At 59.1% G+C, this 49,367-nt stretch carries 48 protein-coding genes, 1 tRNA gene and 2 pseudogenes (1 of these 51 only partly in view); 28 read left to right on the forward strand and 23 right to left on the reverse strand.

What is annotated here, in order from left to right; all coding sequences use genetic code 11:
* The 3 genes in view from F6X59_RS01240 to F6X59_RS01250 are tightly spaced (at most 26 nt apart) and all read left to right on the forward strand, a layout consistent with a single transcriptional unit that may run on beyond the window.
* Window positions 1-38: the end of an AzlC family ABC transporter permease gene (locus F6X59_RS01240; protein ID WP_346653219.1), read on the forward strand. 664 nt of this gene lie to the left of the window's left edge; the window shows 38 of its 702 coding nt (coding positions 665-702); its start codon lies beyond the left edge, outside the window; it ends in the stop codon at window positions 36-38.
* A complete protein-coding gene (locus F6X59_RS01245) occupies window positions 17-337 on the forward strand; it encodes an AzlD domain-containing protein (protein ID WP_152954028.1) in 321 nt (106 codons plus the stop codon). Before F6X59_RS01240 ends, F6X59_RS01245 begins: the two co-directional genes overlap by 22 nt.
* A gap of 26 nt (window positions 338-363) precedes the next feature.
* Complete coding sequence (locus F6X59_RS01250; protein WP_152954029.1) at window positions 364-807, forward strand: hypothetical protein; 444 nt, start codon at window positions 364-366, stop codon at window positions 805-807.
* Window positions 808-856: 49 nt separating this feature from the next.
* Here the strand turns inward: F6X59_RS01250 and mqo are convergent, their stop codons facing one another.
* Window positions 857-2,494, reverse strand: coding sequence for a malate dehydrogenase (quinone) (gene mqo / locus F6X59_RS01255; protein ID WP_152954030.1), 1,638 nt, complete (start codon window positions 2,492-2,494; stop codon window positions 857-859).
* A 339-nt stretch (window positions 2,495-2,833) separates the two neighbouring features.
* A complete protein-coding gene (locus tag F6X59_RS01260; RefSeq protein WP_027918621.1) occupies window positions 2,834-3,025 on the reverse strand; it encodes a DUF4223 family protein in 192 nt (63 codons plus the stop codon).
* 572 nt (window positions 3,026-3,597) lie between these two features.
* Between F6X59_RS01260 and F6X59_RS01265 the strand changes: the two genes are divergently transcribed.
* The gene (locus F6X59_RS01265) at window positions 3,598-5,349 is read left to right on the forward strand and encodes a hypothetical protein (protein ID WP_152954031.1); all 1,752 of its coding nucleotides are present in this window, start codon (window positions 3,598-3,600) and stop codon (window positions 5,347-5,349) included.
* 194 nt (window positions 5,350-5,543) lie between these two features.
* The gene (locus F6X59_RS01270) at window positions 5,544-6,995 is read left to right on the forward strand and encodes a tyrosine-type recombinase/integrase (protein WP_152954032.1); all 1,452 of its coding nucleotides are present in this window, start codon (window positions 5,544-5,546) and stop codon (window positions 6,993-6,995) included.
* A gap of 121 nt (window positions 6,996-7,116) precedes the next feature.
* On the opposite strand, the gene F6X59_RS01275 is transcribed toward F6X59_RS01270, so the two are convergent.
* Entirely contained in the window at window positions 7,117-7,995 is an 879-nt protein-coding gene (locus F6X59_RS01275) for a hypothetical protein (protein WP_152954033.1), read from the reverse strand.
* 851 nt (window positions 7,996-8,846) lie between these two features.
* On the opposite strand from F6X59_RS01275, the gene F6X59_RS28320 reads away from it, so the two are divergent.
* From F6X59_RS28320 to F6X59_RS01285, 3 genes are read left to right on the forward strand one after another with little or no spacing between them, the layout of a single operon-like run.
* Window positions 8,847-8,993, forward strand: coding sequence for a hypothetical protein (locus F6X59_RS28320; protein ID WP_178120021.1), 147 nt, complete (start codon window positions 8,847-8,849; stop codon window positions 8,991-8,993).
* Window positions 8,994-9,041: 48 nt separating this feature from the next.
* Complete coding sequence (locus F6X59_RS01280; RefSeq protein ID WP_152954034.1) at window positions 9,042-9,473, forward strand: hypothetical protein; 432 nt, start codon at window positions 9,042-9,044, stop codon at window positions 9,471-9,473.
* 18 nt (window positions 9,474-9,491) lie between these two features.
* Entirely contained in the window at window positions 9,492-9,866 is a 375-nt protein-coding gene (locus F6X59_RS01285; protein WP_085677822.1) for a hypothetical protein, read from the forward strand.
* A gap of 231 nt (window positions 9,867-10,097) precedes the next feature.
* Here the strand turns inward: F6X59_RS01285 and F6X59_RS01290 are convergent, their stop codons facing one another.
* The 8 genes from F6X59_RS01290 to F6X59_RS01325 form a co-directional block, all read right to left on the reverse strand.
* A complete protein-coding gene (locus tag F6X59_RS01290) occupies window positions 10,098-10,736 on the reverse strand; it encodes a recombinase family protein (protein WP_152954035.1) in 639 nt (212 codons plus the stop codon).
* A gap of 211 nt (window positions 10,737-10,947) precedes the next feature.
* Window positions 10,948-11,148, reverse strand: a complete 201-nt coding sequence (locus F6X59_RS01295; RefSeq protein WP_152954036.1) for a hypothetical protein — start codon at window positions 11,146-11,148, stop codon at window positions 10,948-10,950.
* Between the two features lie 148 nt (window positions 11,149-11,296).
* Window positions 11,297-11,509 (reverse strand): hypothetical protein, encoded by a 213-nt coding sequence (locus F6X59_RS01300; RefSeq protein ID WP_152954037.1) that lies wholly within the window; start codon window positions 11,507-11,509, stop codon window positions 11,297-11,299.
* A 294-nt stretch (window positions 11,510-11,803) separates the two neighbouring features.
* On the reverse strand, window positions 11,804-12,190 hold the full coding sequence (locus F6X59_RS01305) for a hypothetical protein (protein WP_152954038.1): 387 nt from the start codon (window positions 12,188-12,190) through the stop codon (window positions 11,804-11,806).
* A 627-nt stretch (window positions 12,191-12,817) separates the two neighbouring features.
* Entirely contained in the window at window positions 12,818-13,627 is an 810-nt protein-coding gene (locus F6X59_RS01310) for a hypothetical protein (protein WP_152954039.1), read from the reverse strand.
* Window positions 13,628-13,805: 178 nt separating this feature from the next.
* Entirely contained in the window at window positions 13,806-14,042 is a 237-nt protein-coding gene (locus tag F6X59_RS01315) for a hypothetical protein (RefSeq protein WP_152954040.1), read from the reverse strand.
* A gap of 594 nt (window positions 14,043-14,636) precedes the next feature.
* Window positions 14,637-14,885, reverse strand: a complete 249-nt coding sequence (locus F6X59_RS01320; RefSeq protein WP_152954041.1) for a hypothetical protein — start codon at window positions 14,883-14,885, stop codon at window positions 14,637-14,639.
* Window positions 14,885-15,412, reverse strand: a complete 528-nt coding sequence (locus F6X59_RS01325) for a hypothetical protein (RefSeq protein WP_152954042.1) — start codon at window positions 15,410-15,412, stop codon at window positions 14,885-14,887. The genes F6X59_RS01320 and F6X59_RS01325 overlap by 1 nt, the downstream gene beginning before the upstream one ends.
* A 1,414-nt stretch (window positions 15,413-16,826) precedes the next feature.
* Between F6X59_RS01325 and F6X59_RS01330 the strand changes: the two genes are divergently transcribed.
* Window positions 16,827-17,312: a hypothetical protein gene (locus tag F6X59_RS01330; protein ID WP_152954043.1), complete on the forward strand. Its 486-nt coding sequence runs from the start codon at window positions 16,827-16,829 to the stop codon at window positions 17,310-17,312.
* 97 nt (window positions 17,313-17,409) lie between these two features.
* Here the strand turns inward: F6X59_RS01330 and F6X59_RS01335 are convergent.
* The 5 genes from F6X59_RS01335 to dapA form a co-directional block, all read right to left on the reverse strand.
* Window positions 17,410-17,499, reverse strand: a tRNA-Ser gene (locus F6X59_RS01335).
* Between the two features lie 91 nt (window positions 17,500-17,590).
* Window positions 17,591-18,301 carry a phosphoribosylaminoimidazolesuccinocarboxamide synthase gene (gene purC, locus F6X59_RS01340; protein ID WP_003254733.1) on the reverse strand — a complete coding sequence of 237 codons (711 nt, stop codon included), beginning with the start codon at window positions 18,299-18,301 and terminating at the stop codon, window positions 17,591-17,593.
* Between the two features lie 29 nt (window positions 18,302-18,330).
* Window positions 18,331-19,089, reverse strand: coding sequence for an MBL fold metallo-hydrolase (locus F6X59_RS01345; protein WP_372240271.1), 759 nt, complete (start codon window positions 19,087-19,089; stop codon window positions 18,331-18,333).
* Window positions 19,090-20,208, reverse strand: a complete 1,119-nt coding sequence (gene bamC, locus F6X59_RS01350; RefSeq protein ID WP_152954044.1) for an outer membrane protein assembly factor BamC — start codon at window positions 20,206-20,208, stop codon at window positions 19,090-19,092.
* A gap of 15 nt (window positions 20,209-20,223) precedes the next feature.
* A complete protein-coding gene (gene dapA / locus F6X59_RS01355; RefSeq protein ID WP_152954045.1) occupies window positions 20,224-21,111 on the reverse strand; it encodes a 4-hydroxy-tetrahydrodipicolinate synthase in 888 nt (295 codons plus the stop codon).
* Between the two features lie 260 nt (window positions 21,112-21,371).
* Here dapA and F6X59_RS01360 point away from each other — a divergent pair, with 260 nt between their 5' ends.
* On the forward strand, window positions 21,372-21,935 hold the full coding sequence (locus tag F6X59_RS01360; RefSeq protein ID WP_060510219.1) for a glycine cleavage system protein R: 564 nt from the start codon (window positions 21,372-21,374) through the stop codon (window positions 21,933-21,935).
* A gap of 11 nt (window positions 21,936-21,946) precedes the next feature.
* A complete protein-coding gene (locus F6X59_RS01365; protein ID WP_152954046.1) occupies window positions 21,947-22,420 on the forward strand; it encodes a peroxiredoxin in 474 nt (157 codons plus the stop codon).
* A gap of 35 nt (window positions 22,421-22,455) precedes the next feature.
* On the opposite strand, the gene F6X59_RS01370 is transcribed toward F6X59_RS01365, so the two are convergent.
* Both F6X59_RS01370 and F6X59_RS01375 read right to left on the reverse strand, forming a co-directional pair.
* Complete coding sequence (locus F6X59_RS01370) at window positions 22,456-23,526, reverse strand: AI-2E family transporter (RefSeq protein WP_152954047.1); 1,071 nt, start codon at window positions 23,524-23,526, stop codon at window positions 22,456-22,458.
* Window positions 23,527-23,545: 19 nt separating this feature from the next.
* Window positions 23,546-23,785: a sulfurtransferase TusA family protein gene (locus F6X59_RS01375; protein WP_152954048.1), complete on the reverse strand. Its 240-nt coding sequence runs from the start codon at window positions 23,783-23,785 to the stop codon at window positions 23,546-23,548.
* Between the two features lie 117 nt (window positions 23,786-23,902).
* Between F6X59_RS01375 and F6X59_RS01380 the strand changes: the two genes are divergently transcribed.
* Window positions 23,903-25,339 carry a M48 family metalloprotease gene (locus tag F6X59_RS01380; protein ID WP_152954049.1) on the forward strand — a complete coding sequence of 479 codons (1,437 nt, stop codon included), beginning with the start codon at window positions 23,903-23,905 and terminating at the stop codon, window positions 25,337-25,339.
* A 32-nt stretch (window positions 25,340-25,371) separates the two neighbouring features.
* On the opposite strand, the gene nadA is transcribed toward F6X59_RS01380, so the two are convergent.
* Together nadA and F6X59_RS01390 are read right to left on the reverse strand one after the other, a co-directional pair.
* Window positions 25,372-26,430, reverse strand: coding sequence for a quinolinate synthase NadA (gene nadA, locus F6X59_RS01385; RefSeq protein WP_016711984.1), 1,059 nt, complete (start codon window positions 26,428-26,430; stop codon window positions 25,372-25,374).
* Between the two features lie 273 nt (window positions 26,431-26,703).
* Window positions 26,704-28,212, reverse strand: a complete 1,509-nt coding sequence (locus F6X59_RS01390) for a YdgA family protein (protein WP_152954050.1) — start codon at window positions 28,210-28,212, stop codon at window positions 26,704-26,706.
* 467 nt (window positions 28,213-28,679) lie between these two features.
* Between F6X59_RS01390 and F6X59_RS01395 the strand changes: the two genes are divergently transcribed.
* From F6X59_RS01395 to F6X59_RS01405, 4 genes and pseudogenes are all read left to right on the forward strand, one after another.
* Complete coding sequence (locus F6X59_RS01395; RefSeq protein ID WP_152954051.1) at window positions 28,680-30,032, forward strand: APC family permease; 1,353 nt, start codon at window positions 28,680-28,682, stop codon at window positions 30,030-30,032.
* A gap of 285 nt (window positions 30,033-30,317) precedes the next feature.
* Window positions 30,318-31,307: pseudogene (locus F6X59_RS28860) on the forward strand (HAMP domain-containing protein); the annotation flags it as partial.
* A gap of 321 nt (window positions 31,308-31,628) precedes the next feature.
* Window positions 31,629-32,165 (forward strand): annotated as a pseudogene (locus tag F6X59_RS28865) (methyl-accepting chemotaxis protein); the annotation flags it as partial.
* Window positions 32,166-32,263: 98 nt separating this feature from the next.
* The gene (locus F6X59_RS01405; protein WP_152954053.1) at window positions 32,264-33,223 is read left to right on the forward strand and encodes a cation diffusion facilitator family transporter; all 960 of its coding nucleotides are present in this window, start codon (window positions 32,264-32,266) and stop codon (window positions 33,221-33,223) included.
* Window positions 33,224-33,232: 9 nt separating this feature from the next.
* Here F6X59_RS01405 and F6X59_RS01410 read toward each other — a convergent pair whose 3' ends face one another.
* From F6X59_RS01410 to F6X59_RS01420, 3 genes are read right to left on the reverse strand one after another with little or no spacing between them, the layout of a single operon-like run.
* Window positions 33,233-34,588, reverse strand: a complete 1,356-nt coding sequence (locus F6X59_RS01410; protein ID WP_152954054.1) for a TolC family protein — start codon at window positions 34,586-34,588, stop codon at window positions 33,233-33,235.
* The gene (locus F6X59_RS01415) at window positions 34,585-36,690 is read right to left on the reverse strand and encodes a peptidase domain-containing ABC transporter (protein WP_372240272.1); all 2,106 of its coding nucleotides are present in this window, start codon (window positions 36,688-36,690) and stop codon (window positions 34,585-34,587) included. Before F6X59_RS01415 ends, F6X59_RS01410 begins: the two co-directional genes overlap by 4 nt.
* Window positions 36,687-37,943, reverse strand: a complete 1,257-nt coding sequence (locus F6X59_RS01420; protein WP_152954056.1) for an HlyD family secretion protein — start codon at window positions 37,941-37,943, stop codon at window positions 36,687-36,689. Before F6X59_RS01420 ends, F6X59_RS01415 begins: the two co-directional genes overlap by 4 nt.
* A gap of 261 nt (window positions 37,944-38,204) precedes the next feature.
* On the opposite strand from F6X59_RS01420, the gene F6X59_RS01425 reads away from it, so the two are divergent.
* The 12 genes from F6X59_RS01425 (at window position 38,205) to F6X59_RS01480 (ending at window position 49,054) form a co-directional block, all read left to right on the forward strand.
* Window positions 38,205-38,393, forward strand: coding sequence for a bacteriocin (locus F6X59_RS01425; RefSeq protein WP_152954057.1), 189 nt, complete (start codon window positions 38,205-38,207; stop codon window positions 38,391-38,393).
* A 256-nt stretch (window positions 38,394-38,649) separates the two neighbouring features.
* Window positions 38,650-39,537, forward strand: a complete 888-nt coding sequence (locus F6X59_RS01430) for a ParA family protein (protein ID WP_152954058.1) — start codon at window positions 38,650-38,652, stop codon at window positions 39,535-39,537.
* Window positions 39,530-40,279 (forward strand): hypothetical protein, encoded by a 750-nt coding sequence (locus F6X59_RS01435; protein WP_152954059.1) that lies wholly within the window; start codon window positions 39,530-39,532, stop codon window positions 40,277-40,279. Before F6X59_RS01430 ends, F6X59_RS01435 begins: the two co-directional genes overlap by 8 nt.
* Window positions 40,279-40,977 (forward strand): DUF2786 domain-containing protein, encoded by a 699-nt coding sequence (locus F6X59_RS01440; protein ID WP_152954060.1) that lies wholly within the window; start codon window positions 40,279-40,281, stop codon window positions 40,975-40,977. The genes F6X59_RS01435 and F6X59_RS01440 overlap by 1 nt, the downstream gene beginning before the upstream one ends.
* A complete protein-coding gene (dnaB, locus tag F6X59_RS01445; protein WP_152954061.1) occupies window positions 40,974-42,320 on the forward strand; it encodes a replicative DNA helicase in 1,347 nt (448 codons plus the stop codon). Before F6X59_RS01440 ends, dnaB begins: the two co-directional genes overlap by 4 nt.
* A gap of 174 nt (window positions 42,321-42,494) precedes the next feature.
* Window positions 42,495-43,022, forward strand: a complete 528-nt coding sequence (locus F6X59_RS01450) for a hypothetical protein (protein ID WP_152954062.1) — start codon at window positions 42,495-42,497, stop codon at window positions 43,020-43,022.
* Window positions 43,023-43,247: 225 nt separating this feature from the next.
* Window positions 43,248-44,252, forward strand: coding sequence for a nucleoid-associated protein YejK (yejK, locus tag F6X59_RS01455; RefSeq protein WP_152954063.1), 1,005 nt, complete (start codon window positions 43,248-43,250; stop codon window positions 44,250-44,252).
* An 11-nt stretch (window positions 44,253-44,263) separates the two neighbouring features.
* Window positions 44,264-44,611, forward strand: coding sequence for an Arc family DNA-binding protein (locus tag F6X59_RS01460; protein ID WP_023628770.1), 348 nt, complete (start codon window positions 44,264-44,266; stop codon window positions 44,609-44,611).
* Between the two features lies 1 nt (window position 44,612).
* Window positions 44,613-46,319, forward strand: a complete 1,707-nt coding sequence (locus F6X59_RS01465; protein WP_152954064.1) for a ParB family protein — start codon at window positions 44,613-44,615, stop codon at window positions 46,317-46,319.
* A gap of 32 nt (window positions 46,320-46,351) precedes the next feature.
* Window positions 46,352-47,047 (forward strand): DUF2857 domain-containing protein, encoded by a 696-nt coding sequence (locus tag F6X59_RS01470; protein WP_023628772.1) that lies wholly within the window; start codon window positions 46,352-46,354, stop codon window positions 47,045-47,047.
* A complete protein-coding gene (locus F6X59_RS01475) occupies window positions 47,044-48,342 on the forward strand; it encodes an STY4528 family pathogenicity island replication protein (RefSeq protein ID WP_152954065.1) in 1,299 nt (432 codons plus the stop codon). The genes F6X59_RS01470 and F6X59_RS01475 overlap by 4 nt, the downstream gene beginning before the upstream one ends.
* The gene (locus tag F6X59_RS01480) at window positions 48,335-49,054 is read left to right on the forward strand and encodes an A24 family peptidase (RefSeq protein ID WP_152954066.1); all 720 of its coding nucleotides are present in this window, start codon (window positions 48,335-48,337) and stop codon (window positions 49,052-49,054) included. Before F6X59_RS01475 ends, F6X59_RS01480 begins: the two co-directional genes overlap by 8 nt.
* Window positions 49,055-49,367: the final 313 nt, after the last annotated feature.

Genomic DNA, 49,367 nt, shown 5'->3' on the forward strand with positions numbered 1-49,367 from the left:
GCTGTGGAGCAGGGTTATGCCTGAAAAGAACTACCTGATCGCAGCGGTGATGCTGATGGCTGCCATCACCTACCTGACCCGCGCGACACCGTTTCTGCTGAAGATGGAGAAGTCCCCCAAGTGGTTCAATGACGTCATTGAATACCTGCCGGTGGCAATCATCGCCAGCATCACCGTACCCGCATTGCTGGTGGCCAAGGATGGCTCGCTGATCGGCCTGAATGCCGACCTGCTGGCCGCGATTCCGGTGATCATCATCGCCTACTGGTCGAGGAGCCTGATCTACAGCGTGTGTGCCGGCGTCGCCGGGCACGTGGCGATCACGCTGCTGGCTTGAGGCCCGGAATTGAGAAGGAAACCGTTATGAGCCTTGCCCGCCGGAAAGTCACCCTGACCAACCTGAGTGAATTTTCCCGCCTGATGCCCCAGGTTCCACGTGACCGGGTGATCGATGAAATGGCTGACCTGTCGCTGGAATGCTCGCTGGCCTATGCCTTGAGCAAGACGTTTTTGCGCGATGGCTGGATCGCCGAATATCGCCATCTGCATGCGGCCGCACACTTGAGCCCGGGCAGCGACCTGCTGCTGTTCGCCACCTCGGGAAGCCTGAAGCTGGAAATGCCCGATGGCTCGGAACTGCACGTCACCCACGGCGACCAGGTAGTGCTCAGGGCCGCCACCGAGGCGAAGGTGTTTCCCGTCAGTGACGAGGGGGACGTGAGTTTCCTGGCGCTGGCGGTGGACCTCGACCTGACCGAGGTGCTGCAGGAACTTGCCGTCGACAGCGACCTGCCAAAACACCCATGAAAAAAGCCACGGGGGTCACCCGTGGCTTTCTCGAACCCACATCGCCTGATCAGAGCGCCATGTCGTTTGCCGGTTTGCTTTCAACCGGTTTGCTCGGCGCAACGGTGGTACCGACGCTTTCGTCGATCACCGGTGGCTTCTCCAGCTGCAGCACTTCAGCGGTGTAGTTCCACTCTTTCTGGGTGGCCGCTGCCGAGTCGTTCAGCTTGGTGCCGTAGCTCGGTACGATTTCCTTGATCTTGGCCTGCCACTCAGGGGTGGCGACCTTTTCCTTGAACACGGTTTCCAGCACGTTCAGCATGATCGGCGCAGCCGTCGAAGCACCTGGCGAGGCGCCCAGCAGGCCGGCGATGGTGCGGTCCTGGGAAGCCACCACTTCGGTGCCCAGCTTCAGCACGCCGCCCTTCTCTGCGTCACGCTTGATGATCTGCACGCGCTGACCGGCCTGCCACAGTTTCCAGTCTTCCTTCTTGGCGTTCGGGAAGTAGGTGCGCAGCGCGTCGAAGCGGTCGTCATCCGACAGCATCAGCTGGCCAGCGAGATACTCGACCAGCGGGTACTGGTCGATACCGACCTTGGTCATCGGCCACACGTTGTGGGTGGTGGTGCTGCTCAGCAGGTCCAGGTACGAACCGTTCTTCAGGAACTTGGTCGAGAAGGTCGCGAATGGGCCAAACAGGATCACGCGCTTGCCGTCCAGCACGCGGGTGTCCAGATGCGGTACCGACATGGGCGGCGCGCCGGTCGAGGCGATGCCGTAGGCCTTGGCCATGTGCTGCATGGCCACGGTCGGGTTCTCGGTCACCAGGAACGAGCCGCCCACCGGGAAGCCTGCGTATTCCTTGGCTTCAGGAATGCCCGACTTCTGCAGCAGCTTCAGCGCGCCGCCGCCGGCACCGATGAACAGGAACTTGGCGTCGGTGGCCGACTTGGTACCGTCCTTGAGGTTCTTGTACTCGACGTGCCAGGAGCCGTCTTCGTTGCGAGTGATGTCCTGTACTTCGCTGGACAGCTTCAGGTCGAAGCCTTTCTGGGTCTGCAGGTGGCCGACGAACTGGCGGGTGATTTCGCCGAAGTTGACGTCGGTGCCGATTGGCGTCCAGGTGACCGCCAGCTTCTGGTTCGGGTCACGGCCTTCCATCATCAGCGGGACCCACTTGGCGATCTGCGCGTGGTCCTCGGAGTACTGCATCGGGCGGAACAGCGGGCTGGCCTGCAGCGCGTCGTAACGCTTCTTGAGGAACTTGATGTTGTCATCGCCCCAGACGAAGCTCATGTGCGGGGTGGTGTTGATGAACGAGTGCGGGTTCTTCAGCACGCCCTGGCGGACCTGCCACGACCAGAACTGGCGGGAGATCTGGAAGGCTTCGTTGATTTCGATGGCCTTGGAGATGTTGACGTTGCCGTCTTTGTCTTCCGGGGTGTAGTTCAGCTCGGCCAGCGCAGAGTGGCCAGTACCGGCGTTGTTCCAGCCGTTGGAGCTTTCTTCGGCGACGCCGTCCAGGCGCTCGACCATTTCCATCGACCAGCTTGGCTCCAGCTCGTGCAGCCACACGGCCAGGGTGGAGCTCATGATGCCGCCGCCGACCAGCAGCACATCGACTTTCTTGGTTTCTGCGGCGTGCGCTTGCATGAAGCTCGCAGCGACAGCCAGACCCAGCAAGGTCTTGCCAGCTTTCTTGAACATTGATCAATTCCAGTCAGTAGAACGGAGGGTGGGCCTGTGGCTGGCCCAAAGTGTTCCATGTTCTTCAGCGCAGGTTTGTTATTGATGATTGTTCAGCAGCCAGAGAACCAGAAAACGACTCAGGCTTTTGTCGAATTGACCGACAGGGCTGAATCGTTTCGCCGATTGTAACCGAAATGCCAGCACAAACAAATTGGCGGACGGGGGTCAACGCGACGGGTTGTCTCAGCGGGAGTCAGGCTTTTCGGAAACCCTTCAGCCAACAAAAACCCCCGGCCATCTGCATGACCGGGGGCTTCGGATCAGGCCGCTAGCGGCGAGATCTGGGGATCACCAAGCTTACTGCTGCTGAGGCAGTTTATCGATCGGGCCGCAGCCACCGATGACCTTGGAGATGGAAACCGAAGGGTGGAACAGGTAGTCGTACGAGCAGTTTTTCTGCTGGTTGTAGACTTGGCCAGTGCAGCCCGACAGCAGGGCAACGCCGGATACTACAGCAACGGCGACAGTGGCCTTGAACAGCTTTTTCATACTAAGTCCTTTAAATGCTTCATCTTCGGCCATCTTTCCGATGGCGGCGGGATGATACAGAACCCAGGCGTTGGATCCAAGTCGCAGAAAGCCATCGACACTATACGGTCGAGCCCGTGAAGTGACTTGCAGTGACAGGCGATCGAGGTGTGTGACACCACTCAAATTTCCCCCTCCGAAAGCGCAATGGCCCAATTGGCCACGCCCCCACCACCCAATTCTGGCGCTGCGCCCCCAAAACCGGGTTGCCCACTTCGCGATCACGTGAGTTGTGAATAATTTTTTTACAATTGGTAACAGTTTTTCCGGGGTTTGCCGTGCCAACTGGCACTGGCACAACACGTGCTTTGACCGTTATGGCTCAAGGAACTTCCTCTCGCGACCATGTCCGGAACCGGCCAGTACATCGCCGCTCGAGATCGATGGAATTCCACTAGTTCGGAAATCCAGGCGAGCCGTTTATTCGATATCCGTCTCGCTCCGTAGTTATTGCACAGGCGTTCGTGCAACACGAGCCCTCTAACGGTAGATCGAATGCTTGCAAAGAGGCTGGCAGCATTTCGGAGACCATTATGAGCACACCTGCAGGATTCAAAGCTTCAGCAGCAGTCCCCGCTCAAACGCGGCTCAGCACGCTCGTCGCTCGTCCGGCACTGCTTGCCGGGGCAGTAGTCGCCGCCCTGGCATTGAGTATTGCCGGGCCTGGCGACGCCTGGGCCAAGGGTGGGACTGACAAGCCAGTCAAGGGGACGCCATCCCCCTTCACTACGCCCACATTGCCTGACCCGATTTTCGTCGACCCCTTGGCTATCCATGGCTTCGACATCACCGGCTTCATTCAGGACATGACTGTCGACAGCAGCAATAGCAACTGCCCGAATACCAGCAACCCGAACCGTTTGGGCGGTACGGTAGTGGTCAACGGCACAACCATTACCGTGCCCTGCAACTCGGTCATCCAGATGCCCGCCAATACACTCACCTGGGCGGAGTTCGTACACGGCGGCCCGCTGGGCCTTAAACAACTACCGGCCACTTACCCTTCATTTGAAGTGCATGTTGTCGGCAACACCGTCGCGGGTAAACAAATTGCCGGGTTGATCTTTGTCTCCCAGCAATCGGCCCAGGTCGGCAGTGGTTATATCAGCAGGATTGACCAGACCACCGGGAACATAGAAGTAACCAGTACCAACTCGCCGCAACCGACCGTCTTGCAGATCAACGACCCCAGCGGGCGTTTCGGTCGGGCCCAGAGCCCCGATCCGCGCTTCTCGGTGGATGACGCCAACCCGACCATTCACGCGGCAACGGGTTACCCGATGTGCGTCCCGCGGACCGGTGACGACCCGCTCTGCCCACAGAAAAACCGGCCTAAAGTGGTGACACCGACCACCACCAACAACTGCCGCAACTTTGCCCAGGCTGGCGTGGCGTTGCCTGCGTCAGGTGAATTGACACCCCCGAAGGCAGGCCAGTTGTATTGCAGCCAGTTCGTCATGAAGCGCTTCAGTGACCCGACCCGGACCGCTACCGACCCGGACCCGACGCAACAAGTACCCTTTGAAGTCGGCGACTTCATCAGCTACTCCGGCACGCTGTTCAAATCGACCACCGCCGGTGTGCCGGACTTCATTTCCGCCCACACCATCGAGGCCAACCTCGGCATCTACACCCAGCCGGGCTCTCAGCCCAGCTATCTGGCCATTGGCGAATTCGGCGTCGGCACCGCTGACCCGGCCGCGGTCGCCGTCAACGGTGCAGCTCAGGAAACCCAGGACCGCATCTTCCTCGAAGCCGAGACCACCGACGTCAAGACCCCGGTGGACATCTACCTGATCGATGTCGACCCTGCCACCGGCGTGCAACGCAACCGCTGGATCACGCCGTTTGAAATGACCGGGGAATGCGACCCTGCCAGCGTGCTGGCGGCTACCTGTGCCGGCGCTTCAGGCGGAATCACCACGCAAAACGTTGGCCCACAGCCACAACGCGCACGGTTGCGTGCGTCCAAGGCACCAACCGGCCTGCTCAGCCAGCCAACCCGTACCTTGCGGGTGGTCGCTCGCTCACTGTGCGTACCCACCAACACCCTCCCGCAACCCGGGGTCGATAGCTGCCTGCAAAACGCCGGCCGCCTGACCGTCGCCAACGGCCTGACTGCCGGGCAGTACGTGGCCCCGGTGTTCGAGTTCATCTTCCCGGAAAACGTCAAGCCAGGGGACGAGATTGTGCCCAATGACTTCTGGCACCTGGCGTTCCTGCGCAACGGCGAAGGCAGCACCACCCCGACCGGGGTTGGCGCGCTGGAACCAACGCCTTGGTGAGTTGAAACGCAGATAAAACGCTAGAAACGAAAAAGCCCCGCAGACGTTAATCTGCGGGGCTTGATCTTGTATGGCGGAGAGATAGGGACTCACCATAAACCACCCAGCAACCCTTTAAACCCAGCAACATCTGGCCTTTATCGCCAAATTACGTACAATCTCTACGTACAATCAATTCAGTTTCGGCTCCCTCCATGGCAAACAACCTTGAGCTTCAAGGCGGCACCTACCACGTTCGCCTCGCTATCCCCTCAGACGTGCAACATGCATTCGGTAATCGTCGCATCCTCTCTCGTTCCCTCCAGACTGGCAGTCACAAAGAAGCGATGAACCTCCGCCTACCGATCTTGGCCACATGGAAGGCACAGATCACCGCTGCACGCGAAGGTGAACCACTGCCAGCCGATTGGCAGGAGCCATTCATCCAGAAGCTGCAAGCCGTTGATGATCACATCAAGAAGATGAAGTGGGAGGAAATTGAGGGCATATCTGATGATCCAGAGGTGAGCGACGATGAACTTGAGGCGTTCAAACGCCTTGATCCTGAACTGCTGAACGTATTGGTAGAGCTGTTCAGGATGCGTCAACAGGAACCAAGGGGTGATTTCAAGCTGATTGAAGACCTTGGGCAAATGAACAAGGTGTACGAGAAGTGGTTGCTCACGTGCAAGTACTCCGTCCCTGCTGAAGTCGAGAAAGAGATGAATGAACTCATCTCCAACCCTACGGCATACAAAGCTAGATCCCCAATCACGGCGGCACGCCTGAAGGAGTTCCGCAGCTACCGGGAATCCCGCCAGATAGCTGCCAAGACGATTGCTCAGCAGGAAGCGAAGCTTCAACACCTATCCACTCACCTCAAGCAGACAGGGCAGCCGCTGGACTTCGATTGCGTCACTGCGTGGCTTGATACACTGACGGTCACCAGCAAAACGAAGCAGCAGTATCTGTTGGCAGGCAGCGTGTTTTGGAAATGGGCGAGCAAGCATGACGCAAGGTGGCGGGAGCAATACAAGGATCGAGTGAATCCATTCGAGAATCACGACCTTCCACAGCTGCGAGGTAAAGCGAAGAAAGACGCCGCTCGACTGGCGTTCACAATCGAGGAACTTAGCCAACTGCACACGGAAGCTGAGGGCCAGGGCAATCAAGCTCTCGCTGACCTGATCGCGTTGGGCACCTACACCGGTGCACGGATCGAAGAGCTTGTTCAGCTTCGTGTCGAACATCTGATCAAGTGCGAGGGCATACGCTGCATCGACATCACAGACAGTAAGACGGCTGCGGGTATCCGCGTCGTACCTGTACACCCTGCACTGGCTGAGGTGGTGGCACGGTTAGCAGCTGACTCTGTAGATGGCTTCCTCATACCAACAACCTGCCGCAACCAATATGGGATCAGGTCTGATGCACTCTCGAAAGCGTTCGGTCGGCTAAAGACATCACTTGGCTTCGGTAGTAAGCATGTCTTCCATTCCATCCGTGCGTCTGCCATCACACATCTTGTACGTGCGGATGTGGCAGACCGACTGATCAAAGAGCTGGTAGGACATGAAACAGGCACCGTCACTTTCGATGTTTACAGCCAAGGCTCATCGGCCAAACAGAAGCTTGATGCAATTTCCAAGCTCCCCAGCCTAACGTGAGCGTTACGTCACAGCTTCTGACGTGAAGAGTGACGCCCTCAGCGATATACACCCACCGGGCATGTATCTTGGGGCTGTAACTCGGCGCAGTAATGGCGAGCCAGGCCCCATAGACAGGGCTTCAGCCCGATTTGCTCGGCGCAGCTTTCAGCACCAGTGGCAGGGCCGGTGAGGCCACATCTGCCCCTGGAACACATGCCACGGATAGCACCGAGTGTTTCGCCTGGATGCTCTCAGACATACACCTGATCGCTCGGGGGTTGGCCTGAATGGATGCCTGCACAGGATGAGCGACAGACGAGGGGGCATCTACTGGGGGTACATCTGCGGTCTGCCAACTCCAAAATCCGACCACAATCGCACAGGCAGCATATAACATCGGGAACAGATGCTCAGTGAACCAAGGGGCCAAGATCACCCCCTTGATGAACGATACTCCCCGTGAGTACGCTACTAAGATCAATGACGGATCGATCAGAGCTCTGGTGCCGTTCCTGCCTGCCTTTGAACCACTCTCGGAGGTCCATTCTATGGGTAAACTAAACTCAATTATTACTCCCCGTGGCAGTAGCATCCGCCAACCATCCCTCTTCGGTTTGTCCCTATACGGTGAACCTGTGGCCCGGGTCTTAAATCCCGTGATACCCGAAATATCATGACCCTTCATGAAATCTTTCCAAGCTATACGGTGCAATTCACGGCTGTAATAAAACCTAGCCACCCGACACAGGGTTTGGTTGAAAAGATCTTCGAAGTCTTTACCGGGCTTACGCCAATCCTCAGGCAAGTGCTGGATGTAGCGGCAGAAAAAATAAATGTTGGCTACCGCTAGCACAAGCCAGAGGTTATGGGTGTTGGCGGTGAACTTGATGGAGTTACCCAGCAGCGAGAGAGTGTTCATCTCTGCCTTGAAATACCACAGAGCAAGCAACATAGTGGAGAACACCATGAGGAAGCTACGCGCCTTCTTGAAGCTGCCCTCGTCGAAATCTGATCCCATACCCTACCGCCCTAAGCATCCAAAAGCGCGGATGGTAGCACCCTGTCCCGCCGCCAACAGCCGATTGCATGGGGCGGGGTGTGTCTTCTACACCAGGAGGGAAAATAACCTGCCTCGGTTCTAGCGGAATGCCTAAGCGGCCCGCCCTCCAGTCACTGTGTACGCTAGGATTCGGTAAATAGCTTCAGCGGTCATGTAGGCAAGAGAAGCCCGCACAGAAGCAGGCTAATGGCAAAGATAAATAGGTTAGCTCTTGGTAGCACGCTTCACCGTGTACCCCATGTCATGCGTCGTGGGCTATGGGTAGCAGGAGCTCGATGGCTACGGATCACCTTGCACGCATAGTCGTCGAGGTTCACCAATTCGAATTCAGCGCCGGCAATTCGCCGCTATAGATACGCACAGGCATCGAGTGAACTGTTTTTTGTTGCAACGTACACGCCCGAAAAATTCTGCATGCAAGGCAACACCCCAGCGAAAAACAGTGCACACCCCTAGGTACTAGGCCTACAGCGAATACCCACCATTCACTCACAAAGTACGCACAACTTATCCACAGGTGGTCGCCTTGCAAAAACCCACACAACCGCATTATCTTGTACCCCAGAAACGCAACACCCCCAACATGTGGGGGTGGTAGAGGTAAGCTAGCGAGCTGAGCACGGTCTGTCGCCAAACTTCACGTGCCCTGCTCGCCCTCCCCGATACGCGCATTTCTAAGAACGCATGAATCTGGGCAGGTGGTCATTAAGCCAATAGCGTGACCGTCACGTCAATACACATTCTGTGTACTGATCGTCACGCCCAGAGGATTGCACCTACTGCAATTCCTATAGAGAGCAATGACTACCATGCGTAGACGCCATCCTCGCCGCTCGTCGGCACCCCACAACAAAACCGTGTACGTTCACGCCTATCCACGCTTCCGCTTCGGCCGCTGGGAGCATGTCTGCCAGCATTACCGCAGCGCTCCGCAGCAGCTGACATTCGAGTTCTAATCTAACCAGGCCACATCCGCAGGGGTGTGGCCCCCCTAGGAAATACGAATGACCGACCACCAAAGCCGCGTCGATCAGCTGGTGACGCTTCACAACGAAGCCGCTAGCAAATTCGATTACTTCATCCTCGGTGCAACCCTAGCTGCATGTGCCTACCTTGCACAGACAAACCCTTACGGTCGAATCGGCTTGAACGAAGAGACCTTCCTGCTAGCGAGCCTGCTCATCTTCGCTGCCAGTGCAGCATGTGGGTTTAAACGCATCGAAGCGACAATCAACTACCAACGCATAAACGCTCTCGCCCTCGACCACCCTAGCCATGAAGTTCGTGCAAAGCGGCTAGCGAAGCTGGATGAAAAGCGTGATGCCCAGCACTGGTATAAAGCGCGTAACGTTATGCTCGTTCTAGGCTTGGGGTGCTACCTCGTGACCAAAGTATGGGCCACGTACCAAAGCAATGGATGGATACCAGTTAATTAACCAAGGAAGACAATCTCAATGCTCCGTACGTCCGCCTTGTTAGCGCTTCTCGCCTCTTCATCAACACTCGCCGCCTACTACACTGAAGCACCTGACCCGGCCTACGAGAAAGCGAGCATTGCCCTCTTCTGCATGAACCACTTCTACAACCGCACGAAGGGGCATCTTGGACTTCAAGCCGGAATGGCGGCACAACAAGACCTCGCCAAGCAACTGACTTCACTCCCTGACGGCGAGAAGCTTGCAGATAACCTCAGGCTAGCCCTGGACTCGATGACAAAGGACGAAGGCAATAAGGCAGTCTCGCCCTTTTGTTGGCAATACATCCCATCAGATCACGGCCTGACGTCGGACCAGATCGAACACTTCCTGAAACACAGCTCCCTAGACTGAGATACCCGCCCCGCCGCCGACAGCGGGTTGCTTGGGGTGGGGGTCACCCTGTACGCCAGCCAGAAAAATAATACTGAGCCTCCTGCTCTGGGACCTGTCAGTTCTACCCGAACTATCAAGCACCCCACTCTCCCTCTCAACGGGAACGCTGGTTTTCTATAAATAACCTCTGAGGCAGTCCAGGCACGACGAAGCCCGCACTGAGGCGCGCTGTAAACACAGGTGAATCTGTTAGCTCTTCAACTCACGCTTGATCCTGTAAACAGTGGCCACACCGCACTCAGCGAGCTTAGCGACATCATCAGCTGACATGGTTGGGTGCTTCGCCATGATGGCAGTCACCTTCTCCCACATTGCAGTGTTCTTACCCTTACCCGCAGGCTTCCACTCAGGATCAGCTGCACGCTTGTTCTCCAAGCCCTGCTTGATCCGTTCAACACGCTTCTCCTGATCGAGCCTTGCCATTGTCGCCATCAGGTCGAGAAGCATGTTGTTAATCACTTCCATGATCTGGCCGGTGATCCCTCTGTCTTCAACCATCATATGACTGGTGGGCAGATCAGCGATGACCAGACGCAACCCCTTACCCCTAATCGTGGCCTTGAGAGTTTCCCAATCAACCTGAGACAGACGGGATAAACGGTCTACAGACTCAACCAGCAACACCTCACCCTTCTCAGCTGTATCAAGCAGGCGCATCAGCTCAGGGCGGTTGAGCTTGGTGCCGCTGATGTTCTCGCTGTAGGTGCCGGCTACCGACAAGCCCTTCTCAGCAGCGAACGCCTCAAGCAGCGACTTGGCACGAAGCGCATCCTGATCCTTGGTAGAGGCACGGAGATACAGATGGGCCTTAGGGCTGCTGACGTTCATGGCGATCTATCCTTTGTAGTCTATTTCGATAGATCAATGATAATACGATCATTTAGCTATCCGCAATAGACTTCTGATAGAACGCACACGCCAGCTCTCTCACTACCAAACAAGTAGACTCCTCTGATAGTGAGCGTGAAGTGAGATGCAGCAGGAATGTCTCATGTGCAGCCGTAGGTGATCAGGCTTCGACTGCAAGGTGAGTCAGCTCTTAATGATTGACCAATTCACGGCCAATGGCTGTGATTTTAAGATGTTCGTACTTGTTACCATCGAAGCTTGAGACGTCATAACCAGTTACAAGGCCGTTCTGGATAAGTCGCGTACAAGTGTCGAATTCCTCACCCTCCGCCACCTCCTGCCCTTCGTGGACAGCAAGCAGCAGGCTGCGTTCTACCTCGAATAGATTCATATTTCAAACCTCCGGTTATGCAGGGAAGAGCTTCGCTGCTAAACACATACGAACATAAGAGCGGCCATTAAACCAATACCACTGATCATAAATATATTGACAAGCGCGCACAACCACGAACTTGCAGTTAATTGTGGTTTTACTCGGGTCAGTCACTGTCGATTGCCCTAAGCGCCTCAATGCCCTTGGCAATGCCTTCTGCATTCGTATCGAGAGTGGCGAGTACGGTCAGTACGTTGTCATGTATATGCGTGGACCCTCGTTGGCTAATCCACAAGCTCACCTCTTCGATTGCTGCACGTATGGCGATCTGGTTCAGGTGCAGCAGCTCCAGGGCATCCGCCGTGATCCGGTCATTCATGGATGTCTCCTTGTCTGGTGTCTGGCTCCATCGTAGCAGATGGTTGATCTGGCTATCTGGGGCCTGGGGATTCGTGCCAAGCCGACATAAACGGGAAATTCAAGATAAAATTCGCATTTACTGTGCAGAAACTCAAACTTGAGCGGAAATAGCGTGGCAAGCTTGGCACCAGCAAGCCACACCCTAGAGATAATGCGGGGTGCAGCGAACCGGATAGAACAATCACGGCAATGCCAGCGGTTTCAACCCGAAGTTTTCAGGGGGTTTCCACTAGGTAAACGCAGGTTATCCAAACTACTGTCCGTTACGATTTCTCTTGGACGGGAAGACCATGGGGATCGTGAACTGGATACGGGATGCCTGTCCGGTTTTATCCGTAACACCACCTCCCGCATTGAGGCCCAAAGATGCAATACCAACCTTCAGTCCCGCACCTCCCTTCGTCTCTCCCTCTGTGGTTACTGCCACATCGAAACTTACCCGCTCGACAAGACGTGTTTGCGAGATCTTTCTGCCGTCATCCGGCGTGAGAGTTCGACCGTAGCCTTGTGCATCGCTAGAGTATGTCTCTAACCTTGTGGGGTTAACCTCAGCATCCGTATTGGCCAACGCTTCGCTCGCCTGGAGAATCCCTTCCGCAATCTGCGTCAGGCTATTGGCAATGAAGTCCTTTAGATCCATGAACAGCTCCTGCAACTGAATGTTGGGTGAAACACCAGCATAGCTGCTTCAAACATTTCAGCCAATCCGTGGCTGCTGCCACGTGCTTCTGCACACTGGTGAAATACATGTGTCGTTAACGACACAATAGACACACCCCTGCTCCGCTGGGAGACGATTAACCCGCTGCTCCGTAGCCGTATTGCACAGGCTGACTCTCCGGGGGTATATACGTAGTATTCCCCGGAACTCATACTGATGATGCACACGCCGATAGGCGAAACTGTTGCGCGGTGAAGGGACTTCACGATAGATACATCTCTACTCCGTAGGAGTGGATAGATCTCTTTCTCTTGGGCGGGTGTACTATGTACTCACCCTCGCCATCTGTCTTGGATTGTGCAAGTCTCTTCTGCGAAGTAGATAAGTTAGCTGAGCAAGGGAGTTCACTTGTGTCGTCAACGACACAGGTAACACTGCCGTGAAGTCCCTTCACTGTGCATACCTTTATAGATCTGTCGTTAATTGTGCATCAGTACAGCCTGCTGTGCATGACAGTCTGTCCGTGTCCGGTTTTGCCCTACCATATAATATGGTGGGCGTGAACCACGATTGCCGGACAAATGAGATCAGTTCTCACAAGCGGTCTCACTTCGCCAGCCATCCTTGAGCCTCTACGTAGTCAAGGAACGGATTGATACCAGATGGCTCTGGGTAGTACTCAGGAAAGTCAAACTCTCCATCACCATAACCGCTCCCCCCGTAGGTCACATTGGCGGGTAGTGCCATATCGTGGATGCCGTCAAGTGCGTTGGTAAGTGCCACAGATCGCTCTTGAAGATTATGAAGCGGTTCAGGACTGTACCCTTTGATGGCAAGCTTAAGCAGGTAGTTTTCCGCAGCATACCGTTGCTTACGACGCGCATAATCTGCCTCTGCATTGTCTTCGGAAGATCGTGTTGCAAATTTCTCCATGTATTCGTCGGCACACATATGGATACGGGCCATCAGATCAATTGCCGCATTCTCAAGGAAAATCCGACCGGATGTGGCCTTCTCTTCGTCAACCCAGTCCATCACAAACAATACATTGCAATCTGCCTCTGCTGCACGCTGACGAACCTTGGTCCGAACACGTTTCATTGTGTCATTGTCGTAGTTACTGACCTCTCGACCGATACGTGTATCCCAGGTACAGCCATACTCTTGGTGCAGGACATCTCGAAACTCATAGTCACGAATACCGTGCACCCGGCTTGCAAGTGTGAACACCCGCTCTACAGACTTGGCAAATGGCGTCGGAATCTTCTCTACTGCCTGCTTCGCCTTCGTGGGTTTCGGCACATCTTTAACTAGCGCTTTGACTTTACGTTCTGGAAGGCCAGTAGCCGCCTTGATCTTTTCAATACTGTCGCCGTCACGTCGCATCTTGATGGCAAGCTGTTCTGCTAATTGCATGGTTGTTCTCCTGTTCAGTTCTGTTCAATAGGCAAGTCCTCTTGGTGGTTGCCGGTGTGTGTGTGGCTGTCAAATCGCGGACGCAAAAAAACCACACTCCGAGATCACGTTACCGTGGCGGATGTGGGTTGTGGTGTTAGCGATGAGGTTGCGACTATACAGGCGTAGAGCCTGTAAGTCAAGATGGGAAGATGAATGTATCCAGCAGTGCATGAACCTCTGACTCACCCAGGCCCATATAGAGCCAAGTCCACACACTCCCCCAGATACCCGCTGTAGCGTTGTACTGTTCCTCACCAATGTAAGCGGCTGTGTAATCCGCTACGGCTTGCACCACATCATCAGCTGCCATCAGGTCATCATATGGAAGTGCGTTGTCTATCGCAGCAGGGACATACATGAATAGGACTGACATCAGTTAGCACCTGTATTGAGTGACCGCTGATTCCGGTCAATGAGTTTCGATACATACTCTTTCATCGCTTCCCTCTCCTGTTGAAATTGAAGCTGTGTGGCATTGTTCTGTTGCAGCACCAAATCGGCCGCTACCAGTCTGGCGTTATATTGGGCTGAAAATGAAAAGCAGAAGGCCAATACGATCGAGATGATGCAGGCAATGACAATCGAATTAATTGACGACCTCATCTATTACCACCGTAACTATGGACACCCACGTTCTTTACGTAGCCACGAAGGGCTACGCCTACTCTCTTCTCAAACAATCCACGGTTTGGCCCTTTATATAGTTGCCTGTCTCCGAAGCTCCCTGCGCTCAAGAAGCTTTGGAGAAGAGCACTGAATACAGGTGCACCGCTAACCATCAACAGCAACCCCTCATTGACTCTCACCCACACCAGCTTGTAATCAGTGCTTCCAGTGAAGACGCGACACTTGCGGCGGAATGACTTACAAAGTAGCCTGACATCAACAGCATCAGTCTTGAGAATGAAGGCAGCGAAATGGCTACCCTCATTAATCAGACGACCAATGCTTTCATTTAAGAATGAAGTCATCCCATCTTTACCCCTGAAGCCTGCTCCAGGCGTAAAACAGCCAAACCCGAAACAATCTTGTCTGCCCACTCATGCCTGTCCAATGGATTCAAGCCACAGCCCTCAAGGTAAGACTTCCGCACTTGTAATACGAAATACTCCAGGCTAACTGGCTGCACTTGCACTTCTGTCACCTCCGCAGAAACATCATCAACTAGATGGGGTGCATATTTAGCCTTCAAGATTTCATAAGTACGATCTTTCATTATTTACCTCCCATCAGTGCAGCACGTACTTCAGCCATGATGGCCTGCTCTTCAGCCTCTTCAGCCGCCTTGGCTGCTTCTGCTCGTTTGCGGCGCTCTGTGGCCATACGTTGTTCGAATGTACGGCGGATAATGGCTTCATTCTCAGCAGCCACAGCAGCATGTAGCTTCGATTCAGCCTGCTTATGCACCTCTTTCAATTCTTCTGCACGTACTGCCTCTGGCTTCACCAGGTACACTGCAAATTGCATCGGAAGATTGGCTGGCGTGAAAGTCTGCGTCATCACATCGCTCTTACTCCACCCTTGTGAAGTTTTCTCCAAAACCAGACCAATCAAACCATCCGCTGTTGTGGCAATGAATTCCTCAATAGCTCCGGCAGCGTAAAAGCGCGGATATACCCCATTAACCGGCACGGCAGAGAGATCGTCTACATAGCCAGTCAATCGCCCCATATAGAGACGCTCAGCCTCAACCTTGCACGCCTCGATATCTTTCTTTGTTACCTTCTTCATAAGTTCTTGCATATTCATATCTCCATAATTGTAGTGTTGCCCGTTGTACAGGCAGGGATGCACGACACACTCACTCAGGTGTCGTTATTCAGGGTTTTAGCCCAGTGTTTAAAGGGGTTGTAGAGCTGGAAAAGTGGCAGGACGCACACTTCCTTGGGTTACCAGTTTTTCGCCTCTTTAGGCCGCACTAGCTCGTTACAAGCTGTACTTCAAGAGGTAGGCACGAGCAGCGACGATACCAGTATATAAAGCTGCATCTAGATCATACGCATCAGCTGTGGGATGGCGTGCAATCCATGTCTTCACCTCTTCCTCTCGGGACCGGGGCTTAGCTTGCGGAAGCTGCCTAAGACGTGGCGATGTAGGTTTAGCACTTCCTCCCTTACCTCTGCCCACTTGGTCTGTGATGTATGCTGACTTAGCCATAAGTTCGCCTACATCCATGCACATGCCTGGATTCTTCCTGCACCACTTGTAATATGCGTTCAAAGCGCTGTCATTAGCTTTGACGAAGCGAAGCAGTTGGGTATCTGAAGGGGTATAACTCGAAGCCATCACATGTGTGATTAGGTTTGATGGACCGTTAATAACAAAGTAGTTAGCCAAAGATGTTTCTCCATGTAGTGTGATTCCCTCCTTTATGATTGATGATGTGTATGTGTTAACGGCTTGGGTTAGGCCATAGCATCTTGACGGCGAAGAGTGGTAGCTGTAATTCATCAGCCACTTGTTCTGGTGTCATCCTGTGGCAGTGCTTGGCGATGTAACTTCGTAGATGCTCAGCTGTATCCTGCTGGCGTTGACTCTCTTTCATTGTTAATTCCTCTATTGGTTGCTGATGAGGTTCGAGCCTGATTAGCTGTCGCTTCTTTGCGTTGGCTGCGTTAACTCGACAGAGTGTCGAGCAATAAACCTTCGTAATGCGTCTAACTGTGTGCTTCTTCCCGCACTGCGGGCACAAGCGTTCTATTGCCATGAGTTCTCCTTGGCTGATTGTGTATTGGGTTGAGGTTTACGCTAAGGATCGCCAGATAAAGTAAAGGCCAGGATTTTTAGGCCCCGGCCTTAGCTTCAACTACAGGAGATGTCTCTGGTCAAATCGCTTGTTTGGAGCCCTTCAAGGAGACGTTGCCTTGATGTGTCGGGACTGGGCGACATATCGAGCGAGAACAAGTCGCTCTGCCATGTTACGAGCCGATCAACACGGTGGTGATCTTAATGAGGGGTGACTCTGTCGCGACAGGAGAAAGATGTTCTCCGATCACATGAGTATCTTAACACATATATCGCTATTGTCAATACACATAACCTACAAGAATGCAAATATTTATTTGCTATCAATCTACAGTCAGTAATAAACCAAACCAAGGAACGGTAACAACGACATAGACTAGGATGGCCCAGAACCCATCAACAGAGCCTATAAATGGACGCTTCGCAAATCATCAGCACCTTCGGCATCGCATTACCCATCTGTGCCACAGTGGCAGCATGGTTCTGGAAAACACATCACGAGCGGAAAGCGGTCAAGGTGGCGCTGGTGGCTGAGATCCTTGCCTTACGAGAGATAGCAACTACACGTCGATATGTGGAGGAATTGCAGGAAACGGCTGAAGAGCTGAGAGGCCAGGAGGAAGGACAGCGAGAGATCACCAAGTATCAGGTCAAAGTCCCTGAGCACTACTGCCGCATCTACACCAGCAGCGTTAGCAAGCTAGGAGCACTGAAGCTCAAGGACGCTCAGCTCGTGGTGAAGTTCTATCAGTATGCCGACAGCTTCATCATGGATGTCACACCCGGCGGCAGCCTCTACGAAGGCACGGACGATCCAGATACGTTCGCTGAGAACGCGGCCATCCTACGGGAAGCCATCACCATCGCCGATGAACTGAAGCGCCGCAACCCCGTTTGAGGACGCCAGAACAGCTACAACTTTACGTACAATGGCTACGTACAACCCGGAAACGAAAAAGCCCCGCAGACGTTAATCTGCGGGGCTTCATCTTGTATGGCGGAGAGATAGGGATTTGAACCCTAGGTACTGTTGCCAGTACAACGGATTTCGAATCCGTCCCGTTCGACCACTCCGGCATCTCTCCAATGCCGCGCATCATACCAGCGTTTTCTTGAAACGCAAATCTTTTTTCAAAAAAAATCGCGTGGTATCAGGCGCTTGCGTGAATGCGCAGCTTACAGCGGCACGCCCAGGCGCTTGGCAACTTCTTCGTAGGCTTCGATCACGTCGCCCAGACCCTGGCGGAAGCGGTCCTTGTCCATCTTCTTGCGGGTTTCTTTGTCCCACAGGCGGCAGCCGTCCGGGCTGAACTCGTCACCCAGGACGATCTGGCCGTGGAAGACACCGAACTCCAGCTTGAAGTCGACCAGCAGCAGGCCGGCGTCATCGAACAGCTTGCTCAGCACTTCGTTGACCTTCAGCGACAGCTTCTTCATTTCGACCAGTTGCTCGGCGGTGCCCCAGCCGAAGGCGACAACGTGGGACTCGTTGATGAACGGGTCACCCTTCTCGTCGTTCTTCAGGAACAGCTCGAAGGTGGACGGCTCCAGCTTGATGCCCTCCTCCACGCCCAGGCGCTTGACCAGGCTGCCGGCGGCGTAGTTGCGCACCACGCACTCGACCGGGATCATGTCCAGCTTCTTCACCAGGCACTCGTTGTCGCCCAGCAGCTTGTCGAACTGAGTCGGCACGCCGGCTTCTTCGAGCTTCTGCATGATGAAGGCGTTGAACTTGTTGTTCACCATGCCTTTACGGTCGAGCTGTTCGATGCGCTTGCCGTCGAACGCCGAAGTGTCGTTACGGAACAGCAGGATCAAGCGGTCGGCGTCGTCGGTCTTGTAAACCGATTTGGCCTTGCCGCGGTAGAGTTCTTCGCGTTTTTCCATGATTGGGCTCCGCTTGCTGAGGTGTTGGGCTAGGCGATTTCGCGCCAGTCGAGCCCGTGTTCCTGATTCGCCACCTGGAGCCAGTCCGGGTCGCACCCAAGGGTGTCGACGAAGCACTGGCGGGCCAAGTGTGGCAGGTTGTTCTTGCTGCTGAGGTGGGCCAGCACCAGGTGCTGCAGGTTGTTCCAGCCCAACTCTTGCACCAGGCGTGCGGCCTGGTGATTGTTCAAATGTCCTTGCATGCCACCCACCCGCTGCTTCAGGAAGGCCGGGTAGTGACCGCGCGCGAGCAGGTCGCGGCAGTGGTTGGCTTCGATCAGCAGTGCATCCAGGCCCTGGTAGCGCTCGAGCAGCAGCGCATCGTACGAACCCAGGTCGGTGAGCATGCCAAAACGCCGACGGCCGTCACTGAACACATACTGCAGCGGCTCGTAGGCGTCGTGCTCGACCCGCGCCGGGCTCACTTCCAGGTCACCGATCTGCAGCCGCTCGCCACAAGCGAGAAAACCGGCCACCTCCACCGGCTTGCGCATGCCGCGCAATGTGCCTTGGCTGAGGTAGACCGGTACATTGTAGCGCCGCGACAGCAAGCCCACCCCATGCACGTGGTCGGCATGTTCGTGGGTTACCAGCACGGCGCTCAGTTGCGCCGCCGAGACCCCAAGCAGCGCCAGGCGCCGCTCGGTTTCACGCAGGGAAAAACCGCAATCGACCAGGATGAACGTGTCACCACTGGCGATCAGCGTGCCATTTCCCTGGCTGCCGCTTCCGAGTACCGCGAAGCGCACTTAGCCCAGGTGGTCCTGAATGGCGCTCAGCACGCGGCGGGCGACATCGGCCGGGGCCACGGTGTTGATGTTCTTCTCGACGGTAACCTGCACGCTCTCGCCAACTTTGCTCAGGCGTACCTGATAACGCTCGGCACGGGCTTCACGCTCTTCCTTGGACGGTGCGCTGCCGAACATACGGCTGAAGAAGCCAGGCTCGTTCTGCTTGTCGTCAGGCTTTTCCGACAGGTTGATGTAGTACAGGCCCAGGCTGCGGTTGATGTCCTCGACACGCCACTGGCCGCCCTGCTCCAGGGCACGGCCCACGCCGGACCAGGCACGGTCCAGGTCCGAGCCGAGGAACAGCACCGGGTTGCCGCTGCCGTCTTCGCTCAGGCTGACACGGCTTGGGGCGTCGAAGTCACGTGCAGCCAGCAGCGATACCGAACCGCCTTTCTCGGCGCTGCGGCTCATGCTGGCAAGCATTTCGTCGACCAGCAGTGCGTCGGCACCGGTGTTGGCCGAGGTGGACGGGAACGCGGTGTCGGCGGTGCTGCCGGCCGGGCGCTCGACGCTGACGATGTACACTTCGGAGGTGTTGCGCTGCACGCCGGGTTCGATGCGCACACGTACACGCACTTCGCTGTCGCCACTGCTGGCAGTGCTCGACAGACGCTGGCCGAGCGATGCCGACAGCTCGTCGAAGCGCTGCCAGGTGGTGTTGAACTCACCGGTCTGCGGGCGCTCTTCAGCGATGCGGAAGCCGTTGTCCTCGAAGAACTGGTGCGCCACCGGCCACACTTCGGCCGGTGAATGCTGGGCCAGTACCCAGCGGCTGCTGCCGCTGCGCTGCAAGGTGTAATCGCTGGCTTCGGCGCCAGCGGTCAGCGGTTGCGGGCGAGGCACTTCGAATTCGCCTGTGGCACTATCGTCGGCGACGTTGCGCGGGATCGGCAGCAACGGGTCAAGGCGCTTGGCCTTGCCGGCGTCCGGCGGCAGCTGCATCGGCGCAGTCGGGTGCGCCTGCAGGTAATCGCTGCCGCGGTCGCGGAAATAGCCATCCTCGCCCCACAGCCAGCCACACCCACTGGTGCTGGAAATAATCAGGGCGAGTGCGGAAAGACCAGCCAGTCGCTTCATGCGGTGTACTTCCTCTTAAACCAGTACGCCGGACTGGCGCAAGGCAGTACGGACTTTTTCGTGGCAACCTTCGCTCAGCCAGGTCAGCGGCAGGCGAATGCCTTTGTGCATCAGGCCCATTTCCACCAGCGCCCACTTCACAGGGATCGGGTTGGCTTCGCAGAACAGGTCTTTGTGCAGCGGCATGAGTTTTTCGTTGATAGCGCGGGCCTTCTCGGCATTGCCCTCAAGGGCGGCCTCGCACAGGTCGGCCATTTCGCGCGGGGCGACGTTGGCGGTGACCGAGATGTTGCCCTTGCCGCCCATCAGGATCAGCTCGACGGCGGTCGGGTCATCGCCGGACAGGACGACGAAGTCCTTGCTGACGCCATCGAGGATGGCCTTGGCACGGACCAGGTCGCCGGTGGCTTCCTTGATGCCGATGATGTTCGGCACGCTCGACAGGCGGATCACGGTCTCGGCCTGCATGTCGCAGGAAGTGCGACCCGGCACGTTGTAGAGGATCTGCGGAATGTCGACGGCTTCGGCAATGTGCTTGAAGTGCTGGTACAGGCCTTCCTGGGTTGGCTTGTTGTAGTACGGCACAACCAGCAGGCAGGCGTCGGCGCCAGCATTCTTGGCGTTCTGGGTCAGGTGCACGGCTTCGGTGGTGGAGTTCGCACCGGTGCCGGCGATCACCGGGATCGGCTTGTTGCTGCGCTTGACGCGCTCGACCACATGCTTGATGACCAGGATGTGTTCTTCGACATCCAGCGTGGCCGACTCACCGGTGGTGCCGACAGCGACGATCGCGTGGGTGCCGTTTTCCAGGTGGAAGTCTACAAGTTTGTCGAGGCTGACCCAGTCCAGACGCCCTTGTGCATCCATGGGTGTGACCAACGCCACCATACTGCCCGCAATCATGTAACTGCTCCTGCCGGAAAAAGAGAGCGGTAATGGTACTGGGGGCATCGGCCTTGCACAAGCGAAGCAGGCGGGCGGAGCATTCCCCTCGGCGCCTTATTTCGCTACCCTTGATCCTTTGATCGGTGCAGCGCGGCCCGCCGGGCCGTCGACCTTGCTCCCCGGCCAGCGTCCACGTCCTCGCATGCGAGCCCCGGGCCCTGCCGACAGGAGGCTTTCGCCCGTCCTGCACCGACCGCTCATCGCTTTAGGAATGCTGCATGTCCACCCCCACCTCCGTCCGCGAACAATTCCTTGTCATCAGCGCCCTGGGCCCCAACCCCATGGAGCTGGCCAACGTCCTCAGCCGCGCCGCCTTCGAAAACCGCTGCGCGGTGGTCACCTCGCGCCTGAGCCGCCACGGCGAGACCAGCGCCCTGGTACTGCAGGTAGGCGGCAGCTGGGACGCCCTGGCGCGCCTCGAAGCCATGCTGCCGGGCCTGGGCAAGAAACACGGCCTGACCCTCGACGTGGTGCGCAGCGCCGACCAGGAAGTGCGCCCACAGGCCCTGCCCTACGTGGCCTACGTCAGCGCCGCCTATCGCCCGGACATCATCAACGAGCTGTGCCAGTTCTTCCTCGACCACCGCGTCGAGCTCGAAGCCATGACCTGCGACACCTATCTGGCGCCGCAGACCGGCAGCAGCATGCTCAACGCCCAGTTCACCGTGATCCTGCCGGCCGGCACCCAGATCAGCTGGCTGCGCGACCAGTTCCTGGACTTCGCCGATGCCCTGAACCTCGATGCACTGATCGAGCCGTGGCGTCCTCAGAACCCCATGTAAGGAAACCGACCATGGCAGTAGCACTCGACCAACCCGTCGCCGACTTCCAGGCCCAGGCCACCAGCGGCCAGACCGTCAGCCTGGCCGAGCTCAAGGGCCAGCAGGTGGTGGTGTACTTCTACCCCAAGGACAGCACCCCGGGCTGCACCACCGAAGGCCAGGGTTTCCGCGACCAGCACGATGCCTTTGCCGCCGCCAACACCGTGGTGTTCGGTGTGTCGCGCGATGGCATCAAGTCGCATGAGAACTTCAAGGCCAAGCAAGCTTTCCCGTTCGAGCTGATCAGCGACAAGGACGAGGCCCTGTGCCAGCTGTTCGACGTGATCAAGCTGAAGAAGCTGTATGGCAAGGAATACATGGGCGTCGACCGCAGCACCTTCCTGATCGACAAGGACGGTGTGCTGCGCCAGGAATGGCGTGGGGTGAAGGTGCCCGGGCATGTGGATGCCGTGCTGGCAGCTGCCCAGGCCCTGAACAAGGCCTGAGATTGATGGGGGCCGCTTGGCGGCCCCAATTGCATTCACAGCATCGGTGAAACGCTCGGCTCCTGCCGCGGCCAGGCATCCAGCACGGCCTTGATCAAGGTCGCCAGCGGGATTGCAAAGAAGATCCCCCAGAACCCCCACAACCCGCCAAACAGCAGCACCGCGCAGATGATCGCCACCGGGTGCAAACTCACCGCCTCGGAGAACAGCAGCGGCACCAGCACGTTGCCATCCAGGCCCTGGATGATCGCATACACCGTCATCAGGTAGATGAACTGGTCGCCCCAGCCCCACTGGAACAGCGCGATCAACGTCACCGGCACGGTCACCACCACCGCGCCCACATACGGCACCACCACCGACAACCCTACCAGCAGCGCCAGCAGCGCGGCGTAATTGAGCCCCAGGCTGATGAAGGCGATGTAGGTGGCAATCCCGCAGATCAGGATTTCGATGCCCTTGCCGCGAATGTAGTTGGCGATCTGCCGGTTCATCTCGCTACCCACCCGGTTCAGCAAGGTGCGCTGCCGCGGCAGGTAACCACTGACCCAGCGCCCGATCAGCTCGCGGTCCTTGAGGAAAAAGAACACCAGGATCGGCACCAGCACCAGGTAGATCATCGCGTTGACCAGCAGCGGCAGGCTCGACAGCGAGAAGGTCAGCGCCCATTGGCCGAACTTGCCGATTTCACCGCGCACCGACTCGATCGCACGCAACACCTGCTCGTCCGACACCAGGTGCGGATAGCGCTCAGGCAGCAGCAACAACAGCGACTGCCACTTGCCAAGCATCCCCGGCAATTCGTTGAACAAGGTGATCAGCTGATGCCAGAGCAGCGGCACCAGCACCAGCATGAACACCGCCAGCGCCCCCATGAACAGGGCGAACACCAGCATCACCGCGAACCGGGTCGGCACGCGTATGCGCTCCAGGGCGTTGACCAGGCCCTGCATCAGGAACGCCAGGACCATGCCCGCCAGCACCGGCGCGAGCATGCCTCCGAGGGTGAGTACCGCGGTAAAGGCGAGGAACAGCAGGACCGCCAGCACCACCGCTTCCTCATCGGAGAAGTAGCGCTCTATCCAGTCGCGAAGCACTTTGAACATTGACGATCCTTGGGTTGGCTCAGGCCTTGCGGAGCCAGTAGGTGTAGGTACCGGCCTCGGCCGTTTCTTGCAGCAGGGTATGACCGGCAAGCTGGGCGAAAGTGCGGAAGTCGCGCTGGGAACCTGCATCGGTAGCGATGATTTTCAGTACCGCCCCGCTGGCCAGGCGGTTGAGCTCCATCTTCGCCTTGAGCAGCGGCAGTGGGCAGTTCAGCCCGCTGGCGTCGAGTTCGGCGTCGCAGGTCAGGGTGTCACTCATCGGGCGCGTCTCCAGGGCAGGGCGGGTAATATCGGGAAAAGCTCGGTAGCATACCGCCACTGGTCGGCTCTGCGCGACCCGGCTACAGTAAGGCTTTTCTTCGACGCGAGCTTCTGCATGAATCTACTGCGCCCTACCCTGCTGGCGCTGGCCTGCATGATGGCCCTTCCCGGCCACGCCGACGACCTGCCGTCACTGGGCGACGCCAGTTCCGCGATCGTTTCACCCAAGCAGGAGCACGACCTCGGCCGCGCGTGGCTGAGCCTGCTGCGCGGCCAGGTCAACCAACTCAACGACCCGCAGCTCAAGGATTACGTCGAAACCACCGTCTACCGCCTGGCTGAAACCAGCCAGCTGCAGGACCGGCGCCTGGAGTTCATCCTCATCGACAGCCGCGAGCTGAACGCCTTTGCCGCACCTGGCGGCATCGTCGGCGTCAATGGCGGCCTGTTCCTCAATGCCCAGACCGAAGGCGAGTACGCCTCGGTACTGGCGCACGAACTGGCGCACTTGTCGCAACGCCATTTCGCCCGCGGCGTCGAGGCCCAGCAGCGCATGCAGTTGCCGATGATGGCCGCGCTGCTGGCCGGCATCGTGCTGGCGGCAGGCGGCGCAGGTGATGCCGGCATCGGCATGATCGCCGGCACCCAGGCTGCGGCGATCCAGGAACAACGGCGCTTTTCGCGACAGAACGAACAGGAGGCCGACCGCGTTGGCATCCAGAACCTGGAAAGGGCCGGTTACGACCCGCGCAACATGCCGACCATGTTCGAACGTCTGGCGCGCCAATACCGCTTCGATGCCAAGCCGCCAGAATTCCTGCTGACTCACCCGGTCACCGAGTCGCGTATCGCCGACACCCGCAACCGCGCCGAACAGGCGCCCAAGGGTGGCGTCGAAGACAGCCAGCGCTACCAGCTGATTCGCGCCCGCGTGGCACTCACTTACGAGGGCACCCCAGGCCTGGCAGCCAAGCGCTTCCGCGCCCAGCTCGACGAAGACCCGAAACTGGACGCTGCGCGCTATGGCCTGGGCCTGGCGCAGATCAAGGGTGGCCAGCTCAATGAAGCGCGGGAAACCCTCAAGCCGCTGCTGGCCAAGGCACCTAACGACATTACCTACAACCTGGCGCAGATCGACCTGGACATCACCAACAACCGCCTGGCCGACGCGCAGCAGCGTGCCGAGCGCATGCAGGGGCTGTACCCGGGCAACTATCCGCTCAAACAGGTGCGTGCTGACTTGCTGGTCAAGCAGAACAAGCCGGCCGAGGCCGAGAAGGTGCTGAACGACCTGCTCAAGAGCCGGCCGGATGACCCGGATGTGTGGTACGACATGGCGGAAGTGCGCGGCTTGTCGGGCAACACCATCGGCCTGCACCGTGCGCGCGCCGAATACTTCACGCTGGTCGGGGATTTCGACCAGGCGGTACAGCAGCTGGACTACGCCAAGCGCCGCGCAGGCAGCAACTTCCCGCTGGCTTCGCAGATCGACCAGCGCCAGCGCGAGATCATGGAGCAGAAGCGCATGGTTCAGGAGATGATGGGCCGCTAAGACTTTGGGGCCGCTTTGCGGCCCCCGCTATCTCAGGCGTTACCAGAAAGCTTCAGGCGAGCCGCCTGGGTAAAGTCGAGCATCCGGTTCAATGGCTTGATCGCCTTCGGCACCAGTGCCGGGTCGACGAAGATTTCATCGCCCCCGTTACGCAGGCAATGCAGCACCCGCTCCAGGGTATTCATCGCCATCCACGGGCAGTGCGCGCAGCTGCGGCACGCCGCGCCGTTACCGGCAGTCGGCGCTTCAACGAATTCCTTGTCCGGGCACAGCTGCTGCATCTTGTAGAAGATGCCGCGGTCGGTGGCGACGATGAAGGTCTTGTTCGGCAGGGTCTGCGCCGCCTTGATCAGCTGGCTGGTGGAACCCACCGCGTCAGCCAGCTCGATCACCGCTTCCGGCGACTCCGGGTGCACCAGGATGGCGGCATCCGGGTACAGCGCCTTCATGTCGGCCAGCTGGCGTGACTTGAACTCTTCGTGAACGATGCAGGCACCGTCCCACAGCAGCATGTCGGCACCGGTCTGCTTCTGGATGTACCGGCCCAGATGCTGGTCCGGGCCCCAGATGATGGTCTCACCGTTGTCCATCAGGCTTTCGACAATCTCCAGCGCGCAGCTAGAGGTCACCACCCAGTCAGCCCGCGCCTTCACCGCAGCGGAGGTGTTGGCATACACCACCACGGTACGCTCAGGGTGCTGGTCGCAGAAGGCCGAGAACTCTTCGACCGGGCAGCCCAGGTCGAGCGAGCAGGTGGCCTCCAGGGTCGGCATCAGCACGCGTTTTTCCGGGGTGAGGATCTTGGCGGTTTCGCCCATGAAGCGCACGCCGGCGACAATCACCGTCTCGGCCGGGTGGTTCTTGCCGAAGCGGGCCATTTCCAGCGAGTCGGACACGCAGCCGCCGGTCTCTTCGGCCAGCGCCTGGATAACCGGGTCGCAGTAATAGTGGGCTACCAGCACGGCATTCTGCGCTTTCAGCTCGGCAGCGATGGCCGCACGGTATTCGGCCTCCTGCTCGGCGGTCAGCGGGTTGGGCTGCTTGGCGTCAAGGTGGGCCTGAACCAACAGGCGTTCGGAAATCTGGGTCATGATCGCTGGACCTGCAGGCGCGCGTGCGCGTCAAATCGAGTGTATCACCCGGCCCTGGCAGATCGGCTAAGGGCGCCGGACGGCAGGTGCGCCGTCTCGGCCCTCTGCGGGCGCGGATTATTATCGGACGCCGAAGGCTACAGACAATCAAGGGAATTCTAAAGTGGTTTTTGTGGCGCCAGTACCTGCCTCTTCGCGGCTAAAGCCGCTACACAGGGTCAGCACTGCAGCTGAGGGCAGTGCCTTACCTGTGAACCTGGTACAGACTGAATGTCAGCCTTGCGGCTGCATGGCGGCAAAATGCGCCGCCAGCAGCATGGCGAACGCTTCGACGGTCATCTTCTTGCCGTTGAAGTCGACCATGCCATCGGCATAGTGAAGGCTCGACACCACATCATTGCCCTGCACGGTAGCCATACCACTCTGCAGCGCCATCATGCCGACCATCTCCCCGGCCTGGCCAGACTGCATGGCAATCGCCTGGGCATCGGTCTGCCCTTCCAGAAGCGCCTGCAAGGTCGCCAGGTCGCCGATCATCGGCTTGGACAACGTCAGTTTGCTCTTCACCTCGGTGATCAGTTGCTTGCTCAGCTGGTCAGGCGGCAGGTCGAACGAGGTCGGGTTGGAAAAGTCCATCGACAGGTCGAAGCGGCTCTCGCCATTGGCGGTGCGGAATGCCAGGTTCTCGATCGCCAGCCTGGGCTTGGAGGCCAGCAACTGTTGCAGGTCACCGTGGAACCGGGCCTTTTCCGCCTCATCCATCTGGATTTCCGGCACCGGCTGGCCGGCAGCCTGAGCCGCTTCGAACTCCGGCAGGTGGGCCTGGTACCACTTCGACAACGACTGCAAGGCCGGAGCATTGAGCGACTTGATGCTCACCCCCATCTGCGCATTGCCGACCGCACGGCCATCCCAGGTGATATCCGCCACCCGATAATCCACGCGCCCCGCCACGGTGTCCGGACCGTCCAGGGTCTGCAGGACATTCTGTTCCAGCCCCTTGAGCACCAGGACCTGCTGCTTGTCACCCAAGGTCGCCTTGGCCTCTGCCAACAGCATGTCGACATTGCCGACGTACACGGCATCATGCTTGCTGGCCGCGAGATTGCCGCCGACCTTCAGGCCAGAGAGTTCGAGGGTGGCCGGCGCGTGGTCCTCGCCAACCAGCGTCATCTCGAAGCGGTCCGCGCTGCCATGGAACTTCGACGCCTTGCCTTCCTGATCACCGCTGACCTCCAGCGACATGCCCGAGAAGTCCAGGCTGCTGCCATTGGCCTCGGTGCGCTTGAGTGGCGCCACGGTGATGATGCTGTCGACGTTGCCCGAGAAGCCCAGGCTGGTATGCGCGCGGACCGGCGACTGCTCGCCTGCCGCAGCGAACCACGGCGCTGTCAGGTCATCCTTCTGCAAGCTGCTGTTGCTGGCGGCCAGCACCGGCATCAGTTGCAGCGCCTTGACCCGCGACCAAGGGAATGGGCCGTGTTCGATCTGGTCGGTCATGCCCAGGTCGAAACTCAGCACTTCGCCATGGCCGAGGTTGATGTCCTTGGCCTTGAGCCGGTACTGCGCAGTGCTGCTGAACAGATGCTGATCGAGGGACACCAGCTCGACAGTCATGCTGCCGCCATAGTTGACCAGCGCCTGCTTGAGCTGTTGGTTGCTGCGGCTGACCGCGTTTTCCAGCTCCCCAGGCAGTTGCTTGCCGGTGTACCAGGCGCCAGCGGTGGTCACGACGGCGATGGCGATGGCCAGGCCGGAAAGGATACCTACTGATTTCTTCATGAATAGAACCGATCGATGTCCATATGGGCGGGTTCGCAGCCAATCGGCCGCAAGGGGTGCAAAAGGATATCACCGCCGCGACAGCCAGGTGACTACGCCAAGGCAGAAAGGGTGGATTTGGGAAATGTCCGACAATCGTTAATTTTTACGAACATCCAAGTCGATCGAAACCGCAAAAAAACGCGCAAAAACCGAACATTCAGGCCGTTTACTCGATAAATATTTCAAATTCGCAACATCTTGTCATGTTTAACTTGACGCCTCCCTACCAATCGTTTTTTATTTTCACCACCTCGCCCAGCGCCCGATCCACGAAGAAGAAAAAGTCGCGCCGTCATGATGCTCGGATGCCCCTGCCCGCACGCTTCAACCTCCTCGCCAAGGCACTGCCAGCCTGACGCCGGCGCCTAGCACGCGCCTATCTCTGCTCCAAACAAAAAAGGTGAACAACATGGAGCCACACCAGCATGCAGCATGACCACAACGCCACCGGCAACGGCCAATTCCGTAAATCCCTGCGCCTCTGGCACGTGGTCATCATCGGTCTGGCGTACCTCACGCCCATGACCGTGTTCGACACTTTTGGCATCGTGTCCGGCATTACCTCGGGCCACGTCCCCAGCGCCTACCTGCTGGCCCTGGCCGGCGTCCTGTTCACCGCGGTGAGTTACGGCACGCTGGTACGCCGCTTCCCGCAGTCTGGCTCTGCCTACACCTACACCCAACGTGCCATCAACCCGCACGTGGGCTTCCTGGTCGGCTGGTCTTCGCTGCTTGACTACCTCTTGCTGCCGATGGTCAACGCATTGCTGGCCAAGCTCTACCTCTCGGCCATGTTCCCTGAGGTGCCAGCGTGGATGTGGGTGGCTGGCTTCGTCACCCTGATCAGCCTGATCAACATGCGCAGCATCAACCTGGTCGCACATTTCAACCTGCTGTTCGTGGTTGTGCAGCTGATGATCATGTCGGTGTTCATCTACCTCTGCGTACGCGGCCTGGACCAAGGCGAAGGGCTGGGGACCACCTGGAGCCTGATACCGTTCGCCGACTCGCAGACGCAGCTCAGCGCACTGGCTGCCGGTGCAACCATCCTGTGCTTCTCGTTCCTGGGCTTCGATGCGGTCACCTGCCTGTCCGAGGAAACCAAGGATCCGGGCAAGACCATCCCGCGTGCGATCTTCCTCACTGCCCTGATCGGCGGCGCGGTGTTCATTCTGGTGTCGTACTTCATGCAGGCGTACTTCCCGACCAATGCACGCTTCCACGACCCGGAAGCAGCACTGCCGGAAATCGCCCTGTATGTGGGTGGCAAGCTGTTCCAGTCGATCTTCATCGCCTGCACGGTGATCAACACCATCGCCTCGGGCCTGGCTTCGCAGACCAGCGTGTCGCGCCTGCTGTACGTGATGGGCCGCGACAACGTGATCCCGAGCGGCGTGTTCGCCCGTCTGCACTCACGCTACAAGACCCCAATCGTGAACATTGCCGTGGTCGGCGTGATCGCGCTCTCGGCAATCTTCTTCGACCTGGTCACCGCCACCTCGATCATCAATTTCGGCGCGCTGGTAGCGTTCAGCTTCGTCAACCTGTCGGTGATCATCCACTGCTACCTGCGCGAGGGTAATCGCCAAGGGCTTGCCAACAAGATGAAGTACCTGGTTCTGCCGACCCTCGGCTTCTGCATCATCGCCAAGCTCTGGCTCGACCTCAACGAGCATTCGTTGATCTTCGGCGGCCTCTGGGCACTGGCAGGGCTGCTGCATCTGGCCTGGCTGACCAAGGCCTTCCGGGTCGCGCCACCGAACTACGTCGCTGAATGACACCTGCCACCGACAACGCCCGCGCCTGAACGCGGGCGTTGTTGTTGAACGATAAGGAAAGCCCTCATGCCGCTACGTCGCCTCTCCATCCAGTGGAAGATCACCCTGCTCACCGGCCTGTGCCTGTTGGCCATCGTCGCCTTGCTGGTCGCCAGCTCACTGACCCAGTCGCGGCGTAGCGCGGTGCTGGTCAACCAGGCCAGCAGCGAAATGCTCGAACACAGCGCGCGCCTGCGCCTGCAGGCCCACGCCGAGACCCAGGCGTTGCGCATCCAGCGCTACTTCATGGACGCCTACCAGTACGGCAACGGCTTCGCCCGCCTGGTACAGGTGCTCAAGGCCAAGGGCGGCAGTGACCTGCGCGCCGAGCTGACCCGCCAGGCCTACACCAGCCTGGCCGGCAACCCGGACGTGATCGGCCTGTACCTGGTGTTCCAGCCCAATGCGCTGGACCACCAGGACAATCAGTTCATTGGCCAGGAGACCCGCGGCAGCAACGACAGCGGACGTTTCTCGCTGTACTGGTCGCAACCCCGGCCGGGCCCCCTGGAGCTGGAAGCGATGCCCGAGTCGATGCTGGGCGACAACAGCCCCGGCACCAATGGCCAGGCCAAGAACCGTTGGCTGACCTGCCCACAGGAAACCGCCAGGGCCTGTGCACTCGAGCCTTACCTCGACGAAGTCAATGGCCACCAGGTGCTGATGACCAGCATCGCCCTGCCCCTGCTGGAAAACGGCAAGGTCGTGGGCGTGGTCGGCCTGGATATCGGCCTGGATAACCTCCAGCAACTGAGCCTGGATGGCCGCCAGGAGCTTTTCGATGGCCAGGGCCAGGTCAGCATCGTCAGCGCTGCCGGCCTGCTCGCCGGGCATAGCCGTGACGCCAGCCAGCTGGGCCAGGCGCTGGACAAGGAAATGGAGCGGGGCCTGCTGCGCGTGGCACGGCCGTTTGCGCCAATTCCTGACGCCAGCCCCTGGCAGGTGCAACTGGAGTTGCCTGAGGCGGTGCTGCAAGCGCCAGCCCTGGCCCTCAACCAGCGCCTGGACAGCCACAACCAGAGCGCCAACCTGACCAGCCTGCTGATCGGCCTGGGCGCTGCAATCATTGGCCTACTGTTGGTCTGGCTGACCGCCCGCGGTGTTACCCGGCCAATCCTCGCCGTGGCTGCCCGCCTGGAAGACATCGCCAGCGGCGAAGGTGACCTGACCCGTCGCTTGGACTACGCTCGCCAGGACGAACTGGGCCAGCTGACAGGCTGGTTCAACCGCTTCCTCGACAAGCTGCAGCCGGTGATCGCCCAGGTCAAAGGCTCGCTGCTCGAAGCCCGCGGTACCGCCGACCAGTCTGCTGCCATCGCCAGCCAGACCAGCAATGGCATGCAGCAGCAGCAACGGGAAATCGAACAGGTCGCCACCGCCGCCAACGAAATGAGCGCCACCGCCCAGGATGTCGCCCACAACGCCGCCCAGGCGGCCCAGGCCGCACGCGGCGCCGATCAGGCCAGCCGCGAGGGCTTGCAACTGATCGCCAGCACCCGCCAGACCATCGACCAGCTGGCAACCGGCATGGACACCGCCATGGACGAGGCCCGTGCGCTGGAGCAGCGCAGCGAGCAGATCGGCTCGGTGCTCGAGGTGATCCGCGCAATTGCCGAGCAGACCAACCTGCTGGCCCTCAACGCCGCCATCGAAGCCGCACGCGCAGGCGAAGCCGGGCGTGGTTTCGCCGTGGTCGCCGACGAAGTGCGCAGCCTGGCCCAGCGCACCCAGGTGTCGGTGGAAGAGATTCGCCAAGTGATCGAAGGGCTGCAGCAAGGCACTCAGGACGTAGTCGGTGCCATGCATGAAGGCCAGCGCCAGGCCCAGGCCAGCGCCACGCGCATGGAGCAGGCGCTACCCGCGCTGGAGCGCATCGGCGAGGCTGTGGCGGTGATCAGCGACATGAACCTGCAGATTGCCTCGGCGGCCGAGGAGCAGAGCGCGGTGGCCGAGGAGGTGAACCGCAACGTGGCCGGGATTCGCGACGTGACCGAGTCGCTGTCGGGCCAGGCCGATGAATCGGCACGCATCAGCCAGGCACTCAATCGACTGGCCAACCAACAGCAGGCATTGATGGAACAGTTTCGCGTCTAGCCTGTAAGGGCTCATCGCGGCGGTTCGGCGCCCCGACACGCCCGCGATGAGCCCAGCACAGCCAACACAGCAACATCGTTATCTACCGAGCAAAACACATGCAAACCGCAACCCGATCTTCCTTCTTCGATATCACCAGCGAACAGGGCCTGTTACGCACCTCGATTGCCGTCACCCTGTTCATCGCTACCATCGGCATCGGCTTCGGCCTGGCCTCCGGCTCGTTCTCGATCGTCTTCGACGGCGTCTATTCGCTGGTCGACGCCAGCATGAGCGGCCTGTCGCTGGTGGTGGTCAAACTGATCACCTCGCACGCCACCAGCCTGCAACTCTCGCGCAAACTGCGCGAGCGCTTCACCATGGGTTTCTGGCACCTGGAACCGATGGTCCTGGCACTCAATGGCATCCTGCTCAGCGGCGTCGCCATCTACGCGCTGATCAACGCTGTCAGCAGCCTGCTGCAAGGCGGCCGCCACCTGGAGTTCGGCATTGCCATGGTCTATGCGCTGCTGACCGTGATCGCCTGCGCGACCATCGCCGTGGTCGAGAACCGCGCCAACCGCAAGCTGAAGTCGGACTTCGTGCGCATGGACGTCAAAGGCTGGGTGATGTCCGCGAGCATCACTGCCGCCCTGTTGATCGCCTTCTGCTTCGGCTACGCAGTGCAGGGCACGCAATGGGAGTGGGTATCGCCGTACATCGACCCGGCGGTGCTGGCACTGGTCTGCCTGGTGATCATTCCGCTCCCCCTGTCGGTGGTGCGCCAGGCGCTGTCGGAGATCTTCCTGGTGACACCCGGCGACCTCAAGTTGCATGTCGACACCGTCGCCCGACAGTTCGTCGCCAGGCACGGCTTGAAGTCCTACAAGGCCTACGTGGCCAAGGTCGGGCGCTCACGCGAGATCGAACTCTATTTCATCGTGCCGGCGGACATGCCGCCACGCTCGATCACCGAATGGGATGCCTTGCGTGACGAGGTCGGTGAGGCCGTCGGCGGCGAAGGCCCGGATCGCTGGATCACCGTGGTGTTCACCGGCGACCCGGCCTGGGCGGAATAACCCCCCGCGTTAGTACTCGCGGCCGTCCAGCTGGCCGAGGTCAGCAGCCAGTTGCAGGCGTGCGGTGTACCACTCGACCACCGACGCGACCCGCCGTTGCTGCGCGTTGGCCAGATCGTTCTGGGCATTGAGCAGCTCGATGATGCTGCCGACCCCGGCCTTGTACCGCCCCAGCGCCACCCGGTGCGACTGACTGGCACTGGCGACCAGCCGGCGGCTGATGACCAGCGCCTGGGTACGTGCCTCCAGGGACTGGCGGCTGCGCCAGACGCTCAGCGCGATGGCACGCTGCGCACCGTACAGATCCTGCTCCCGCGCCGCCGCTTCCGCCTCGGCTGCGCGGGTCCGGCGGCGGGCCAGAAAGCCGTCGAAGATCGGCACGCTGACCTGCACGCCCACGGTCCAGGTTTCGATCTGCTGCCGCGAGGCCACCTGTTCGACCGGCGTATCCTCATGCCGGTAGTCGCTGTACAGCGAGATCGTCGGCCGCCCCTGGGCCCGCTCCGCCTCAGCCTTGGCCAGGCTGGAGGCCCATTGGGCACGAGCGCTGTCCACTGAAGGGTGGGCCTGCCGGGCCTGCTCCATCAACGCATCGACACTTTGCATGAAGCCTGCTTCCTGGCCTTGTGGCTCGTCCAGCGCCTCCAGGCGCAGGGGTGCGGAAGGCGACAGGTTCAAGGCACTGGCCAGCGCACCGCTGGCAATGGCCAGGTCACCCTCGGCCAACACCCGCTCCAGCTGCGCCTGCTCGAAGGTGGTCTGTGCCTGCAGGCGATCGGCGCGCTCCCCTGCCCCGGCCTGGTGCTTGGCGGTGGTCACCCGCAAGCTGTCGTCGGCCAGCGCCTCGATACTGCGCCGGGCCTCGAGCAAGGCGCTGCTGGCCTGCACCTGGTAGAACGCCTTGCTGGTGCCGAGTACCACCTGCTGGATCTTTTCCACCCGACTGCTGCTGGCCGCATTGAGCAACTGGCGGGCGCTTTCCACCCTGGCGTCCCGCAGACCGAAGTCGTACAGCACCCAGTTGAGGCTCAGCCCATAGCCGCTGGTCCGGGCATCGAGGCTGGAGTTGGCTTCGGGAAAACCGTCATAGCGCGTTTTGCGGTTGGCGCGGCCAGTGTTCGCCTGCCCCTGCAAGGTCGGCCAGTAGGCCGAGCGTTCGGCCTCCATGCTGGCCTGGTTGCTCAACTCCGTTCGCCAGGCGGCCTGCAGCTCGGGGTCGGCGCACAAGGCCATGGCCACGGCGCGGGACAAAGACAGCGGCTGGTCGGCAGGCCATGCTCCGGGGCAGGCTTGCAAGGGCTGTGCGGCCTGGCCCTGAAGGCCGCACAGGCAAAGCACCATGGCCAGCATTGCGCGGCGCTTCATGATGCGCTCGCCACCCGCCCGTCGAGCAGCGCCACCACCCGCTGGGCCGAGCGAATGGTATCCGGCCGATGGGCGACGATCACGCGGGTTATGTGCAGCGCTTCCAGCGCCTGGTTGACTGCCGCCTCGCGCTGGATGTCCAGGTGGCTGGTGGCTTCGTCGAGGAACAGCAGCTTCGGGCGCCGGTACAGTGCGCGGGCCAACAGGATACGCTGCTTCTGCCCGCCGGAGAGGACTGCGCCCATGTCGCCGACCAGCGTGTTGTAGGCCATCGGCATGCGCGCGATGTCGTCATGCACGGCAGCCAGGCGTGCACACTGCTCGATCCAGGCCGGGTCGGCGTCATTGGCGAAGAAGCTGATGTTGTCGGCGATGGAACCGGCAAACAGTACGTCGTCCTGCAGCACGGTGGCGCTGATCCGGCGCAGGCGGTCTATCGAGCGGGCGTCGATGGGCTCGCCATCGAGCAGTACCTGCCCCTCCACCGGTGCGAGGATGCCCAGCATCACGTTCAGCAGCGTACTTTTGCCGCAACCTGAAGGGCCGACGATGGCCAGCGACTCACCCGGTTCGATCACCAGCGAAACACCGTCCAACACCCACGGTTCGTAGGCGTTATAGCGGAACCTCAGCTGGCGCACTTCCAGGCGCGGCACAGGCCCTGCGTCTGCCTCCGGCAATGGCGGCGACTGCGGTTCGGCGGCCTCCAGCACAATGTCGGACAGGCGCTCACCATGCAGGCGCAGCATCACGACGTCGACCAGCTTGTCGATCAGCCCGGACACGCGGCTGTTGAACTGGTCCTTGTAGGCACTGAAAGCGATCAGCATGCCGGCGCTGAACGCACCGTCCATCACCTGCCGGGCGCCCAGCCAGATCACCAGCAGGGTCACCAGGCCGAACAGCAAACCGTTGAAGGCGCGGTACAGCAGTTGCAGCTTCTGCGGCCGCAACCCGGCATTGATCTCGTCGATCAACAGGCCACTCCAAGTCGTCGCGCGCTGCTCCTGATGGGCGAACAGCTTCAGCGTGCGCACGCCGCGCATGGTTTCGAGAAAATGGCTCTGCTGCCTGGCTGCATGCACCAGTTCATCTTCGCTGGCCCGTCGCAGCGGCCCGAACCAGGCCCAGCGCGCCAACCCGTAGAGCACCATGGCAAACACCGCAATGAAGGCCAAGGGCGGGCTGTAGAGAAACATCAGGACCAGCGTGACCACGGTCATCAGGCCATCGAGCAGGGCTTCGATGAACGAGGTGGTGAGGGTGCGCTGGATCGCCTTGAGCGAACCGAAGCGAGAAATGATATCGCCCAGATGCCGCCGCTCGAAGAACGCCACCGGCAGGCGCACCAAGTGGTTGAAGACATTGATCTGCCATTGGCTGCCGAGCAGCGTACCCAGGTACATCAAGGCCCACGAACGCCCCAGCGACAGCACCTGCTGGGCCAGCAACATCAGGCCGAAGCCGATGGCCAGCACCGCCAGCAGGTCGCGATCGGCACTGACCAGCACTTTATCGATCACCGTCTGCATGAAGAACGGCGCCAGCACCGTGCACAGCTCCAACGCCAGGCCCAGCGCCAGTACCTGGATGAACACACCGCCAAATCCCTCGACCTTGCCCAGCAAACGCCGCAGGGACAGCCGCGTCTTCACCTCGCCCGGCTGGAAATCGCTGTGAGGCCATAGCTCAAGGGCGACGCCAGTGAAGGCCCTGGAGACCTCTTCGAGGCCAAGCTTGCGTACCCCGCGTGCCGGGTCATGGATGACCACGCCACGCGGGCCGACCTCCTTGAGCACCACGAAGTGGTTGAACTCCCAGTGCAGTATGCAAGGCAGACGCAATTGCGCCAGTGCCTCCAACTCCAGACGCAGCGGTCGCGTGGCGAGGCCCAGCTGGCCGGCCATGGCCATCAGTTGCTTGAGCGTGGCCCCCTTCATGGAAGGCGCGAGCTTCTGGCGCAGGGCCTGCATGTCGTGCACCTGGCCATGATAGGCGGCAACCATCGCCAGGCAGGCCTGGCCACATTCGGCAGCCTCGACCTGCAGCATCACAGGCAGCTTGCGGCCGATGCCGAAGCTCAGGGAATGGTACAGGCTCACAAGCGTTTTCCTATGCCGCGCAGGGGCTCGAGCAACCATTCGTACAGCGGCAGCTCCTCCAGCATGATGTCTGCGTCCAGCTGCATGCCGGAACGCAGGGGTTCTTCACCGCCGCGGGCGAACAGGCTTTGTCGCTCCAGCGTGACCTTGACCCGATACAGCGGCCCTTGTTCACGCAACGCCTCGGAGGGCACGCCAACGCTCATCACCTCGTCAGCCGGCATGGCGCTGCGGGAAACCGACGCCACGGTACCGCGGGCCAGGCCAAAATGCTGGTAGGGGAAGGCCTGGTAGCGCAGCAGCACGACATTCCCTGGCCGCACGAAGCCGGCCGAGCGGCTGGGCACATGGAGCTCCGCGTACAGGCTGCTGTCCTGCGGCACCAGGCTAAGCAGCGGGCGACCGGTATCGGCGCGCGCACCGTTGACCACGCCTAACGCCGCCACCTCCCCGGCCACCGGGGCGGTGATCATCACTTGGCGCTTGACCTCGCTTTCCAGCAGGCTGCTCTGACTTTCCAGCAACCGGCGCTGCAGCTCCGCCATCTGCTTGGTCTGCTTGTAAGGCAATTCGGCAAGTTCGGCGCGCAACCCGGCGCTTTCGTTGCGCAGGGCCAGCAGTGAGCGGTTCAGTTCTTCGGCGCGAAGGCGCATTTCCAGCACGGCATCCTGACGGGCCTGGAGCAGGTCACGGGAAACGAAGTCCTGACGTTGCAGCTCAGCGTAGCGTTCGGCGATTCCCTGGGCCAGTGCCAGGCGCTGGCGAGTCAGGGCAATCTGCGCGGCGACTTTTTCCTGTTCACCTTCCAGCATGCCGAGGCGACGGGTCTTGCCCTCACGTTCTTGCTGGTGAAGCACGCGGGTTTCGTCAATTTCGTCGGCCAGGCTGTTGTTGCGCCGGGCAAGGAGGCGGCTGATGGCATCCTGGTTGGCAGCTGCCTCACCGTTGCGAGTGTCACTGGCCAGGGTCAACAGGACCTGTCCCGCATTGACGTGCTCGCCATCGCTGATCCGAAGGTCCTGCACCACCCCAATCTGCGGGGCGAAGACCTTGATCACCCCGGCTTCGGGCACCAGCACGCCGCTCACGGCTTCACGCCGCGTGTAGCTGGCAAAGGTGATGAACAGGCTTAAGGCGATGCAGAACAGCAGCGCACAGGCGCTGGCGATGCGCAAGGAGGGTGGCGATATCAATATCACGCTGCCCAGGTCGTTGTGTGCCCCTGATTGCAGTGCTTCCTTACGAAATAGCATTCCCTGGCCTACTACTGGCAGTTGCGAAATCGCCCGCAGCAAGTCCGGCTTCGGGCTAGGCCAGACTAATCAAGCCAGTCACACCGGGCACTAGTACAGATGCACTAGTGCGCGACACAGCGAGAACCGCATCACATTGTGGCAATAGGACACTAGGTCACCCGTGCTATTGCTTCAAGCGGCGGCCCCTTCACATGATTTGCCAGGTCCGGTGAACGCTTTGCCGGTGACGGAACAACACAACTTGAAGAGGACTCATCCATGAATACCGAACTTGAAAACCTGCGCACACTCGACGATGACGAACTGGAACAGGTCAGTGGAGGCATTTCAGCTTTTGGCTACCACGCCGGGGCCAGCGTCGTTAACTATGGCCAAGGCCCGACCCTGCATGTGAGCTGGGGCAGTAACAGCGGCAAGTACAACTTTTTCGAACTGAAGCTGTGCTGATTGGCCAGGTCCGCCGCCCTTGAGGAGGTGGCCTTTTGCCGTTCTTGAAGGCCCGGAACGACAAAGCCCGCGACCATTGCTGGTTGCGGGCTTTGTGTTACTGCATATGGTGGGTCGTGTAGGATTCGAACCTACGACCAATTGGTTAAAAGACAATTGGGATCTAGGCCGAAAATTCCACCTAGGGAGGGGTTTTTAGCACCATTCCGCGTTTAGGCACGCAGCCTCTAATGAAATCCACATTAGAGGCATGGCAATGACACATCAGAAGAAAGCAAAACGAGCTGGTAAGGTTTCCACCAAAGGCGGCACCGGTAAATCCACTGGGTCCACCAATCTGGGGGCATTCACTGCAGACGCTGGGCTGCGCACGCTCCTCATCGATCTGGACCCCGTCCAGCCTTCCGCATCCTCCTATTTCCCCCTGGAGTACACCGCTCCGGGCGGCATTTTCGAGCTGCTGTCGTACAACGAGACCGACCCAGCCAAGATCATCTCCCGCACGTCGATCAAGAATCTCGACGTCATCATCTCGAACGACGCCAACAACCAGCTCAACAACCTCATACTGCAGGCGCCTGATGGCAGACTGCGACTAGCCAACCTTATGTCGGCTTTCGATGCCGATTACGACCTCATCCTCTTTGACACCCAGGGCGCCCGCTCTGCGATGCTGGAGATGGTCGTTCTCGCATCCGACATCATCCTCTCCCCCCTCCCCCCGAACATGTTGGCCGCGCGCGAATTCAGCCGTGGGACCATCCATATGATGGATGGCCTGCGCAGTTACGCACGTCTCGGCCTCACTATTCCCCACATCAACATCATCATTAACGGCCTGGATGAAACTGCTGACGCGCGAGAGATCCACCGCACCGTCCGTGAAATCTTCGACGGGAACCCTGACTACACCGTCCTGCAATCGATCATTCCAGATGCCGTCATCTTCAAGAAAGCCGCGAGCCAAGGCGTGCCGGCGCATCGACTTGAATATCGTCAACCTTCGAACCGTAAGTCGCCGTCGGCGCTGAGCGTCATCCGCAACCTGGCTATCGAGGCGTTCCCAGAATGGAAAGACCGCTTCGAGGCAATGACCGAAGAGCGTGTTGCCGAGATCGCAAAGGAGGCCCGCCGCGATGAGTAAGCACACGATTACCGAGGCTTCCGGGATCACGGCCGACGAAGTCCTCAGAATTGGGAAACTCTACAGCTCCAATGAATTACGCGGCATTCAGAAAAAGCTGACGTCGACGTCTGGAGATCTGCACAAGCTGGCCAACGGTTGGTCTATCGGGAGCGGATTACTCGGGTCGCTCGGTGACCTTCTGAGCCATGAACAGCGCGATCTACTGCGGAATGCCGCACAACTCATTAACTCGATCGGCCACAACGTGACCCATGCGAAGGAAAAGCGTGTTCGGACCGAGAAGGCCGCGAAACGGCGACAAGATGCGCGGGACGCACTGTCGAAGCAGCTGGTTGCACGTACATTCCCGTTGCCTACCGAAACCCCTGAAGAGCTGTTGGAGACGATCAAGGCTGCACTCATCCTGAATCGTGCACGACAGTTCTACACCTCCTACAACCCTTCTGAATTCAACGTTTACATCCGAAACGAGCTGAAGACACCTGATCGGCTTTATGGGCGTACAGTGGAGCAGCACCGTCTCAGCAATATCAGATCAACTCGCTACTCCTTGATCGATGATGTGACCAGGCACCTCGCATATGACGATGGCTCGTCAGTAGAGGAACGCCTGCGGCTCCTGCAGGAGAAAGTGGCCGAAGCTGTAGGCCTGGCTGCCTTGACAGCAGACGAACGCGAGACCTTGCGCCTGTGGCAAGAGGCCCTGCTCCCAAGTGCTGGACAAGGGGAGGGCTCCTGATGGACAAGCAGAAGATCCTCGACAAAGTCACCAAGCTGATGGCCTTGGCCAACAGCCCAGGGGCAAACACGAACGAGGCAGCAATCGCATTGCGCCAGGCCCGCTCGCTCATGGCCCAGTACAACATCGACGCAGACGAACTGCTGGCCAGCCAAGTTCTTGAAGCAAGCATCCCCACGGGCACACGTCGATCCCCAGCGGATTGGTTGCATGCCCTCGCCGGAACGTGTGCAGCCGCATTCGACTGCAGCCACCTCTCCTACTACCACCCATTGAAGGGCTACTGCTTCAAGTTCCTGGGCAAGGGTATCGGTCCGGATCTGGCTGCCTATGCCTACAGCAGTCTCGTCCTGCAGTTACAGAAAGCACGTCGCGAGCATGTCTCGCAGCAGAAACGGTGCCAGCTGAAGACCAAACGACGCCGCGGCCAACTCTTTGCGGAGGGTTGGATTGGAGCAGTGGCCTACAAAGTTCGAGAGTTCGCGGGTGACCTGGCTCCGGAGATCAAGGCTGAGATCACGGCCTACTTGACCGTGCATCACCCTGATTTGGAGCAAAGCGACATCACGCCAAGCGAAGCCAAAGGCCACGATCGTAGCTCGCTGTACGCAGGTATTCGGCAAGGCCGGCGTGCTCAGCTCCACCACGGAGTTGGCCGCACCGAACAGCCTGGCATTTCCCACGTGGGTGCCAGATGACCGACCTGAGCTATTCACCTCCTCACTCCATGGAGGCCGAACAGGGCGTCCTGGGCGGGCTGATGCTGGACAACGAAGCCTGGGATCTCGTCGGTGACCTACTGCAGGCAGATGACTTCTTTCGGGGCGAACACAGGCTGATCTTCACCGCTATCCAAGAACTGTCAGAGAAAAACAGCCCTTTCGACGTAGTGACGATTTTCGAGCAGATGGCCGTCCCTGAAGAGGTTGGAGGACTTTCCTACCTGGCAGAGCTGGCCAAGAACACCCCGTCTGTAGCGAATATCCAATCGTATGCGGAGATCGTGCGTAATCGCGCACATCTTCGTCGCATCATGTCCCTGTGTTTCCAGGGGACACGGGATGCAGCTGAGCTCGCTGCTGACGCGGCGGAGGTTCAGGACACGCTCGAGCAGAAGCTGTTCGCGCTGGGCGAAGGTCGCGTGGTCAGCGAATTCGCCAACATGAACGAGGCACTGCTCTCTGTCGTCGACAAGATCGACGCGAATTTCAACGGTCATGTGACCGTAACGGGGGTGCCAACAGGCATCACCGATCTCGATGAAATGACGCGCGGCCTGCAGCCAGCAGACCTGATCATCGTCGGCGCGCGACCATCCATGGGCAAGACCTCGTTCTGCTTGAGCATCGTCGATGCCGCGCTGACAAATTCGCCCGACGAGATCGTGCTGGTTTTCAGCATGGAGATGCCTACCGAGGCCCTGATCTATCGAATGCTGGCCATTCTGGGCCACATCGATCTGAGCAGGCTGCTATCCGGTCAGCTGCAGGATGAAGACTGGCCCAAGCTATCCGCCGCCGTCCATCGCATGAACGCCTATGGCAACCGACTGGTCATCGATGACAGCGCGAATCTGACCCCTGCCGCAATGCGGGCCAAGGTTCGACGTGCCAGCCGGCGCTTCGGGAAGCCTTGCTTGATCATGGCGGATTACCTGCAGCTCATGCGGAGCCCAGGCCAGGAAAACAGGGTCAACGAAATCAGCGAAATCTCCCGGTCACTAAAGGGGATCGCGAAGGAATTCAACTGCCCCTTCATGGCCCTATCGCAGCTCAATCGGGACCTTGAGCGCCGGCCCAATAAGCGCCCAGTGAATGCTGATCTACGGGATAGCGGGGCTATCGAGCAGGACGCGGACCTCATCGTCTTTGTCTATCGGGACGAGGTGTACAACGAGGACACCGAACTCAAAGGCGTTGCCGAACTGATCATTGGTAAACACCGCAACGGCCCCGTCGGCTATGTCCGCGCAGCCTTCATAGCCAACCAAACTCGCTTCGCAAACCTCACTGCTGACCATTGGCAAGGAGCTGCCGCATGACGTTCACAGAACCCCATCTGATTACGCATGGCTGCCTTAACTGTGGCCGGCACTTCGCGCTTCATCAGGTACGGCAAGTGCATCCTGCTGAGCATACCCCTGAAGGTGAGGCAGAGGTTCTGGTATGCCCGGTCTGCGGCAGCTATGACCCCGTTCCTCTCTCGGAGGTGCCCAATGCAAGCTGAGCAGATCTACCCTTCGATCCCTGCGATCGCAAACACCGACCAATCGGCCTTGGCATTCGCGCACCAGTCTGGCGTAAACGCGGTTTGGCTGGATGCTCTCAGCCAGGTTGTCTCACGGCTCACACAGTTCGGTGAAACCACGGTGCCTGTTGAGCTGAATGAGGCTCTGCAAGAGCTTGCACAACTGCAGTACGTCGAGCTGGAAAGCCATGATGCTGGAGCACTGGCAGCGACCCTCCTTGGCCAACCAGCCCTACTGACCAATTACTTCTGGTCCGTATGGGTACCAAGGTACCTCCTGAGCTGCGGTCTGAAGGTTGCAGTAACCCCCCATCTGACCAGCTCCGTGGACGAGGCTCATCACTGCACCGTGGTCTTCCGGATTCCTGGATCGCGCGAGACTGCACGTGAGTTCCTCACCGACCTGGCCACCCAATATCCGGGCTGCACACCGGAAATCGTGGCCATCCAAGCAGGTGATGCACTTTGCCCGAAGGAGGCCGGATCCAATGCGTAACCTTCTTCGCGGCGCCCACGACAGTGTCCGCCGGCTTGCTGAGTTTGCCCTCTCCGAGGGCTGGACTCTCTCCAGGTCCAATAGCGGCCACCTGAAGTTCAGCAAGTCCGGCTTCGCACCGATCTTCACTTCCTGCACACCTGGCGACCACCGTTCCGAGCGCAACACCCGGGCGTTGCTTCGCCGTGCGGAAGTCCAAAACAGCTCCTCGCGGGGGATTCAATAATGCCGATCCGACACGTAATTATTCACCAGCTCGACAAGCAGCCCGACGGCAGCCCCGCCGTCCTTCATGCCCGTGACACTGAGCTCCCACCGTCCGATGCTATCGAGAGTCTCCAGGGCGACCTGAACGACAGCTACAACGCCAAGCAAGGCAAAGCGTGGGGCTTCTTCCATGGGGAGTCGGGTGCGTACCCATTCAGCGGCTGGCTGAAACAGTACCTGGAGGAGCAGCAAGATTTCACCAGCTTCAGCCGTGTGTCTGTCGAACACCTGCAGAAACTGCTTGAAGAGGTCAACCTGTCCACCGGTGGCCACGTGCTCATCAGCCATTACCAACAAGGCTTGACTGAGTACTTGATGATCGCTGTCCTCCAGCAGGTCGAAACCGTCGGCCTGGACGGTGATCTTAATGTTGTAGCCTCTCGCTACCTGGACACCAGCAACTTCTCCTGCGCGGCCCGGATCAACCTGAGCGAGTGGCGCAACAACCCTAACTCGAAGCAGTACATTTCCTTCGTTAAAGGCAAAAACGGCAGGAAGAGTTCGGACTACTTCCGCGACTTCATCGGGTGCCAAGAAGGCGTCGACGGGCCAGGTGAAACCCGCACGCTTCTCAAGGCATTCACCGACTACGTCGAGAAAGAGGATCTCCCAGAAGAAAGCGCCCGGGAGAAAACCCACGCGCTGCTCGACTATGCCACCACCCAAACGAAGCTGGGGCAGCCCCTCTCCCTTCAAGAGCTGTCCCAGACTCTCGATGAAGACCGCCCTCAGGCGTTTTACGACCACATCCGCAATAGCGACTACGGCCTATCCCCTGAGATCCCGGCCGATAAGCGCACACTCAACCAGTTCCGCCGTTTCACCGGCCGCGCCGAAGGTCTGTCGATCAGCTTTGAGGCGCACCTGCTCGGTTCCAACGTCACCTACGACGCCGACACCGGCTCGCTGACGATCAAGAACCTGCCCACTCAGCTCACCGACCAACTCAAACGCCGCCAGTAAGGAGAACCACCATGAACGCAACCAATTCCCGTACCGCTGACAAGTTCGTGGTTCGCCTGCCGAATGGCATGCGTGAACAAGTGGCAGAAGTCGCCCGCAAGAACCATCGTTCCATGAACAGCGAAATCATCGATCGCCTCGAGCAATCGCTACTCAACGGTCAATTTGAACCAGCGCAGAAAGCCCAGGGCGACGGCGCCAACGCAGAGGAGTTGAGATCCGAGCTGACCCGCGCATACCGGATCATCGATCGCCTGTTGCAAAATGCTGTTCCCACTCAAGACGACATTCAGGAAGTGCTGCACCTGGTTCGCCACTCTCCTCTGGCTCACCCGCACGTTGCTGCGGTAGGAGCTTGAGATGGCCGCTACAGACCTCAAAGCCAAGCTTCTCGCTCCAGGCTTCACCCCTACAGGCACCACCGCGGCCATGAGTGACCCTATCGCTGACACTCCCATGGTCCTGAACATTGACGTTGTTCTCCCTTGGGAGGATAACCCTCGGACTACACGCAACCCTCGGTACGAAGAGCTCAAAGAGTCGATTCGCAATCGAGGCCTCGACACTCCTCCACCGATCACGCGTCGACCAGGCGAGGAGAAATTCAGGATCCGTAACGGGGGCAACACACGCCTCACGATTTTGAAGGAGTTATTCCAGGAAACAGGTGACCCCAAGTTCCAGGTGATCAACTTCTTGTTCCGCCCATGGGACCAAGCCCGCGGCGAGATCATCATGCTGACCGGCCACCTGGCCGAGGATCTAAAAGGTGAACTCAAGTTCATCGAGCGCGCAGTGGGCGTAGGGAATGCAAAAGCGCTGTATGAATCCGAAGGTGGGGAGCAGATAGGGATTCGAGAGCTTTCCCGTCGCCTGACTAAGGATGGCTACCCAGTCTCTGCGTCCCATATCAGCAGAATGCTGGATACCCTGCAATATTTGCTGCCTGCTGTGCCCGGCTTGCTCTATTCAGGGCTCGGTATTGACCGGATCACGAAGATAATTGCGCTGAGAAAATCTGCGTTGGCATGCTGGGACAAGCACTACAGCAATGAAGGCGTGGACTTTGAAATGCTGTTCCAGGACGTCCTTGCCCAGTTCGAAGGCGAGGCAGAAGAGTTTCTGTTCCAGCGGTTCCAAGATGAACTCATCGGCACGATGAAAAAATCTCTGCAATTGGGCTACGAGGACATTCTGCTGGAGATAACCCAGCAGCAGGATAAGCTTCGTCGCTCGACACCGGTGGTGGAGTTGCCGATAGCGAGTCCGACGACGGCTCCTCCCGCGCTTGCACCAAACACCGGTTCCGGTTCAACTGGTCCGTCATCCCAAAACCCGCCTAAAGGAACCGGCCGCTCGCAGCAGCTTCCGCAAACGCCGCCATCGCCAGCGGCGCCCGCACCAGGAACTTCGCTCACCCCAGAGCAAGAGCAGGAACGGATTGCAGGGCATATCGCGTCCCCAACGAACCTCAGCCAGCGGGTGATCGAGACCAAAGCGAAGGTTGCCGCCCTCAGCGGGGAAACGCTGCCCGATTTCAACTCGAACTGCCTGGTCGCCATCCCCGTGCAAGCCGGCGGACTGCACCCCATCACCGACCTCTGGTACATCGAGCGTCAGATTGACCAACCTGGCGAGTTGCGCAACCAGGTAGCCCAACTGGCCGTGGAGATCCTCGAATCCGTCAACGGCCCTGGCGATATCCAGGTAATCGATGGAGGAATCGGGTTCAAGTACAAACAGCCGGAAACCGAAGTTGAAGTCACTGCAACAGCTCAACATACGCTGACCCTGCTTCAGTCATTAAGCGGTGCCATGGCCATCGCTTTGAAGATGCTGAGCGAACAACCAGATCCTGCCAGCGCACTTGCTGAATTTGAATTCGCCGCTGGCCTGGGCCAACTATTGCTGGGCCAGCCCCTGAGTGCAGATCAAGCACCAGGTGACGAAGGCCGTTTGAGCGACGGTGCGCTGGTCAAGTTATTCCGCATCATTCGGCTGGCTCGACGGCTGATCGACTTGGAAATCGAAGAGTTCAAACGGTCCTCGCCAGTCCAGGACAACTGAACACTCGATGAGATGAATGGGAGGGAGTCTCAATGTCCAAGTCAACACTTAACGAAGCGGTTCTCTCACAGCTGCTTGACCTAATGCGTAACGGTCAACTTCAGCGCTGTGTAGAGATGGGAGTTGAACCAGAGGTGCTGGGCCAGATCCAGCACCCAACAGTCCTCAGTTTGCTCCGCAATACCCCTGTTTCATGGGTCAACGTGTCAATCAACAGCTCAATGATCCTCAAGCTGCTGACCGGCGCCGCGCGTACAGAAGAGGAAACTCGGCTTATCGAGCGCGCGATCCGGCTGGGGGCCACCACCAGCTTGCTCGGCAAGTTCTTCGGGCTCACACCTCAAGAGATCGCCTTGCAGCGTACCGTCATTGGGGTGCGTGCCCCACGCGGTCGATGGCCAGAGCTCTCTGAAGATCAGGATCACCATATTTGGCATCGCTGGACCAAGTTGATGGATGAGCACCGCGTCGAGCTCGAGGACAGCTTGGCCATGCTCGACGTGGCCATGCTGGTTGCCGAGGAGCTGAGCACGGACGGTCTCACGCTTGCGCAGATCTGGTCACGGATCACTCAGTGGGTCGAACAAGGCTTGTATCCAGGCAGCACTGAACGCTCCCGAGTCACTGAGCGACGACAGCTCACCCTTTTGGATGAGGGCGGCCTACGTCATGTCGATGAAAGCGGCACCGCCTCTATCCATCCTGGAGAAGGCGATCAGAGAAGATGAAGCTCACACGGTTCCCGATTTCCACGCTCCTAGATTCGGCCTCGGGGCAACTCGAGGCCCATGTGCAGAAGAAGAGAGCTGAGGACACCGCCCCTACTGCAGCACCTGCTACACCCTACTCCGGGATAATTTTCAGCGGAAATCCGCATGAAACGGTCCCGCGTAAACTCCTGCTCGACAATCGGTTGACCCCCTTGGAACGCAATTGCTGGCAAGTCTTTCGACTGCTGGTCAATGAAGATGGAATCACGGCTTTCCCCACCTATGACCAACTGCGGCCCTACCTGGGCATGAATCCAGGTAAACACGCCTCTAGAGAAACCGTGGCAAAAGCCTTGACGGTGCTCCGTCTGACCCGCTGGTTAAGCCTGGGCCGGACGGTGCGGAATGAGATCAACGGCCAGGTTCAGGGAAACGTCTACCTCCTACACGACGAGCCTGTCACGCCGGCGGAGGCCCTGGAGTTCGACAAGGACTACATGACCTTGCTGATGCAATCCATGGAGCATCAGAACAAAGCGATCAAGGACATCGCGGCAATTACCTGGAGAGAATTCACCAGCGATCCAGACGTTGGGCGACGACTTCCCTCGCGCATTGACACGATTAGCGATCGACTGAACGCCCAGACCTGGGCAGTTGAAACCAAACAAAATGCACTGCCTGCGCCTGAGTTCGGAATCCGAACTCAGCAAGACTTAGCCGTGGATGGACTGAGTTCGGAATCCGAACTCAGTACGAACTCAGCGAAACAGGGGGCCCTCCCCCTCAGTTCGGATTCCGAACTCAGCCTGAAACCACTGAGTTCACCCTCAGTTCGGAGTCCGAACTCAGCTAGTACGTATACAAATACAGACAAGTCAGTATCTAAAAGCTCTGTACAACCGCGCGAGAGTGCAGGTGTGAACTGGTTACTTGCCCTAGATCTCCTCAAGCCAGAGGACCGTGTGAAGGCACGTGAGATCATGGGGCCGGTACCGGAGAATCTCCGAGAGGCGGTGATCAACCAGTGGAAGCATCGCTGCACTAGCGGGAGTGTCGCCAAGCCCCTTGCGTACCTGACGAGCCTTGCAGGCAGGGCCATACGGGGTGACTTCAACGCAGAGTGGAGCCCTACAGCGCCTGCTGCAACTCCGACGTCATCGCCAGCGGCCAGCGTGGTAGCACGGCCCACTCAGCCCGCCGTTCCCAAGCCGGCACCGACAGCAACTGCGATGCAGACAGCAAATTCCGCGCTGACCTCGCTGCAGGCCCTGCTTGACCCTCGACGCCGCGTGGAGCCCACCGATGAGTGATTGGATGGGTTCTACGATCACCCTGGGATTTGCCTCTGTTGTGATTGGTATGCTGGCGGGCCGCGTTTGTACCTGGGGCGCTTGCTGCCTACCTGCACTCCTCGAGCGCCAATGGCAGCGGGATGCACGGGAACTGCTGGGGCTGGATTCAGAGAAACATTCCGACCTTCAACCGGCCAGAACCCCTTCGCGAGTAATCTGGACCGCGCAGATTAGCTCCGCTGCGTTGTCACTCGTGGTGACAATGCATTTTGGGCCAACTATGCAGGCCTTCTGTGCCCTGCTGTTTACCTGGATGCTTCTGGCTTTGAGCTTGATCGACAGTGAGCACAACCTACTGCCGGATTCGCTGGTAATACCAGGACTCTGGGCCGGCTTAGTCCTCAACTCCTTCGGACTGTTCACGGTACTGCAGGACGCTCTTTGGGGGTGTGTCGTTGGCTTTGGGTTCTTCTGGTCTGTGAGTCAACTAACCGGACTAATCACTGGCCGAGAAAGCATCGGTAGAGGCGACATTAAGCTGTTGGCATTGATGGGTGCGTGGGGTGGCCTACAGGTACTTGGCTGGACTGTAGTTTGCTCTCTGCTAGGTGCAGGTCTAGCCGCAATGCTTCTCATACTCCTGGGAAAGCGATCTACCGACGCAAGAATTCCATTTGGTCCGTTCATCTCCGCCGCAGGCTGGAGCGCATTTGTGATTCTCACTCATTGATTAGCAACCCTGGGAACACCACTCGGATGAGTGGTGCAAGCGGCACTACCTGGCAGTGTTGCGGGCCGCAACACCCACCGACCTGGCCACCGGTGCCGACGGCCAACCGAGTGCTGCCACCGGCACCACCTGGGAGTGTTGCGGCCCGCATCACTCACCGGTATCGACACCGGCCCCGACGCCAGGTCGAGTGGTTCCACCGGAATCACCTGGCAGTGATGCGGCCCGCATCACTCACCGACCTGACCATCGGCGCCGAGGCCAAGTCGAGTGGTTCCACTGGAACCACCTGCCAGTGTTGCGGCCCGCAACA

Source organism: Pseudomonas sp. MN1F, from assembly GCF_009391885.1.
In the GTDB taxonomy this organism is placed as follows: Bacteria; Pseudomonadota; Gammaproteobacteria; order Pseudomonadales; family Pseudomonadaceae; genus Aquipseudomonas.

Coding starts and splice junctions, on each gene's coding strand:
- F6X59_RS01365 (WP_152954046.1), top strand. CDS start 21,947: ATGGCAGTAGCACTCGACCAACCCGTCGCCGACTTCCAGGCCCAGGCC.
- F6X59_RS01280 (WP_152954034.1), top strand. CDS start 9,042: ATGACCGACCACCAAAGCCGCGTCGATCAGCTGGTGACGCTTCACAAC.
- F6X59_RS01450 (WP_152954062.1), top strand. CDS start 42,495: ATGCAAGCTGAGCAGATCTACCCTTCGATCCCTGCGATCGCAAACACC.
- bamC (WP_152954044.1), bottom strand. CDS start 20,208: ATGAAGCGACTGGCTGGTCTTTCCGCACTCGCCCTGATTATTTCCAGC.
- F6X59_RS28320 (WP_178120021.1), top strand. CDS start 8,847: ATGCGTAGACGCCATCCTCGCCGCTCGTCGGCACCCCACAACAAAACC.
- F6X59_RS01440 (WP_152954060.1), top strand. CDS start 40,279: ATGGACAAGCAGAAGATCCTCGACAAAGTCACCAAGCTGATGGCCTTG.
- yejK (WP_152954063.1), top strand. CDS start 43,248: ATGCCGATCCGACACGTAATTATTCACCAGCTCGACAAGCAGCCCGAC.
- F6X59_RS01390 (WP_152954050.1), bottom strand. CDS start 28,212: ATGAAGAAATCAGTAGGTATCCTTTCCGGCCTGGCCATCGCCATCGCC.
- F6X59_RS01295 (WP_152954036.1), bottom strand. CDS start 11,148: ATGAATCTATTCGAGGTAGAACGCAGCCTGCTGCTTGCTGTCCACGAA.
- F6X59_RS01395 (WP_152954051.1), top strand. CDS start 28,680: ATGCAGCATGACCACAACGCCACCGGCAACGGCCAATTCCGTAAATCC.
- F6X59_RS01430 (WP_152954058.1), top strand. CDS start 38,650: ATGACACATCAGAAGAAAGCAAAACGAGCTGGTAAGGTTTCCACCAAA.
- F6X59_RS01465 (WP_152954064.1), top strand. CDS start 44,613: ATGGCCGCTACAGACCTCAAAGCCAAGCTTCTCGCTCCAGGCTTCACC.
- F6X59_RS01290 (WP_152954035.1), bottom strand. CDS start 10,736: ATGAACGTCAGCAGCCCTAAGGCCCATCTGTATCTCCGTGCCTCTACC.
- F6X59_RS01410 (WP_152954054.1), bottom strand. CDS start 34,588: ATGAAGCGCCGCGCAATGCTGGCCATGGTGCTTTGCCTGTGCGGCCTT.
- F6X59_RS01425 (WP_152954057.1), top strand. CDS start 38,205: ATGAATACCGAACTTGAAAACCTGCGCACACTCGACGATGACGAACTG.
- nadA (WP_016711984.1), bottom strand. CDS start 26,430: ATGACCCAGATTTCCGAACGCCTGTTGGTTCAGGCCCACCTTGACGCC.
- F6X59_RS01470 (WP_023628772.1), top strand. CDS start 46,352: ATGTCCAAGTCAACACTTAACGAAGCGGTTCTCTCACAGCTGCTTGAC.
- F6X59_RS01330 (WP_152954043.1), top strand. CDS start 16,827: ATGGACGCTTCGCAAATCATCAGCACCTTCGGCATCGCATTACCCATC.
- F6X59_RS01480 (WP_152954066.1), top strand. CDS start 48,335: ATGAGTGATTGGATGGGTTCTACGATCACCCTGGGATTTGCCTCTGTT.
- F6X59_RS01475 (WP_152954065.1), top strand. CDS start 47,044: ATGAAGCTCACACGGTTCCCGATTTCCACGCTCCTAGATTCGGCCTCG.
- F6X59_RS01375 (WP_152954048.1), bottom strand. CDS start 23,785: ATGAGTGACACCCTGACCTGCGACGCCGAACTCGACGCCAGCGGGCTG.
- F6X59_RS01260 (WP_027918621.1), bottom strand. CDS start 3,025: ATGAAAAAGCTGTTCAAGGCCACTGTCGCCGTTGCTGTAGTATCCGGC.
- F6X59_RS01320 (WP_152954041.1), bottom strand. CDS start 14,885: ATGAAAGATCGTACTTATGAAATCTTGAAGGCTAAATATGCACCCCAT.
- F6X59_RS01435 (WP_152954059.1), top strand. CDS start 39,530: ATGAGTAAGCACACGATTACCGAGGCTTCCGGGATCACGGCCGACGAA.
- F6X59_RS01380 (WP_152954049.1), top strand. CDS start 23,903: ATGAATCTACTGCGCCCTACCCTGCTGGCGCTGGCCTGCATGATGGCC.
- mqo (WP_152954030.1), bottom strand. CDS start 2,494: ATGTTCAAGAAAGCTGGCAAGACCTTGCTGGGTCTGGCTGTCGCTGCG.
- dnaB (WP_152954061.1), top strand. CDS start 40,974: ATGACCGACCTGAGCTATTCACCTCCTCACTCCATGGAGGCCGAACAG.
- F6X59_RS01360 (WP_060510219.1), top strand. CDS start 21,372: ATGTCCACCCCCACCTCCGTCCGCGAACAATTCCTTGTCATCAGCGCC.
- F6X59_RS01305 (WP_152954038.1), bottom strand. CDS start 12,190: ATGGATCTAAAGGACTTCATTGCCAATAGCCTGACGCAGATTGCGGAA.
- F6X59_RS01315 (WP_152954040.1), bottom strand. CDS start 14,042: ATGTCAGTCCTATTCATGTATGTCCCTGCTGCGATAGACAACGCACTT.
- F6X59_RS01325 (WP_152954042.1), bottom strand. CDS start 15,412: ATGCAAGAACTTATGAAGAAGGTAACAAAGAAAGATATCGAGGCGTGC.
- F6X59_RS01275 (WP_152954033.1), bottom strand. CDS start 7,995: ATGGGATCAGATTTCGACGAGGGCAGCTTCAAGAAGGCGCGTAGCTTC.
- F6X59_RS01460 (WP_023628770.1), top strand. CDS start 44,264: ATGAACGCAACCAATTCCCGTACCGCTGACAAGTTCGTGGTTCGCCTG.
- F6X59_RS01420 (WP_152954056.1), bottom strand. CDS start 37,943: ATGCTATTTCGTAAGGAAGCACTGCAATCAGGGGCACACAACGACCTG.
- F6X59_RS01265 (WP_152954031.1), top strand. CDS start 3,598: ATGAGCACACCTGCAGGATTCAAAGCTTCAGCAGCAGTCCCCGCTCAA.
- F6X59_RS01405 (WP_152954053.1), top strand. CDS start 32,264: ATGCAAACCGCAACCCGATCTTCCTTCTTCGATATCACCAGCGAACAG.
- F6X59_RS01285 (WP_085677822.1), top strand. CDS start 9,492: ATGCTCCGTACGTCCGCCTTGTTAGCGCTTCTCGCCTCTTCATCAACA.
- F6X59_RS01370 (WP_152954047.1), bottom strand. CDS start 23,526: ATGTTCAAAGTGCTTCGCGACTGGATAGAGCGCTACTTCTCCGATGAG.
- F6X59_RS01250 (WP_152954029.1), top strand. CDS start 364: ATGAGCCTTGCCCGCCGGAAAGTCACCCTGACCAACCTGAGTGAATTT.
- F6X59_RS01310 (WP_152954039.1), bottom strand. CDS start 13,627: ATGCAATTAGCAGAACAGCTTGCCATCAAGATGCGACGTGACGGCGAC.
- F6X59_RS01245 (WP_152954028.1), top strand. CDS start 17: ATGCCTGAAAAGAACTACCTGATCGCAGCGGTGATGCTGATGGCTGCC.
- F6X59_RS01270 (WP_152954032.1), top strand. CDS start 5,544: ATGGCAAACAACCTTGAGCTTCAAGGCGGCACCTACCACGTTCGCCTC.
- purC (WP_003254733.1), bottom strand. CDS start 18,301: ATGGAAAAACGCGAAGAACTCTACCGCGGCAAGGCCAAATCGGTTTAC.
- dapA (WP_152954045.1), bottom strand. CDS start 21,111: ATGATTGCGGGCAGTATGGTGGCGTTGGTCACACCCATGGATGCACAA.
- F6X59_RS01300 (WP_152954037.1), bottom strand. CDS start 11,509: ATGAATGACCGGATCACGGCGGATGCCCTGGAGCTGCTGCACCTGAAC.